Raw genomic sequence first — 57,671 nt, 5'->3', positions numbered from 1 at the left:
TAACTTGGGGTTGGCTGTTTTTTAAAGTCCTTCTATTATGGCCAAATAAAAAGAGGTGTTTTTTTATTTATTATGATATCTTTGACTCTATCAATCATTGGTTGTATTAATATAGTTATAGAGCGCGCCTAATATGTCCTTTAAAATTCCAAAGAAAGAAATAATATATCCCTTTTCTGTTTTTGTTCTATTGATGCTGGTTGTATTGGCTCTTTGGAAGAACTCTTTGGATTCCAATAGGGAGTTGCTCAAGAAAGACATTGAGGTGAATGGGCAAATCCAATCCCAGGGATTTTTGTCCTCTGGCCAAAAGAGCATCATTGTCCTTGAGAATCTTATGGAGAGGTTGGAAATGACCGATGGTGATTATTTTGAGTATTGGGAAAAGGATGCCGAACTCATCCTAAAAGAAGATCAATCCTTTAAATTTGTGGAATGGATAGATAGTTCCTTGGTTATCAGGAGGATTGTACCGTATAAGGGCAACGAGGCAGTAGTAGGTATAGACTTGTACAACCATCCACGCCGTGATGAATGGGAGCGGCATGTAAGGGATTCCACTACCAACCTAACATCTTGGATACCATTGATACAGGGAGGACATTCCATATTGATCGATGTGCCTGTCTTTTTTGGGGGAAAGTTTCAGGGAACCATTACCGCAGGAATGGATTTTACGAACACTTTTGATATGTTGTCTGCTGGATTGGACAATTATGCCATTGAAATAAAGGATGATAAGGGAACCACTTTTTATAGTCTCAACGACCCGTCTATTAGCGATTTTAGCGACGATTTGGTCTATGTTAGGTCTTATGAAGTAGACCAGGATGACAAACAGGTGTGGACCTTTTATTTAATGCCCCGCAATAAAAACGTTTTGGCCGAAAGGAACAAATCTTCTTCCAGTATTTTAATTTTTGGGATTTTATTATCCGTACTTATGAGTTTGTTGATATATTTTTATCAATCATCCAGAAATGAAAATACACGTTTTAGGGAGTTAAATATTAAACTCCGGGTCGCCAATAGAAGTTTAAGGGAAGAAAGAACCAAGGCGGAAAAGGCTTCCAAGGCGAAAACTGAGTTTGTCTCCAATATGAGCCATGAAATTAGGACGCCTTTAAATGCTATTATGGGCTTTATTGAAGTTCTTAAAGAGTCCAAAATAGATAATTCCTTAATGGAATACCTTTCTTTGATGGATGTCTCCTCCAAAAAATTACTTCTATTGGTGAACGATATATTGGAGATAGATAAAATTGAATCTGGACAAATAAGCTTTAAAAAAGATGTCTTTTCGCCATCGGAAGAGTTACAGAATTTAATTAGTATTTATAGGCCGAGTATTGAGGCCAAGGGACTTTATGTCAATTTGGATATTGATTCCGATTCCAAAACCCATATTATTGCCGATTTAGGGAAATTTGGTCAGATTCTCACCAATCTTTTGAGGAATGCCCTAAAGTTTACGGAAGAGGGTGGTATAGACATCACCTATGAAGAGACCATACTAAATAGTGATCTAAATATTGCTATCGGCATAAGGGATACGGGAATCGGAATTCCGAAAAATAAGCTAAAAACCATTTTTGATAGGTTTACACAGATAGATTCAGGTATTACCAAAAGACATGAAGGGAGTGGTCTGGGGCTGTACATTACCTATCTTCTAATAGAGCTGTTGGAAGGTCATATTGAAGTGGAAAGTAAGGAAGATGTTGGAACGGAATTTAGGATTTCCCTTAAGTTTCCCATTACCGAGATGCAGCCCAAAACCAAGGAACCTATTTCCAATAGTATAGATTTGACCGGATTCAAGGTTCTGATCGTGGACGATAATAAGGTAAATGTTGTGGTACTTAAAAAGACCTTGGATGCCTTTGGAATTAATACGTATTGGGTGGGCAATGGAAAAGAGGCGGTTAAGGCAGTGTCCGAAAACCAATACGATTTGGTCTTTATGGATATCCATATGCCCGAAATGGATGGTTTTGAAGCTACAGAAGAAATTAGGAAAACTCAAAAAGACCTTGTAATTATTGGTTTCTCTGCGGATGTCACCAAGGAAACCATCCAAGGGGCCAAAGAAGTTGGTATGAACGATTATTTTACCAAACCAATTACATTTGATAAACTTAGACAAAATTTGTCCAAATATCTTGTTCGGGTTTAGTGTGGTTTAATGCCATTCCTTGCCATCGGACTATTTTAACTGCTCTTGCCTTTTTACAGTTTACAAGATTTCTCTTTTCTTGGAAAATCACTTACATGTTCCGTTTTTCGGCATACTTGAAAAACAGTCTGTTAACAATCATATAACCTAATTTTAAAGTCGTTTTTAGCCTGTTATAGGCCTGAATTGTCAATCTTTGAATTTATATTGATTTTCTGTGCATGAAAATTATTTCCAATTCAATATTGGCCAACATAGTCAAATTCGTATACCTGGGATTGAGGTCCTCTTGCTCTACTTTCAAGTTTCAAATAATAAACCGACCCAATATTACTACATGAAAAAAAGACCTGTGGAACTGGTGGTTTTATCCGATGTGCATTTGGGCACCTACGGATGCCATGCCAAGGAATTGATTAAATACCTAAAGTCTATTAAACCCAAGGAGGTGGTTTTAAACGGCGATATAATCGATATATGGCAATTTAGCAAGCGCTATTGGCCCAAATCCCATATGAAGGTAGTAAAGATTATGATGCAATGGGTAGCGGATGGAATCCCCGTACATTATGTGGCCGGCAACCATGATGAAATGTTAAGGAAATTTCTAGGTTTTAAATTGGGGTCATTTAGTATTGTCAACAAAGTGGTACTGGAGATTAATGGTAGTAAGGCTTGGATGTTTCACGGCGATGTTTTTGATGTTACCATGCAACATTCCAAATGGGTGGCAAGGCTGGGCGCTACTGGTTATGATATGTTGATTTTGTTGAACAGTGCTATAAACTATTGCAGTAAAAGAATGGGAAGAGGCCCCGTTTCCATGTCCAAAAAGATAAAAAACAGTGTTAAATCGGCCATTAAATTTATAAACGATTTTGAGCGGATTGCGGCCGATATTGCTATTGAGAATAAATATGATTACGTGGTCTGTGGGCATATCCACCAGCCAGAAATCAAGGAAATATCTACCTCCAAGGGGTCTGTTATGTACCTTAATTCCGGGGATTGGATTGAGAATTTAACAAGTTTGGAATATAACGATGGGGAGTGGAAATTATACCACTATATGGAGGATGTTAAGGTTATAAATGATGATGATAATATAATGGAGTCCATGGAAATTCTGGATAAAAACCAACTTTTTCAAAATTTGGTAAGGGAATTCCAATTTTTGACCTCCACAGGGAACAAATGAGTATGCTATCCATTTGATCTTATAAAACACTAAAAATATGAAGGTACTATATGCCATCCAAGGAACTGGCAATGGTCATTTGAGTAGGGCGCGCGATGTTATTCCGGCACTACAGAAAAAAGGATTGGAATTGGATATCCTTGTAAGCGGAATACAGGCCGATATACAGATTCCACATCCTGTAAAATATCGGCTTCAAGGACTTAGTTTTATTTTTGGCAAACAAGGAAATGTGAATATATGGAGGACCTATCTTAAGTCTAATGCCGCCAGATTGCAAAAGGAGATAAAAAGTATTCCCATAGATAATTATGACTTGGTCATAAACGATTTTGAGCCGGTTTCCGCATGGGCCTGTAAACTAAAAAATAAGCCTTCAGTTAGTTTTAGCCATCAAGCAGCGGTACTTTCCCCCAATTCCCCAAAACCCGACAAAAATGACCTTATGGGCAAATTTATCCTAAAAAATTATGCGCCCACTACCCAGCAGTTCGGCCTGCATTTTAGGGCTTATGGGGAAAGGATCTATACCCCTATCATAAGAAATGATATTAGAACGGCAGCGACAAGGGAAGGGAATCATTATACCGTGTATCTGCCTTCTTATAGCGATGGCAGGATATTGAAAATCCTTTCTGAGGTTCCCGATATAAAATGGGAAGTTTTTTCCAAACATAATAAGGTGGAATTTTTTGGCAAAAATATTAGCATTAGGCCTATAACCAACGAAGCCTTTGTGCTTAGCATGGTCACCGCCAAGGGGGTATTGTGCGGAGCGGGTTTTGAAACACCTGCAGAAGCCTTGTATCTGGGCAAGAAGTTGATGGTAATCCCTATGAAGGGGCAATATGAACAACAGTGCAACTCGGCCGCCTTGAAAGAACTGGGGGTGCCAGTAATCAAATCCCTTAAGAATAAGCATTTGGACAAATTAAGAAAGTGGGTGGACAGTGAGGAAAGAATAGTGGTAAATTATCCTAATATCACGGAACAGATTATTGACCAGTTGCTTGAAGAGGCAGTTCTTGGTTAGGCAATCTTAGTTATTATGTTGAATAGTTCGGATTATTTTGATTTGCAAGCGAATGACTTTGGGGATGATTTTATTTGGGGGGTATCCACTGCGGCATATCAGATAGAGGGCGCGTACAATATACATGATAAAGGACCCTCCATTTGGGACGATTTTACCTCTAAAAAAGGAAATACGTATCAAAATCAGCACGGTAATGATGCCTGTGAATTCTATCACAAGTTTCAAGAGGATATCCTCTTGATGAAGAAAATGAATATGGGGCACTTCAGGTTCTCCTTATCTTGGTCCCGAATATTACCTAAGGGAACAGGAATCGTTAGCGATAAAGGAATCCAATTTTACAATGATGTAATCAACTTTTGCCTACAGTGTGGTATAACACCTTGGGTGACCTTATATCACTGGGATCTACCCCTTGCCCTGGAAGAAAAAGGAGGTTGGACCAATCGGGATATAGTGCAGTGGTTCCAGGAGTATGTAACGGTCTGTGCCCATAGTTTTGGAGATAGGGTCAAAAATTGGATGGTATTGAATGAGCCTATGGTCTTTACGGGTGCGGGCTATTTTTTAGGGGTACATGCCCCAGGTAGGAAAGGCTTACGAAATTTTTTGCCCTCCGTGCACCACGCTGTATTGTGTCAGGCTGCAGGAGGTAGGATTTTACGAAAATTGGTGGCCAATGCCAATATTGGGACTACCTTCTCATGTTCCCAGATATCACCTTATAGGAATAATCGCAAGGACCTAAGGGCGGCAGAAAGGGTAGATGCCATACTTAACCGCCTCTTTATAGAACCTTCTTTGGGAATGGGGTACCCATGGGATACAATTCCAGTTTTAAAACGAATACAGACCTATATATTACCAGGAGACGCCGAAAACTCCGCATTTGATTTTGATTTTGTGGGAATCCAAAATTATACTAGGGAAAAAGTAAGGTATTCCTATCTTGTTCCCTATGTCCGGGCCAAAATTGTAAAGGCAAGTAAGCGCAGGGTCAAGGCTACCCTAATGGACTGGGAAGTATATCCGCCCAGTATTTTTAGAATGATAGAAAGATTTAATAGCTACAAGGGTGTAAATAAAATAATAATTACAGAAAACGGAGCCGCCTTTGCTGATGAAATCGACCAAGGTGGGGTACACGACGAAGAGCGACTTTCCTATTTACAGGCTTATTTGGAGCAGGTATACAGGGCGAAAAGGGAAGGGCTAAAGGTAGACGGGTATTTTGTATGGACGTTTGCCGATAATTTTGAATGGGCGGAAGGGTATTACCCTAGATTCGGGCTGGTATACGTAGATTTTAATAATCAGCAAAGAATTATAAAGTCATCCGGAAAATGGTTCAGCCATTTTTTGGGCACTAGGTAGTGTTTTTGGCCAATTACAGCGCTGATTGTTAAAAACAAAAAAACCGATGAGACCATCGGTTTGGAGTAGCTAACTCAAATCAAATTATAAGAACGTATCCTTTATTAGGTTGCCGTAAAAATATATTTTATGATTGTTTCCGGTGTTATCTTAAGATATTCAATGGGTTAGTTTAGTATTAATTATTAAGCCTTTTTCCGAAATGCGCTTCAAAACCAAAAATATATTACCTTAGTACATCACCGATATTTCATAATTCGCTGTATTTATCATTAACCAATATTTTTTATTATGCTAAAAAAAATTTTGTTGGGCTTGGGTGTAGTATTCATCCTGATCCAGTTTATCCGACCCGAAAAAAATGAATCCAACGACACTACATATGACATTTCCACTAAATTTAAAGTTCCGGAGGATGTAAACCATTTGTTGAAGGTTTCCTGTAATGATTGTCATTCCAATAAGACCGAATACCCTTGGTATTCCAAGGTGCAGCCGGTAGCCTGGTTCTTGAACAGTCATTTGGTGGACGGTAAAAGACATTTAAATTTTTCCAATTTCACCAAGTTGCCTTTGGCCATCCAATACCACAAATTTGAAGAAATAGTAGAAATGGTGGAGGAAAAGGAAATGCCAATTCCGTCATATACTTATTTCGGACTTCATCCTGAGGCCAATCTCACCCAAGACCAACAGGACAAAATTTTGGATTGGTCCAAAGCACAAATGGCATACTTAAAGGCCACTTATCCTGCGGATAGTTTGGTAAGGAAGCCGAGGCCGGGGAAATTCCCGGCTAAATAAAAATTTAGGATGCGGCCTTAATGAGTGGCCATTGTTCCCAGATAATCCCGGTGTGTCTTTAGTAAGTAGCGCCGGAGTCTTCGATATTTGAATTAAGAGGTCGGCCAACATTTCTTCAATTGAAATAAATCAATATTTCGAAATCTTAATCCTTTTTTAATAAGGGCAACGTTATGGTCACTACCGAAAAGTAGTGACCATAGTTTTATGTCCGAGTTATAATGGAAAAAATAAATTTCTTTTTTTTATTAAAAACCTAGGGTATTCCAATTAGGCTACGTCGTACTAATATATCACAAAGCATGATTCCATCCAATATAGAAATAGGTATACTTAAATACCTCGATAAAACGGCAACGGCTAAACAACTACAAGAGTTGGAAGATTGGCTGGAAGATCCTTTGAACAAGGAGCTCTTCAATGATTATGTACTATTGCACTATGCAATCAATATGGGACTCAATAAAATGGATGATCAGCCGAGGAAGGAAGAATTGATGCGTAGAATCCAGAAAGAGAAACCAGGCATTAACAGTTTGTACCCAAAACTCCTACTAAAAATTGCTGCAGTATTGCTTTTGCTTCTAGGATTTAGTTATTTTTTCAATCAAAAATTCAATAAAGTCAATGTAGAAGAACTAATTGAGCCCAACCAGATTACACTTCAATTGGATAACGGAAACATAGAGGTCATTAGGGAAGATGGTAAGCGAAAGATAATCGATGCAGAAGGAAATGAGGTGGGAGTGCAAAAAGGAAATACGCTTAACTACAATGAAGGCGGTGATCCGGAAAAACTAATCCATAATCAACTAAATATCCCCAATGGCAAACAATTTGAATTGGTCCTGTCCGATGGCAGTAGTATATTTCTTAATTCCGGTTCTTCCATAAAGTATCCTGTGAAATTTTTACCGGGCAAGTCAAGAGAGGTATTCTTGAACGGTGAAGCTTATTTCGAAATAATAAAAGACAGTATTAATCCATTTATTGTCAATGTTACCGATTTAAAGGTCCGTGTCCTAGGTACGGAATTCAATCTTTCTTCTTATCCCGAAGATAGTCAGGTAACTACAGTTTTGGTTAATGGGTCTGTTGGCCTATACAGTGGCGATGTTTATGGGCCGGCAATTACCACTTTCATGAAGCCTGGCTTTAGGGGAGTATATGACCATTCCAGTGGTGACATAACTTTGGATGAAGTGGACACCTCTCTTTACACCAGTTGGAAATCGGGGAAATTGGTATTCAGAAGTATGCAGTTTAAAAATATCATTAAAAAATTAGAGCGCACTTACAATGTAAGTATTGTAAATAATAATAAGGAACTGGGCGAACAATATTTTAGTGCCAGTTTTGACAAGGACGAGCTAATGGAGCAAATCTTCGCTTCCTTTAGGACAAGCTATAGGTTTACCTATACGATTGAAAATCAAAAAATAACTATAAACTAAAACTAGATTATTGTATGAATTAAAAAAAACAAACTAAAAATCAAGTTCAAAAAAACTGGAAGATGCGCGAACATCTCCCAGCTAAATACCAATGAGCAAATAAATACTCATCTAAATAATCAATACAAAAATATGAAAATCCTTCTTAAAATTAGGAGTAGGCTTCTATGTCCTACGGAACTGAGCTTAAAAATGAAATTAACTACCCTTTTGCTGTTCATTGCCTTATTTAATATACGGGCCAATAATTATGCACAAAACACGCGAATAAGCCTGGATCTCAAAGAGGTCTCGATTGAAAAGGTGCTAAATGAGATTGAATCCCATACAGAGTTTAAATTTCTTTACAATTTAAAAGATGTAGATATAAGTAAAATTGTTACCCTTAAGGTGAACAAAGAAAAGGTTAGGACTATATTGAATACACTTTTTCTCAATACCAATGTGTCTTATGAGGTATTGGACAAACATATTATTCTAAAAAGAAACGAGAATAAAGACATTAAAAGTGTTCCATTTAAAACCGATGATACTCCGATACAATCGGAAGTTCAAGGGATCGTTAAGGACAGTGATGGAATGATTTTAGCTGGGGCAAATGTCGTTATAAAAGGAACTACTAAAGGGGTGGTTACTGATTTTGATGGCTATTTTAGTATTGCCGTACCTAATTCGCAAACCGTTCTTGTCTTCTCCTATATTGGAATGGAGACGAAAGAGGTTGTTGTGGGCAATAATACCAATATAGATGTTATAATGGATCCTTCCGCTCAAAAAATAGACGAAGTAGTGGTGACTGCTCTAGGAATGAAGCGAGAAAAGAGAGCCTTGGGCTATGCCGTAGGCGAGGTTGACAGTGAAAAAATAAACCTTGTTCCCCAGGAAAATGCGTTGGGCGGTTTGTCCAGTAGAGTTTCAGGGTTGGACATTCGAAGGTCTGGTAACGACCTAAATGCGGAAACCTATGTCTATATCAGGGGTAGAACTTCTTTGTCTGGAAATGATGAGCCTTTGGTTGTTGTAGATGGTTCACCTGTAGGGAGTACTGCGGTTTTAGGCAATATAAGCGCTATGAACATTCAGAGTGTTTCCATATTAAAAGGAGCAAGTGCAGCTGCACTTTACGGTTCCAGAGCAGGAAACGGGGTAATCCTTGTTACTACTAAATCTGGTGAAGGTCTTAAAAAGGGGATTGGGGTTTCATTCTCCTCAACAGTCACATTAAATACACCCTATAAATATTTTGAAACTCAGGATCAATTTACCAACGGGCAAAGAGGTATTTTTGATGAAGCCACATGGCAACACTGGTATGGTCCGGGAGAAGGCGGTTCTGCGGTACAATGGAATAGCAATGGTGAAGCAGTGCCTTTAAAGTTTTATAAGGACCCGCAGAAAGACTACTTTAGGACAGGTGTAACCACAATAAATGATGCTAGTATAAGTGGGAATTATGACAAGGGTAGCTTTAGATTGGCAGTATCCCATTTGAAAGGAGAAGGGTACTCCCCAGGCACTGAGCTTCAAAAGCTTGGTTTCCGACTTAATACGACCTACAAAATAACGGATAATGTAACCGTTTCCACAAATTTTGATGTTTCTAACCCGAATTCTGATAATAATCCAGTTAAAGTCCTAGGTGGTGATGATCAGTATTTTGATTTATTCAACATCGCGCCACATATAAATATCAATGACCTAAAAGGAGACTATTGGGAAACACCGAACGTTGAGCAACGAAATGTTACGGATGGGTATAACAACCCTTGGTTTTCCGCTAATGAAAGGAAAAACAAATTTGACAAGTTAAGTGGTTTTGGAAATATTAAGCTGGATTGGGAAATTACCTCAAATTTTAATGCTATGGCCCGTGTAGCCTACAGTGGTAATTACAATAAAGTGGAAACTTTAAAACCATGGTCTTTTCAGGGGTTTGGTGGGGGAACCACTAAACCAACTGGGGCATATAACCTAGATAATAGTAGTTCTAAGGAATCTAACGTAGATGTTTTGTTTTCCTATGACAAGCGATTTGGTGATTTCCGTATATCTCCTTCTGTAGGTGGAAATATATTGAATAGCGAAGTTAATACCTATAGTTCTGGAGGTGACAATTTGGTTCTTCCAGGGTTGTTTACCCTTTCAAATGTATCCAGAGGAGGATTGGAATACAGTAATGGAACTTTTAAAAAAGCGGTATACAGTGTATATGGAATGGCTACATTGGGCTATAAAAATATGCTCTATTTGGATTTAACAGCACGTAACGATTGGTCCAGTACCCTCCCTACGGAGAACAGTTCTTACTTTTACCCTTCCGTTTCTGGAAGTGTTTTGGTTTCTGAAATGTTCCAAATGCCATCTTGGATTTCGCTTATTAAAATACGCTCTGGATGGGCGGAGGTAGGGAAGGATACCGATCCTTATTTAATTCACCCAACTTTAACCCAAGGGTTTTGGGGGGATGATTTTACCTATTCACTACCTAGCAGTATGCCAAATACCAAGCTAAAGCCAGAAATAGCTACTTCTTATGAGGTAGGTGCTGATTTAGGTTTCTTTAAGGGCAGACTGGGGCTTGAGGCTACCTATTACAAGACTCAAAATAAAAACCAAATCTTAAATGTGAATGTTTCACCACTTACGGGGTATACGAGTACGACCATTAATGCAGGGAATGTGGAAAATTATGGGTTTGAATTTGGATTGAATATGGTTCCTATTAGAACGGAAGATCTTGAATGGAACATGAATTTTAATTTCACCACACAGGAAAGTAAACTTGTAGAATTGGTTGACGGTATTGACCGTGTTGATTTTGGTGGAGGAACAGATGGTGGTGCTTTTACAAGAGTAGGAGGAATCATTGGGGACATGTACTCTCCTTATATAAAGAAAGTAGAAGAAGGCGAGTATGCAGGATGGAATCTATTGGATTCTAATGGAAGATGGGTGGATGATAGAGCTCGGGAGAATCAGATTAAGGTAGGAAATTTCAACAACGATTTTTCTGTTGGGATGAACACTTCTATTCGGTATAAAAACTTTACCCTTTCTGCTAGTTTCGACTGGAGGCAAGGTGGGGATTTCTTCTCAGAATCCATGAAGAGAATGGCACGTTCTGGAAAAATAGAGGACTGGCAAAATGGAATCAGTTCAAGTACCTTTTCGGGAATCCTAAATGCTAATTCTTTTCCTGACGGTGCCGCATTGGCCAATGAAATCAAATCTAACCCTATTTATAGAGACAACGATGTCTGGGTTGGTGGCCGAAATGAAGAATTAGGTGGTTTTGAATTTAACGGGAATTACAATGGAGCTTTCTTTCCTGGGGTAATAGACAATGGTGATGGTACCTACACCGAAAATTTCGGAGATGTTGGCACAAAATTATTTGACGCCTATAGAGTGGTTGAATCTAGCGGTAGTTATTGGAGAACCGGTTATGCTTTTATGTACGACGCATCTTTTGTTAAATTAAGAGACATCACCATGACCTATGCACTACCAGCTGAGGTTGCCAAGTTTATCTCGGCTGATAATGTAGCCATATCCGTATATGCCAAGAATGTTATGCTTTGGACCGCAGCCGGTATCGGAATCGACCCTGAGCTTGCCTATGATCAGGGAACCCAAGGCTTTGAAAAATGGAATGTGGCCCCTTGGACTATTCCTGTAGGCCTTCGACTAAACATAAGTTTCTAAAAATAATATAAGATGACTAGAATAAAGAAAAACATATTTGCAATATTACTGCCTATGGTAGTACTTTTTGCTACATCGTGCTCAGAATCTTTGGAGGAGATAAATGTAAGTCCCAATAGTTTACCAGATACTGAGATAGACATAAAATTTGTGCTGACCGGTATTTTATCCCAATCTGCAACTATAACTGCTGACCTTAATATGGGTGCGGCTGAGATTACTGCTACGACCCAATATTTGCAACGCGACTTTACAAGTTATGACCGATTTAATTTTAACTGGCAGGCAGCGAGTTATGCTGGCTATTACGAACCTTTAAAAGATAGTGACTATATCTTCGAAAGGGCTGATAACGAAAAAACCGGGAAGGTTAAAGATTACTATCAGGGAGTTGCGCTTATCATGAAATCTTATTGGTATGGGATGTTAACGTCTATTTTTGGGGATTTACCTTATACAAATGCCCTCCAAGCAGAAAAGGGTGGAGATGAATTTTTTAAACCTGCATATGATGATCAACTGACCATTTTTAAGGGAATAATAAACGATTTGGCACATGCAAATACTCTTTTAACAGGAGCTGGGGTTATACAAGAAGTGGCGGATGCAGACATTGTGTATCAAGGGGATGCCTTAAAGTGGCGTAAACTTGCTAATTCTTTACGCCTTAGGTATTATATGCGTTTATCAGAAAAGGGAGGTATCGATATTAATCCGGCTGCAGAAATTTTAGCCCTAGTGGGTAATAGTGCAGAATATCCTATCTTAGTAAACAATGACGACAATGCGGCCATCGCATTTGTGGGTACCAATAGCGATAACAGTTGGTACGGAGGTCCCTTAAGAAGTAGTAACCGCTCTGAATTTTATCGTAGAAAACCATCAGCTACTATTGTTGATGATTTGACTGCCCTGGGCGATCCAAGATTAACGTCTTGGGTGCGACCTGTAGATGTTCAAATTTTTCAGGGGGCCACTGATGAAATTGTACAGGAAGATGGCGTGTTAAAACGTTATACTACAGCAGATATTAACGCAATAAATAATGATGAAAATAAGGAGAATAATATTGATACCTCCCTTTTTGTTGGTTTGCCAGTTGCCTTAACGGATCCTAACCAATTTCAGAAATTTGCGGATGGGATCAATGCTAATGAGGTAATTGCGTCTCTAGATGAAAGTGTTTATCTTGCCGCAGCATCAAACCCTCACGCTTCGTATCTAACTGAAATGTATGCGGAGGATGCCAATCCATTGGTAAAGGCAGTACTAATGAATGCTGCTGAGGTACAATTTATTTTGGCTGAAGCAAGTGTACGAGGGTGGATATCCAATAGCGCTTTGGATTATTACAATAGAGGCATTCAATTGTCAATGGGGCAGTATGGAATTTCGGATGGTGATCCATCTGCGGTGTATGATAAAGCGAACAATACACTTGTTCCTTTTGATCAAGGAGTGTATATGGCACGGACTCAACAGATCTTTAATGATGCCGCAGATAAAATGGAACCTATTATGCACCAAAAATGGATTTCTCAATGGCTTACTCCAGAATCATGGTTTGATTGGCGTAGAACAGGACTTCCTAATTTAAGTGTCAATATTATAGCAGGGACTAAGGGACAAGAGATACCTGTTAGGTTTTATTATGATGATCCTTTTAATGAAGAGAATATGTTGCAAGCCATAGATAAATTACAGCCTGCTGAGAACAATCAGTGGTCTAAAATGTGGTTGCTGCAATAATCTAAATCTAATTCGTTTGAAATTTTTTCCAGACCTGTTTGCCGTACGCATACAGGTTTGGTTTTTTGTAAGTATTCTTGTTGATGGTAAAGATGATAGGATTATTTAATATACCTTGGAGCAGACTGATCCTTAGGTTCGGTAGCTATTTTTCCCTTTAGCCAACAATAAAAGAAGAATTGCTTATGGGTTACTTCAATTTAATATAAGAAAAGAGAATCATGGCTAATTTCTTTATTTTCACCTCAGTTTTTGTTCTAATTACACTATAGGCTTGGGCAATTTGGTATTCCACGGTTTTAATGGATATATCTAAATATGTTGCTATTTCGGAGTTGGTCAGGCCATCTTGTTTGCTCAATAAAAAAATTTGTTTGCATCTAGGGGGTAAATGTTCCACTTCCTTTTTTATTAAAGCGATCTTATCTTCCACTAATTGGTAGTTGGTATCCTCCACGGCATAATTCAAAGCGAGCTTATAGGCTTCATTGATAATTATAGAAGATTTTTTTCTTCTGTAATCATCAATATATTCATTGTAAACCGATTTGTACAAAAGCCCTTGAAAGGATTCCCTGATATTAATATTTTGTCTGCGTTCCCATAATCGTAAAAATACGTTTTGAACTATATCCTGGGCCTGGGGGTAATCATTGGTAAAGCTATAGGCGTAGATCAAAAGTTTTTTGTAGTAGGTTTCCATCACCTGTTCAAATGCTTTCTCTTCTCCTGCTATGAGTTGTCCAACTAAAACTAAGGTATTGCGATCTGCATTGGTCATTAGGAGGTGATTGTCCAGGTTCTATAATTCGTGCAAGGAACTAAAAAGGTAAGTATTCAAAGTTGCTTCATTGTTAATAAATCAATATATGTAGGTAAATATTATTTATATAGTATGTTAATATACTTAAAATTTTGAATCTAAAAAAAATATATTCCAAACACTGTAGATTTTTCTAATTCTACATTTTCAAAATTTATTGGATACGCTAAGGTTGGATATATTACCACCAAATGGGTTGATCAGAAATATTATTTAAAGGCGGTTGCGCTCTGAATATATGTAGATTTAAGCATGACACAAAAGAACACATTAAGAAATTCTAGTGTTGGCTTTGGTGCTTTTTCAGTCTGGGATATTAAGGCAGTTTATTGAAAAGCTGGTAGTCCGGTAATATCGGCACCTGTAATCAGTAGGTGGATGTCATGCGTGCCTTCATAGGTAATGACACTTTCAAGATTCATCATATGGCGCATAATACTGTATTCGCCGGTGATGCCCATTCCACCTAAGACCTGTCTGGCCTCCCGGGCTATTTTGATCGCCATTTCCACGTTATTGCGCTTGGCCATGGAAATTTGTGCCGTAGTGGCCTTTCCTTCGTTTTTCAATTGTCCCAATCGGAAGGCCAATAACTGTGCTTTGGTGATTTCTGTAATCATCTCTGCCAATTTTTTTTGCTGCAACTGGGTGGCGGCGATAGGTTTTCCAAATTGGATGCGTTCCTTGGCATATCTCAAGGCGGTATCATAACAATCCATTGCGGCGCCTATGGCGCCCCAGGCAATTCCGTAGCGTGCGGAATCCAAGCAGCCCAAAGGTGCGCCAAGCCCGTTTTTACCGGGCAAAAGATTGTCTTTGGGAACTTTTACATTGTCAAAGATTAATTCGCCCGTCGCCGAGGCTCGTAAAGACCATTTATTATGGGTTTCTGGTGTGGAAAAGCCTTCCATGCCCCGCTCTACTATTAGTCCATGGATGCGCCCTTCTTCGTTCTTGGCCCATACCACGGCTATATCGGCAAAAGGGGAATTGGAAATCCAAAGTTTGGCCCCGTTTAGTAGAAAATGATCGCCTTTATCCTTAAATCTTGTTTCCATACCACTGGGGTTGGAACCATGATTGGGTTCAGTAAGTCCAAAACAGCCCATAAATTCGCCGGAGGCCAATTTAGGCAAGTATTTCTTGCGTTGTTCCTCACTGCCATAGGCATAAATGGGATACATTACCAAAGACGATTGTACCGAGGCGGTGGAGCGTACCCCGCTATCGCCCCGTTCTATTTCCTGCATTATTAATCCATAACTTATCTGGTCCAGACCAGCCCCTCCATATTCCTCCGGGATATAGGGTCCGAAGGCGCCAATTTCGGATAGGCCTTTGATGATCTGTTTTGGGAACTCCGCCTTTTGGGCATACTCTTCTATGATAGGGGAAATATCCCTTTTTACCCATTGTCTGGCAGCATCGCGCACCAATTTATGTTCTTCGGATAAAAGGTCGTCTAAATTGTAATAATCAGGAGCTTCAAACAAATCGGGTCGCATAGAATAAATTTTAGAATCAAAAATAAACAAATTAAGGATTTGTTTAAAAATATAACACAAGAAAGTATGATTGTTACATTTTTAAATAAAAATCTTTTGTCAGATCAATGTATTCCTTAGTGTATTGGTGTCGGGCCGATTCTATGGTTAGATTTTCAATTTCAACAGAAGTCTTTCCAGTTTGCAATTCCAACAAGCTTCGCTTAATCTCGGATTTAGGATTCCCTTTAATGCGCATAAGCCGCTTGGGGTGCAGGTTGATTGCGGCTGCCAATTTCAAAAATCCCTCCTCTTTTTTAAAAGGGATGATGGTGGAAAAGGTTCCATTTTCTGCCAATAGCTGTACAACACTGCTCAAAAGGTCTCCAAAGGGCAAGGATTGGTTTTGTCTTGCCATATCCCTGGATTCATTTCCACTGGCCATTATTTCGGAATAAAATGGAGGATTGGATACAATGAGTTCGTATTTGTCGTCCATTTCATTCACAAATTCGTCCAGCGACGCGTGGTAACAGAATAATCGATCGGCCCAGTAGGAGGCTTCAAAATTCTCTACACATTGCTCATAGGCATCCTCATCGATCTCTATGGTGTCTATGGTTTCAGCATGGCTTCTTTGTGCCAGCATCAAAGCAACAACACCCGTTCCCGCCCCGATATCCAGAATGGACATGGGCTTGTGCTCTAGAGAGGTCCAGGCTCCCAATAAAACGCCATCGGTACCAATTTTCATGGCACACCGATCCTGATGTACTTGGAATTGTTTAAATAGGAAGGGTTTGCTCATGATAAATCCAGCTTTTGCTTATTGGGGCAGACCTTGCTTACTCGGCTTTTCCAGCCTCCCTGTTTTTAGTGCCTTCCAAGTCCAATAGGGAATCCCCTAATTCATGGCGCATCTCATTGGCCAAAACCTTTATTTGGTCTACCACTTCCGGATATTCTTCGGCCACGTTGTTGGTCTCGCTTATATCCGTTGTAACATCGTAAAGTTCTATTTCTTCCATTTCGACCATTCGGTATTCCCCTGGAAGCCCATCCTTGCCAGGTTCTTGTCCGTCCATGGTCCTGTAAGTATGCGGAAAGTACATTTTCCATTTTCCGTAACGGACTCCCATGAGTTCGTTTATCCTATAGTAAAAGAAATATGCTTCCTGGGGACTCTTTTGGCTTTCCCCGGTAAGTACGGATAAGGCGCTTTTCCCGTCGATGGTTAAATTGGGCAAACGGGCTCCTGTAATTTCTGCGATGGTCGGTAAAATATCAATGGCCATGACAGGGATATCTATAGTTTTTCCTGGGGTAATCTTGTTGGGGTACCTCATAATAAAAGGCTCGCGCTGTGCACCCTCCCAAGCAGTCCCCTTACCTTCCCTAAAGGGCAGTGCACTGCCCGCGTGGTTGCCATAGGCAAGCCATGGTCCATTGTCCGAAGTAAAGATAACTACGGTATTGTCCTCAATGCCGTTCTTTTTCAGCGCAGCCAATATTTCGCCCACGGACCAGTCGATTTCCATAATGACATCGCCGTATAATCCTCTTTCTGATTTTCCTTTAAATTTATCCGATACAAAAAGCGGTACATGCGGCTGCGGATGGGGCACATATAGAAAGAAAGGATTGTTTTTGTTTCTATTGATAAAATCCACGCTCCTTTCCGTGATTTGGGTGGTAAGTTGGGATTGCTCCGTAAGGGTATCCAGAACGGTCTCATTTTCATAAAGCGGCAGGGGTCCAAAATTGAAAACAGTTCCTTGCTGCGGATGGTAGGGCCACATATCGTTGGAGTAGGGGATGCCAAAGAATTCATCAAAACCATGTTTCGTAGGCAAAAAATTTGGGCTATCCCCCAAATGCCATTTTCCAAAGATGGCGGTCTTGTAACCAATGTTTTTTAGCATTTCCGCTATGGTCATTTCCGATGCATTTATTCCTGTGGGGCTACCTGGTCCCAAGGCGTTGTGTATGCCAATACGATTGGGGTAGCAGCCGGTGAGTATACCTGCCCTTGAAGCGGAACAAATGGGTTGTGCGGAGTAAAAACTGGTGAGTTTTACACCTTCATTTGCCATTTGGTCCAAATGGGGGGTTTCAATATTGGGAGAACCAAAAGTACCTACATCCTGATATCCTTGATCGTCGGTGAAAATTAAGATTACATTGGGTGGAATGTCCACTTTAGATTCTTTTTTCTTTTCCGCACAGGAAAGTAAAACCAAAGAAAGTATAAGTAAGTGTAGGTTCTTGAGCATTATTTTAATTTTAAATGAATGTCTGTAGTACAGATTTTGATAAAGCTAAAATAATATTTTGAAACGTTATGCCCTAATAGCTGAAAGTGCCGAAAACAAACATTTAACGGTGCAGGCTAGGGAGGGTCGTAATAAACACTAAACCCCGTTGTAGTAGTTGTTTTTAATGGAGTCCATTAATTTTTCACCTGCTGAAATAGAACTTATCAAATTCCATAGGTTAGCAGGAATCAAGGGTTTTAAGGGCTGGTCCAGCATTGGGATTTTTGGAAATACGAGTTGCAGTTTTTTGTCCCATACTTTGTAATATTTTAAAAGGTCATCTGGATATACAATCTTTCGTCTTGTACCTTCGTCAATTCCCCTGAACGGTTGTGGAATGTTTAGATATCCATAGTCGTCCGTTAGTTGTTCCCCTACATGGATGTCCCGTATGGCCACCTCAAAGTCATAGGCCGTAGTAAGGCAGTTGGAGTTAAAACTGTGGTTTACGTATCTGGCATTGTCCCAGCAAAGCACGTATCTTCCCTTATTGTCCCTGAAGGTGTAGGTGTCCAATATGGACTGATAAATAGGTTCCAGGGTTTCCAATTCGGCCGGGCTAAATTCGCGGTCCAACTTATCAAATACCCAGGTGATGGTTCCGGCAGGAATAAATTCTGTGGCTACTACGCCATAGCCAATCTCCTTGTTGATGAATTGCAATTCTGTTTTGGGATGAATCATTTTAACGCATAAAATAATCTGGTGAATACTGAATAGTTATTGCCGTGTAAGTATTGCACTGCCTTGGTCTGGTTCCTTTAACATACAATTTGCCCATGTAAATCCAATGGGTAAAGTTTTTTTGTGTTTGAACCAATCAATAAGAAATGCAATAAAGAAAGATAGGTAAAATTATCGCTCGTTTTAGAACTGGGGGTAAATTAATATGGGGGGTGTTTAAGACAAGTAAAGATCTACCAATCCTTCCGGTGTGTCAACAAAAATAGTCTTGTTTTCACGGTCTACCTTAACGATTATTTCATCCCTAACCGGAATAAGTAATTGTTTATCGCCCTTTTCAACCTCAAATAACGCTTGGGAAGTGGTGTCGTTAACGCTTTGGATAAATCCTATATTTCCATGGACCTTGTCTTCCATGGCAAAGCCAATTACCTCATGGTAATAGAACTTATTGCCTTTTAGTTTAGGCAAAAATTTAAGCGGGAGATATATTTCGGAGCCCATTACCTTGTCGGCGTCCGATTCATCGGCAACCTCCTCAAACCGCACTCGCAAAAGGCTGGATTTGTGAAGTTGACTTTTTTCAATAAAAAAAGGAACCAGATTGTTTCCAAGGGAAACGAATACTGATTCCAATTTTTCGTACAATTCGGGTTCGTCGGTATCCAATTTAATGAGTACCTCCCCCTTAAAGCTATGTTTGGAAACGATTTTACCGAGGTAGAAACACTCTTCCTTTGTCATCGTTTTCTATTAGCTATTCTGTTTCTTTGGTCTCTTCAGGAGCTTCTGCAGGAGCGACAGTATCCTCGGACACTGCTTCTGGAGCAGCTTCTTCGGCAACTTCTTCTTCAGCAGCTGGAGCTTCTGCTTCTGCAGCAGCGGCCATACGTTTCTCGTTTACCTCTTTCTCGGCTTTCAAGGCCTTGGCTTTAGCATCGGCTTCTGCCTTTGCCAAACTATCTACTTTGGAGCCAACGATACTCGCTTTTTCTTCCAACCAAGCATTGAATTTTTCTTCAACTTGCTCTTCGGTCAAGGCACCTTTACGAACACCGCCCAATAAATGGTGCTTTAAAAGTGCTCCTTTATAAGATAAAATTCTTTTTGCAGTTTCGGAAGGCTGTGCACCGTTCTCTAACCATTTTACAGAACTGTCAACATCCAATTCTATGGTTGCAGGGTTGGTGTTTGGATTGTAAATACCTAATTTCTCCAAGTATTTACCGTCTCTTTTAGCGCGGGAATCCGCAGCTACTACCCAATAAAAAGGTTTTCCTTTTTTTCCGTGTCTTTGTAATCTAATTCTAACTGGCATATCACATTAATTTGTAGGGTGCCCGACCCTTGGTTATTAATTCTTTTTTTCGCTAGGTTCTTCCTAAGCGGGTGCAAATATAATATTTCTTTTTATGTGGTAATCAAATATTTGGGCAAAAATTAAATTAATGTGTGCAAATGGCTTAACATTTCTTAAGAAAAGCTGTTAAACTTGGGCTAAAGTCGGCTACGGATTTGGAGTTAAGTACAATTATCATAGTTTATTACTAGGGTTGGCGAAAGTCGCTACCCAAGATAACTAATTAAAAATGAAGAGAGATAACATGAAGTATTCAGAAAAAATTTCAAACGGATTAAACAACCTATTGGTAAGAAATTATGATGCCGAAAAAGGATTTAAACTGGCAATGGATAAAATTGATAATCCAACGATCAATACCTTCTTAAAGGATAGGGCCTCACAACGTGGAGAATTTGCCCAAGAGCTTAAAAGTGAAATATTGCAATATGGGGAATTGCCCGAAAAGGTCGGAAGCTTAAAAGGAGATATGCACAGAGCATGGATGAATCTTAAATCGGCCGTGGCCTCCAATGAAAAGGAACAGCTGTTGGAAGAAGTAGAACGTGGGGAAAAGGCAAGTCTAGAGGAATACAATGAGATCTTGAATGATAGGGATGTTGTACTTCCGCCATCCACTGAAAGTATGTTGAAAAGGCATAGGGACGCCATAAAGTCATCATTGACCGTGGCCAATATCCATGAGCGAATAGCGTAGGGTCCCGGAGTTTTGGATTAATATAGAGGAGCCAGATGGAAACATCTGGTTCCCGGCTTTTGGTAACGTTGATAACTCCTGATAAATGCACTTTCCCTTTATGCGCTATTTCCTTATTTTTACCACTTCCAATCCCATCACATAAACCCACACTATGTACCTTATTTTTGATACGGAAACCACAGGATTACCCAAACGTTGGGATGCCCCTTATACGGATACCGACAATTGGCCCCGATGTATTCAGATTGCCTGGCAGTTACATGATGAAATGGGTAAATTAGTGGAGAGCCAGGATTATTTGGTGCAGCCGGACGGATTTAATATTCCCTATGATGCAGAACAGATTCATGGGATATCCACGGAGCTGGCCCAGCAAAAAGGGGTTCCGATCGGGGAGGTATTGGAAAAATTCAATGCAGCACTTTCCAAAACAAAATTTGTAGTAGGTCAGAATGTGGGATTCGACATTAATATCATGGGAGCTGAATTCCATCGGTACCAAGTTGAAAATTCGCTTCAGGAATTGCCGGTATTGGATACCTGTACCGAGCATACGGCACAACTGTGCCAGATTCCTGGTGGACGTGGTGGTAAGTTTAAGTTGCCGACCTTAACGGAACTACATCAATACTTGTTTGGTGAGCCGTTTGGAGAAGCGCACAATGCCACTGCCGATGTGGAGGCAACTACCCGTTGCTTCTTGGAATTGGTCCGTAGAAATGAATTTTCGGCAGAACAGTTGGATGTTAAGCCAGATTATTTTAAGAATTTCTCCGAGGCCAATCCACAAGAAATACAATTAATAGGTTTAAAGCATATCAACCTAAAAAAGGCATCAAAGAAAATAGCCGATGCCTTGTGGGAGAAGGATACAGGTGGAATTTCCAAGGAAGAAATAAAGGAAAACTTGGCCACTTTGGAAACGGCCAACTTTGCCCATCTCCATAACCATACCCAGTTTTCCATTCTACAGTCTACCATCAGCATTCCCGCTTTGATCTCGGCCACGGCAAAAGCTAAAATGCCCGCGGTGGCGATGACCGATCACGCTAATATGATGGGGGCATTTCATTTTGTCAATGGGGTCATTAACCATAACAAGGGGGTTGTTGCCAGGAACGAAGAAAATTTAAAGCGCTATGAGGCCACTAAAAATGGAACCTTGGAAGAAGGGCAAGAACCCTTGGAGGAACTTCCGGAACCAGAGGTGGAGATTACGCCTATTATAGGTTGTGAATTTCAAGTTTGTGAAGATCATACCAATAAATCCCAGAAAGATAACGGGTATCAGATAGTGATGCTTGCCAAGAACAAAAATGGGTATTTAAATTTGGCAAAAATGTCGTCCATTGCCTTCGTGGATGGGAAGTACTATGTTCCGCGTATAGATAAGAAGGTAATAGAACAATATAAAGAGGATATCATTGTACTTACCGGGAATCTTTATGGTGAAGTGCCCAGTAAGGTTTTAAATGTTGGGGAGAACCAGGCAGAGGAAGCCTTGCTGTGGTGGAAAGAGACTTTTGGGGAGGACCTGTATATTGAAATTATGCGTCACGGTCAGGAGGATGAAGACCGTGTAAACCAGGTATTGATCCAATTTGCCCAAAAGCATAATGTAAAATTGGTGGCCACCAACAATACCTATTATCTGGAAAAGGAGAATGCACATGCGCATGATATTTTGCTTTGCGTAAAAGATGGCGAAAAGCAGGCCACTCCTATAGGTCGTGGTCGTGGATACCGATATGGCTTGCCCAATAAGGAATATTACTTTAAGTCCTCTGATGAAATGAAGGACCTGTTCAAGGATATTCCTGAAGCCATTACCAACATTCAGGAAGTAATAGATAAGGTAGAAACATTTACCCTGGCCCGCGATGTCTTATTGCCTGCTTTTGATATTCCGGAAGAATTTAGGTTCGAAGAGGATAAATTGGATGGTGGAAAACGCGGGGAGAATAAATATTTGCGACATATCACCTATGAAGGGGCTAAAAAGAGATATGGTGAAATTACCCCAGAAATTGATGAGCGACTCGATTTTGAACTTAAGGTAATTGAGAAGACCGGATATCCGGGGTATTTCCTTATTGTGGAGGATTTTATCAGGGCCGCCCGTAGTATGGATGTGTCCGTTGGTCCTGGTCGGGGTTCCGCAGCGGGTTCCGCAGTTGCCTATTGTTTATGGATTACCAATTTGGATCCTATAAAGTACGATTTACTTTTTGAGAGATTCCTTAATCCAGATCGTGTGTCCATGCCCGATATTGATATTGATTTTGATGACGAAGGCCGTGGAAGGGTAATGGACTATGTAATTGATAAATATGGAGCCAATCAGGTGGCCCAGATCATCACCTATGGTACCATGGCGGCAAAGTCATCTATTAGGGATACGGCACGGGCCTTGGATCTGCCGCTGGGGGATGCGGACCGTATGGCCAAGTTGATTCCCAACATGTCCAAGTTGAAAAAGATTATTGGGGTCGATGAAAAAACACTAAGGGAAAAATTCAATAGCGAGGAACTGATCAAGATCAATGAGTTGCTGGCTATTTCCGAGGGCGAAGGACTGGAGTCCGAAACCCTTAACCAGGCTTATATTTTGGAAGGCTCCGTGCGTAACACCGGTATACATGCCTGTGGGGTAATTATTACGCCCGATGACATCACCAAGTTCGTCCCGGTAGCCTTGGCGAAGGATTCCGATATGTATTGTACCCAGTTCGACAATTCGGTGGTGGAAAGTGCTGGCTTGCTAAAAATGGATTTCTTGGGGTTAAAAACTTTGACCCTGATCAAGGATACCGTAAAAATAGTAAAGGCCAAACACGGCATTGAATTGGATCCGGAGAATTTTCCCTTGGACGACGAAAAAACATACGAGCTTTTCCAACGCGGGGAAACCGTTGGGGTGTTCCAATATGAATCCCCCGGGATGCAAAAACACATGCGTGCGTTAAAACCTACCGTTTTTGCGGATCTTATAGCCATGAACGCTTTATACCGTCCCGGTCCCATGGAATACATTCCCAGTTTCATTGCCCGTAAGCATGGTACCGAGGAAATTATATATGACCTGGATGCCTGTGAGGAGTATTTGGCGGAAACTTATGGGATTACGGTGTACCAGGAGCAGGTGATGTTGCTTTCGCAGAAGCTGGCCGATTTCACCAAAGGTGAGGCGGATGTTCTGCGTAAGGCGATGGGGAAAAAGCAGAAGTATGTCCTGGATAAAATGAAGCCGCAATTTATAAAGCAGGCTTCGGAAAAAGGCCACCCTGTTGATAAGTTGGAAAAAATTTGGAAGGATTGGGAGGCATTCGCGGCTTATGCATTTAATAAATCGCACTCCACCTGTTACGCCTGGATTGCCTACCAGACCGCATATTGCAAAGCACATTATCCGGCAGAATATATGGCTGCTGTACTGTCCAATAACATGAACGACATAAAGCAGGTAACCTTCTTTATGGAAGAGTGTAAACGTATGGGATTACAGGTTTTGGGACCGGATGTAAACGAATCATACTATAAATTTGCAGTGAACGACGCTGGTGCAGTGCGCTTTGGTATGGGCGCCATAAAAGGGGTTGGCCGTGGAGCTGTGGAGACCATCGTAGAGAATAGAAAGAAAGACGGGCCGTTTAGATCTGTTTTTGATCTGGCCAAACGCATAGATCTCAGGGCGGCGAATAAAAAGGCTTTTGAGAACCTGGCTTTGGCCGGGGGCTTCGATTCCTTTGGTGATACCCATAGGGCTCAGTATTTTTATGATGAGGGGGATGGAATTACCTTCTTGGAAAAAGCCATGAAGTACGGGGCCAAATTTCAGGAGAATGAAAATTCTTCTCAAGTAAGTTTGTTTGGTGAGGCAAGTGACGTTCAGATTCCGGAACCTGTGGTGCCACCCTGCGAGGAATGGGGTACTATGGGTAAATTAAGAAGGGAAAAGGAAGTAGTGGGAATCTATATTTCCGGTCACCCATTGGATGACTTTAATGCCGAGATCAAGGCTTTTTGCAATGCAAGTCTTTCCGCTCTAAATGATTTGGAAGCCTTAGTAAATAGGGAGGTTTCCTTTGCGGGGGTCATTACGGATGTACAGCATAGGGTTTCCAAAAATGGTAAGGGATGGGCTATGTTCACCATGGAGGATTATACGGATACCTTTGAATTTAGAATGTTCGGGGAAGAGTATTTAAAGTATCGTCATTTCTTGATGATCAACTCGTTCGCATATGTAAAAGTGTTCGTCAGGGAAGGCTGGATGAACCGGGATACCGGAAAGAAGGGAGAGCCAAGAATGCAGTTTAATATGATCATGATGCTGCAGGACGTTATGGAAACCTTTGCCAAAAAACTCACCATTAAGTTGGATATCTCCCAATTAAAGGAAGAAAGTATTTTGGACCTAAAGGATACTTTGGTTTCCCATAAGGGAGATCATCCCTTAAATTTTGTGGTGTACGAGATGGAGGAGCAGATAAAAGTAAACATGACCTCTAGAAAACAAAAAATTCAAATATCGAGTGAATTACTCCTACAGCTTAATGAAAAAGACGTACATTACAAATTGAACTAATGTTTTACAGTGGCTTAAATGGTTGGATGTCCCACAAAAGCCCATGTCTTAAAAGAATAGGTTTTATCAATTTAACCATAGTCAAAACGAATATAATCTTAGTAAGGAAAAGGCAAAATAATTGTCTAAATTTGTATAATATTTAAAAATAACGAAACATGGCATTAGAAATAACAGATGCTACTTTTGATGAGGTAGTTTTAAAAAGTGATAAACCAGTAGTAGTGGATTTTTGGGCAGCATGGTGTGGTCCTTGTAGAATGGTAGGTCCTATTATCGATGAGGTTAGTACCGAGTATGATGGTAAAGCCGTTGTTGGTAAGGTGGATGTGGACGCCAACCAAGAATTTGCCGCGAAATATGGCGTAAGAAATATTCCTACGGTATTGGTGTTTAAAAACGGTGAAATCGTTAACAGACAGGTTGGTGTTTCCCCTAAAAAGGTATATACCGATGCTATTGATGCATTACTATAGCCTGCACTAATTCCCTAAGGGGAATATAAATAATAAAAAAATCCTGCTAACAGCGGGATTTTTTTATGCCCAATTTCCAAAAAAAAGGTGGAAGCTCCTGAAAACAGGAGTTGAATACAGCTTATTTAATCTGAGCTCCCAATTTTTGGGAGTATCTATTTTCCTATAAGTCAATATCTTCATTATCTTAGCTAAATGAACCTACAATCCGAACTACATAAGGCAAGTTTGTTCCAGAATCTGGAATTATTGGCAGGTCAGGTGGTGGAAGGATTTATCAGTGGTATTCATAAAAGTCCCTTTCATGGATTTTCCGCAGAATTTGCCGAGCATAAAATCTATAATAATGGGGAAAGCACCAAGCATATAGATTGGAAGCTGTTTGCAAAGACGGATAAGTTATATACCAAGCGTTACGAGGAGGAGACCAATTTACGCTGTCATATGATCTTGGACAATTCGGCCTCCATGTATTATCCGGAGGTGGGTACCCTAAGCCTTGACAATCTCAATAAAATTGGTTTCGGGGTTTTAGCGATTGCCTCGTTGATGAATATACTTAAAAGACAGCGGGATGCGGTTGGTTTAAGTGTGTATAGCGATCAATATAATTTCTATTCTTCCGAAAAGAGTAGTGAAAGGCATCACCAAATGTTATTGGCCAAATTAAGTGAGATTAGTCAGGAAACAAAACCTGCCAAGCAGACCGAGACCTATACTTATTTGCACCTGATTGCCGAAAAAATAAAAAGAAGAAGTTTAATTGTACTTTTTACGGACATGTTTCAATCTTCCGGGGATGACGCCCAGTTGTTCGAGGCCCTACGGCATTTAAAATACAATAAACATGAGGTTATCCTTTTTCATATCATGGATAAGGAAACGGAATACTCCTTCGATTTTGAAAATACCCCCAAGCGTTTTCTGGATGTGGAAACAGGGACGTATATAGATCTTTATGCCGATTCTGTAAAAGAAGTCTATGAAAAGGAGGTGGAGTCTTATTTTACAGAATTACGACTAAAATGTGCCCAATATAAAATTAAATATGTGGAGGTGGATGTAAAGGATAGTTTCTCCCTGATAATGAACACCTTTATGGTGGAGCGACAAAAATTTATGTAGAAACATGCATTATTTTTAAAAAATTGTTTGTGCAATTAAATAAGGGGTGTATATTTGCACTCGCTAAACGCCACGGTTCGGTAGTTCAGTTGGTTAGAATACCTGCCTGTCACGCAGGGGGTCGCGGGTTCGAGTCCCGTCCGGACCGCTTAGTAAACAAAGGCCTTCAAGAGATTGAAGGCTTTTTTGTTTTTGATGGGTACAACATAGGTACAACAATCAAGAATCAAAAAAACTAAGGAAAATAATGGAGGATCAAGTCCAAAATCGGGTTTTCCTTGTTTAAAAGTTTAAGGCGGAACAAAATTGTCCGCCTTAAACTAACATATTAGGTTACTCCTATGCTATTAAATGAACTTCTATCTAAGATTCTTATTTTGAATGTAGTCGTTTTAATCAATTTTGCAAAAGATTCATGGTATACGAGTATTATTCCCAACTAAGTTTGAAGAATTTACTTTCCAGAGCTTTCATGTTTAATTTTGAGGTTTCTTTAATTTCGTCTCCAATTACATTTGTTTCAAAATATTTGATGGTTTTTCCAGAAAAGATTTCTGGAATAAAGGAGCTTTCTTTACCGCTTACTTCTCTTAAATGAAGTATTATTCCATTTTCATCTTCTAACGGTGTCGCATTAACGATAAGAATATTATCTGGAATATTTGATAGGATTGATAAGGTATTTGTCGCTTTCTTTTCTAAAACACTTGCAGGGATTACTCTAGCTAAAAAAGGCACTCTGCTACCCCAGCCAAATTTGGTAGCCTCCTTATCACTGTTTTTGTCCATACTGGTTAATTGATATGTCCAAGTATACATGCCTCTTTGGTCTGCATTAAAGTTTGTTGTCCAATAATTGTTCATTGGCCAACTATACAAGTTATTACTTTGAGGTACGCCTTTATATTCAAATCGGCCTGTATTGATAGCTCCGAATTGCATGATTGGGGCTTCAGGGGATACCAATACAATTTGTTCCTTATCATTTTTAATTTGCACAAAATTTTGGACTGTATTCCAGTCATTGGCGGATCCAGGTACTTGGTCAACTCCAGCTTCCATTGGACCTCCAGATATTTCAAAATGTATTTTTCCTTTTTCTAATTCAAATGGGAAGGAAATATAAAAGCTTTCTGGATTGGTAATAGGCTTTTTCTTAAGTTCAAAATCAAAGTCTATTCGTTTTGTGGTATTATAAACTTTTAATTCTAGTGAAAAGGCGTCAGAATGATCGTAGGCCGTCTCTGTCTTTCCTCTAAATTTTATTGTGTTCCATATCTCACCTTCCCTTATTTCGGAAAGCCAAACGCTATCAAGAGGTTGTCGGGTATAATCCGTTAAGGGGCCGTTACTTTCACCGTTAGCAGTTCTATTGGTGAACAATTGGGCTCTTCCCCCTATTTTTTCCAGAATAAATTCACCTAGACTATATTCAGATTTTTCATCAATAATATTTTTAGCAAGATCTTTGTCATATATCTGCGATATGGTACCTTTAAGTTTATCAATTTTAATTGAATACCAAGGGTTGTCCAATAATATATGATCCTGTTTTTCTTGATAGTTCAAGTTTTTTTCCTGTTCACCGTGCCGATGCATTTCATCCCCATGTGAATGGGAGTGTTGTTCTTTATATACTTCAATGTCGAATTTTTTGTAACCAAAAGCTGGTATATTCTCTACCCAGGCGCCCCAATACGTTCCTCCATGCCAAGGTTTTAGTACTTGTACGGGGTATTTCTTCCCCTGCTCATCTACCAGGCGTATTTTACTTCCCGGAACCACTTGTTGATGATCTATAAAGATTTCTACCAATCCTTCACGTTCCCAGTTCAATGTATTGAATACTGCCAATGAAGGATTTTTGGTTTTCCCCATATATTCGCTTAGCAGACCTATAGCTTCTTCTCCTATCATGCTAGCTCGTCTAGAGGCTTCCCAGGCATATGATTCTTTTATTTCGCGTTGTTCCATGGTTGCCTTACTATAAGGTTGACTAACACTTTCTTGTGCCCCAAAAGTATGTTCTCCATAAAATAATAGTGCCTTATTGGCTTCAAATACGCGTCCTTTTATACCCTTGGGCATTTTTGAACCTAAAAGCTTGGCCATGGCCAAACCTCCTTGGCCTGCAATAAGATCTACATGGGCATTTCTTGTTGCTGCAACTTCTCTAGCACCCGAAGCAAATCCATCAGTCCACCAATCTGGCCAGTGGGCTTTAACTTCAATAAGCTCTTTCCCGTTTTTGTTTTCGAATTCTTCAAAAAAATCACTTGCAATCGCTGTTTTAATTTTTGGCCATTCATATTTCTCATTCCATTTTTTTATTAGGCCGCTGGATTTAATTGAAGGAGGAGAATTGTCTGTCATAAAACCTGAATGCTGTATTGCGGTAATATCGTAGGGATAGCCTCTTTCATCAAGTTTAATTAAATAATTAAGCAGACCTTTTTCGAAATCTTCAAAATTATCTGTGTGAACACCAAAGGTATTTCCTTGCATATAATGTTCTGCCCTGAATGTCAACATTTTATTGCCTGAAGGAGAAACCCACCAGAATGCCAAAGGCGTATCAAACGATATCAATGCCTTGTGACCATGGGTTCCCATGGTTAAATATTTTATATCCAAGGAATTAAAATAGTCGTTCATGCACCATGCAATACCATTAACATCATTCTGCATAGCAGATGTGATTTTTATTCCTTTATCGGAAATATTTTTTATTGGGGCCAAAGAAGCTGCCAACGACTGCTCGTCAGGAAGTTCGTTAAAGTTAAAATACATACCTGTCACCTCAATTCTTCCTTCTTTAATCCGCTGCTTTAATCGGTCTATTTGGGTCTGAGATCTACTGTTTAAGAATTCGTCCACTGCCCATGAGGCTTCACAGGTCCATCGAAACTTTGATTCTTCAGGGTAATCATCGGTAGCATCGCAATAATCCAGTGCATAATCTATGTACCGGGGATGTTCTGCCAAAATCTCTGTTTGTGACCTAGTGTACCCAATATCGGTATGGGAATGTTGTACAAAATTGACTTTCCACTTCTTTACAGGTTTGAGTCTTATTTTTGTAATCATAGGCTCCTTGCCGGCATCCAGTTTTAAGGTAATAGTTTTTTCTTTATATACTTCAGGGTAGGAAATCTTCAAGGTTTGTATTCCTGGTTCTAAATCGATGATTCTATCCAGTTTACCATCTATACTTAATTGTGCTTTTACAGGTTCCCTAAAAGAAATGATTTCTGTTAATAAGGTTTGATATTTTTTATTCTCAGCGGATCTGATCAAGGCTGGTAATGCCGTTACCTTAATAGATTCAGAAAGGTCTCTTTTGAAGACCATAAAATAAGTTTGGGACTCCTCGTTGTTCCCTGTTAACCCTAGTTTTAGTGAAGTTCCTGGTTTTAGGTTTTTGGCGGGTACGGTATAATAGAGGTAACCAAAATAACCATGATTATTATCTTCATGAACCTTTTCGAAACTTAATTTTTGATCGTTTTTAAGAGCTAACGTCCAACTCGTTTTTTCCAGTCCCGGAAGAGCTATTTCTGTTTGTTTTTCACCATCAACATAAAAGTTGAAAACAGACCCAGGCCTATTCGCATAATATCCAACATAATGTACAAATGTAACTTCTCCGTCTTTGTTTTTTAGTGAAACGGGAGCCGTTGACCATTCCATTTTTTGATTTCCGGCATCCACTCTAGAAATAAGTGTTGATGTTAATCCTTCTATCCCGGATGGATACTGTAATTCGTTGCCAGTTACTTTTTCTTGGTAACCAGATATGAAGGTTTCATTAACCTTAGGGCTCCTTTGGCCATATATAGCCGTACAATTAAAAATGATAAACAGCCATATCTTGACCTTTAATAATTGATTTAATGTCATGTGGATAAATTTTATTTGGTTTTACTAGTTAAGTGTGCTAAAAATATTCTGCATGATCAGTCCATTATAATATGCCCATTTAGAAAGATAATATGGTGTTCAGATTTTAATGGCATGCTGGAATATACTTTGTAACTATTATTAATTTTGCATATAATTAATGTTTAGGAAAGATTTTCAGCTTTCCATATTCATACGGCAAACATTACAAAATTAGAAGATAAATGAGCTTGTTTTTAAAGCTGTGTTTTCCAATTTTGAATGAATATTAACTATATTGTCCATGAAAAAGTTGTAGGATTGTAAACAACCGTTTGTTGACCTATTTTTTTTGGATTTTATCTTTATATAGAATTTAAGAGATTAAAGCAGTTTTAAATCCCTTTGGCATTTATGTATTGAGAAGGAGTTAATCCGTTATTAAACTCTTTAAATTTGGAATTGAAGTGCTGCACGCTGGGAAATCCTGATTTCTGCGCAATGTGGCCTATGGATCGCCGCTTATCTTCCAACAACATTCGTTTTGCGTTATTTATTCTATACTCATTCAAAAATGCAAAAAAGGATTTCCCGGTCTTCTGTTTAAAAAGTCGGCAAAAGGAAGGCTTGGTTAGGCAGGCCATATCGGCCATTTCTTGAAGGGAAATTTTATTTTCAATGTTATTTCTGATATAATCGAATATTTGATTCATTAAATCAAAATCTCTATTGCTTAGGTGAGGAGTGTAGCCAGGACTGGCCAAAAGATTGTAATCAGTTGCCTCTGTCAGTTCTGATAAAAGATTAAATACGGCCGACCATTTACGAAGCCCATCCCTTTTATGAATTTCCATTAACAATGGTGAGATTTGTGCGCTGGTCTTTTTGGAAAATGAAATCCCTCTTTCCGCTTGTTTAAAAAGCTCTACTAGGGTCTGTAGTTCTAAAGTATCTGCAAAAACCCTTTTTATAAAATCCTCCGGAAACTGAAGCACGATAGCTTGGCTCACTCTTTTGCTATCTTCCAAATGTGATTTATTGTTCTGCCACAAATGAGGTAAATTGGGACCTACTAAGACCAAATCTCCTTCTTTAAATCTTGAGGTGTGGTCTCCTATATATCGGATTCCGTCACTTTTAAGAATTAAGGTCAACTCAAACTCCGGGTGAAAATGCCATGGATGATCAAAAGCTGGAAGATCGATAAAGGAACAGTGCAATGGGGCCTTTGTGTCAAATATTATTTTATAGAACGAGGCTTTCATTTAATGAGCAACTTAAATTAGGTAAGGTTTTAATTAACTGTATCTGACTAGCTAAAAATGAATTAAATCATATCATGAGTTGTGTAAAAGTGGAATGATTAAAGAAATAACCTGACTTTTTCTAAATATACTTAAAAAATCTATTCAATGTTAATATCCATTCTAAAAAGGTTAAAAACTATGAAGGAGCCTTTCTCCCAAATATATAACTTGCAACCATTATAAAAGAATTAATATTTATTTGGTCTCTATCAACGAATGCAATTCAGAAATATAATACTGGATATATAAATAGAAGTAATTGCCACAAGTTTAATTTTAGCTAGGCATCTTTTTTGATCAGTTCATTGAATGATTAAATTTGCCGATATTTCAAGTAAGCCATGAAAAATAGTAAAAAACTTATAGAAGAGTATAGTCATAGTGGTAAAGGTTATAATCCGTATCTAATTGGCCCAAAGTGGCAAGTTGCACAATTAAACTTTATGCCGGAACTAGCGCCGGATGCAATTAAAAAAATTGATGTTCACCATAACACTGATGAAACATTCTTATTGATGGCAGGACAAGCCGTATTAATTGCCGCCAAGATAAATAATAAGGAGCTTTCTTTCGAGGTTATTAATTTGGCGCCAAAAAAATTGTATAATATTCCTAAGGGATGTTGGCATAATATAGCACTTTCAACAGATGCCGAAGTTTTAATTACAGAGGATGCCAATACCCATTTGGGGGATTATGAATTTTATTATCTGAACCAAGAAGAGCAGACGGAGTTAGGTCTTCTAATACAGTCGGTTTGGAGAAAATAAATGGATTCTGTTTGGATATTCTGTTACCATATTGACGCCTTATCTCATTTGGACATCATAATTTTAAATCAGTAAACTGGCAATATAACAAAGAGGAGTTTTTATTAGGTCTTTGAATAGACAAAGAAATAATTAAATTCCTCTTTGTTCAATATTTTAGACAAATCCGATGTTTACAACCTAGAATAGGAGTCTTAGGATTCATTTTCAAAAAAAAATTATCCCATGTATCGGGGTAGGGTACATAGACCTCCATCCACTTTCATGTCATCACCAGTTATAAAACTAGACTCGTCCGAAGCTAGAAAAACAGCAGCCATTGCTACTTCCGTAGGTTTTCCGAAACGTAGCATTGCTGCTTGCCGTTCCGATTCTTTGCTGTATTTTTCTCCCTCTGTTTTAATTCTTTCGGTAGCCATGGGAGTCAATATCGCTCCAGGGGAGATAGTGTTGAAGCGAATGTTCTTGTTCCCAAATTGGCCTGCCAATTGATTGGTCATGGAAATCATACCTCCTTTTGCGGTAGCATAGGCGGTCCAATCATCCCAACTTCGGTGGGCTTGGCCTGAGGCTATATTTATAACACTTCCCATTTCGACAGAAAGCATATAGGGCATGCAGGCTTTTGTACATCTGAAAACCCCTTTTAGGTTTACATTCATAAGCAGGTCCCAGTCCTCATCGGGCATTTTGGTAATATTTCCGGAAATGGAAATAGCGGCATTATTTACAAGAACATCAATTTTGCCGAAACTTTCTATACAGGTTTTGACCATTTCATTTACCGAATCCGTATTGCCAACATCACAAAATAGTGGTAATGCATGTTGATTTTGTTTTAAAAGCTCATCAGCCTCTTGCCTGCACTTTTTATCATTAATGTCAGCCATTACAACTATGGCCCCTTCTTTTGCGAAGGCTCTGCTAATAGCAAGGCCGATACCATCGGCGGCTCCTGTAACTATTGCGACTTTATTTTTTAATCGTCCCATTTTAATTTCTTTTTAACCAATAATTTTCAATTTCCTCTAAAGTTTTTCCTTTTGTTTCTGGTAGTATCCTTATGACCATAAAAAGTGCTGGAACCATAAATGCAGCAAATAACCAAAATGTGCCATGTGGCTTAAGGTTTTCCAATAGCCATGGGGTCATTTGCCCTATAAAAGTGGCTCCCACCCAAACAGCCATAGTAGCTATGGACATAGCTGCTCCACGAATCTTCAGTGGGTATATTTCGGAAAGCAAAACCCATAAAACTGGACCAAAAGAAAAGGAAAAACAGGCAAGAAAAGCAAGTATAAAGGTCATTAATAAATACGTGTTATTCACATCAAAATAAAATAATAGACCTACTACTATTAATGATATCAGTATTCCTATTATCCCATATATCAACAATGGTTTTCTTCCAATATCATCTACTTTCCAAAGTGCAATAAAAGTAAACAATACGTTAACCAAACCAATGAGTACTTGACTTCCTAATGCTTCACCTAACTGTAGACCACCTTCCTCAAGAATTTTTGGGCCGTAATAAATTATGGCATTGATACCGCTTAGTTGACTTAAGACAGCCAATGAAATTCCTATAATCATTGCCAGTCTAAAGGGTCCTGAAAAAACCGATTTAATACCGATAGATTTTCTTGAAAGCACTTCTTCAACATTTTTAATTTCGTTATCTGCTTCATCCTCTGTCATAAACCGGAGCAAGATATTTTTAGCGCGTACCGTTTTTCCTTTAGTTGCTAGCCACCTTGGGCTTTTGGGTATAGTCAATAATAGCAAAAGAAAAACAGCAGCTGGTATAATTTCACTGCCTAGCATGGACCGCCATACTTCAGTAACAAATATTTTATGCCCCAAACCACTTGTTGTGTTAAAACTGTCTGAAGTTGAAACAGACAATAAATAAGCATTGGCAAAATAGGCGAACAAAATACCTAAGGTTATTGCCAACTGATACAATGCAACCAATTTACCACGGTTTTTAGCTGGTGCAATTTCAGAAATATAGAGTGGGGATAACATGGATGCAACCCCTACCCCTATTCCTCCAAGGAGTCTATATATAACTAAGTTGTCAAAGGAAGTAGACAGCGTGCATCCAATGGCAGAAGCTGCAAAAAACAGTCCGGATGCTATAAGCATATTCTTTCGGCCATATTTATCACTAACTATCCCAGCTACTAAAACGCCAAATATTGTACCTATAAGTGCGGAACTAACATACCAACCTTCCATTACCGTACTCAGGTTAAATTGGGTCTTCACAAAACCAATGGTTCCAGATATTATTGCTGTATCATAACCAAAAAGAAAACCACCTAGCGCAGCGATTAAAGCCAAAAAATTCACATTACTTTTCATTTGTTAACGTATTCGTTTGGTATTTGTCTGTTCCAAATTATATTCTCATTTCTTTATTGCGACTGTAATTTGTTACTAGAATCATAATTTTATGAGTCCAGGAAACATTTTCAGGTGTTAATCCAATGCAGCCATTATACCCTTGATATAGCCAATGGTAAAAGATCTTCCTCTTTCTTCCCAAGAACCATCTCCTATAATTTTTGGTACATGTCCAGGCATAATCATTCCTTTAAAACCAACTTCTTTTAATTTCTTCAGTACTTTAACTGGGTCATAATATCCTGGCATGTCAACAAACACTTCGTTAAACTTTTGAAGATTATCAGAAATGGCATTGGAAACGGTTTGAAAATGTACATAAATTAGCTTATCCTGTTTTCCAAAATATTCAGTTACCTCATCAATATCTTCTCCCATTTCAGAAAAATTACCCAAACAGTACTGTAGGCCATGGTTTTCACTTTTTACAAGGTCCATCGCTTTCTTATATGCTTCAAAACTTCTAAACAATTGTGGAACACCGGCCAAACTTGGTACTGGTGGGTCGTTTGGATGAAGTGCTAAGGTGACTCCTGCTTCTTCAGCTACTGGCAATACACCTTCTAAAAAATATTGATAGTAATCCCACATTTCTTCCTCTGAAAAAACACGGCCATGGGATAGTGGTGCATTCTTAAAATCTTCAAGATTTACACTCATAGCTTGTGCCCCTCCTCTAATTCTATAAGTCGTGGATGAACGCCAAACACCTGTAGGTGTCCATGCATATCCCAATACCGGAATACCTGCACGACCCATATTGGAAATAGTTTCTTGAACGTGTTTTAGTTGCTCATCTCTACCTGGTTGTCCCAGCATTATTTTATCATAAAACGTCCATGGCATGTTTTCTAAGGCTAGTAATCTAATACCCGCATTTTCCACGGTATTACGAAGCATCAACAAATCTTTATACTCCCATTGATGATCACCAGGTAGCGGTAAAGAATCAAAATTAGTATCAATAAGGTTGTTCTTGTACATGTTCAAAATAATCTCATCAACGCCTAATTGCTTAATGAGCGTAAGCTTCTCTTCTGTAGGGTGCATAAATGAGCCAAACCCAGGGCGCATTGGTAAGTTTGCCCATTTTTCTGTTTTAATAAGTCTTTTCATTGATAGTTTCTGATGTTTATAATATTATTATAATTGTTAAATTATAGAGTTAAAGGTTAATGATTACCGATTCCCCGTAGAATTTAGTTTCAATAAGGGTATCATTCTCGTATACCGAAAAAGTCTTTTTTTCAAGTTTAACCCCATAGCTTTTTCCTCGGTACATAATGTTTTTCATTTGAGCTGTACCTATGTCCTCATTATTGATAGGTTGGAACGTTAAAGTATTGCCTTCCATTTTTACACCGAAGGTCCCGAATATAATAGCTTCCATTCCGGCACCTGCCGAAATCTCTAAGGGCATGGAAGAACGGTCTTGTTCAGGTCTATCAGTTCGCGCATTTTGTGGCAAATATGGGAAATGATCAATAGACCTTATGTGTCTTTTGAGGACATCCCAGCCCTTTCCGGCAAACCCTTGTTGATAAAGGTATTTTGAAGCTCTACCGGGTAATCCTAAATATTGGCCACCACCGCCCCAATCAGAATCAATCATATCCCAATGGACTTTGTCTTTTGGAGCTATGGAATACACCCCGAATTTCCCTAAAAATACGCCTTCCTGGAGGTGACTGACTAGTCTATTTACTTGGTAATCAGGTAAATAATCTGCACCTAACAAATCAAAAAGATGAAACGTCCAAATGGTTCCCTTTGTTCCATCGGGGTAAAGGTTGTCGAACCATCCTTCCTTCTCATTCCACATATATTTGTTGACCAAGGAATTCAGTTTTTCGGCATCCTTTACATAAGTCTGACTTAGTTTTTTCTCATTTCTTTTTTGCGCCCAATCGGACATAGTGTACAATAGATCAATGGTCAAGGTGTTGGTTATTGGAATGGCGTGGTTGTACCCATCGGTCCGTATTTCAATAATCTTTTCAGTATTGTAGCCCACATCGATCAGACCAAGTTTGTTGGTATAATTGGTTTGAAGTTCGGTTACCCATCGCTGCATCCATTCCCAAACGGAAAGACCTGCCGCCATTTCGTCAAAAATTGAATAATCATTGGTATGGCGAATGTAGGCCTCTATCATTATTTGAAGTGCAAATGGTTCTTGAATGTAAAGATTGTCCCATTTGGCGCCATTCCATCCCACATAAGTTCTTTTTAACTGCACTTCTTTAAAATCGGTTAAAATGGCTTGTTTTAGGCTTTCAGAATCTAGCATGGCAATAACATCCGAAGCATAGGAGGTATCCCAGCTAATAGTATAAGGCCATGTGCCTACTGCCCAAAACACATCGGAAATGTAATTGGGGTTTTCATAACGGCTCATTAAAACCGACAGCATACAGCGATAGTAATATTCTTCCAATTGCTTATTGGAACTTTTAAGTTGGGGTAGCTTGGAGTAGGCCCAGGAAAGCATTTCCCGGGTCTTTTTATCAGCAGCTTCCATGCGTTTCAGAATGTCTGTCTGAACTATTTCTGGATCAGGTTGGTCCGTTTGGTAAAATTTAATAGCGAAATAGTAGGTTTTGGATTCACCGGGCTTTATACTTATTTCAAATCCTTTGTCACTGACAGTTTCTATATTGGATGAAACACGGGCACGTGCCCCTTCGCTTCCAACAGTAAAACTGTCAATTTTGTTAACTTCAGTAGCAACCTCTTTGCCACGTACCAACATTTGCTCGGCAACTTGGTTGGGCTCGAGGGTCATGTTCAAATCCTTGGAATTTCTGTTGGTCAGAATCAGTTTGATAAATACCTCATCGTCACTGAATGAGACGTTCGTCCAGCTTTCCAACGAGAAACTTACCCATTTTTGGTCGTATTCTTTGTGAAATGTCCCTGTCCTATGACTGGAATTGGGTTGCCAATTTTCGTCTTGTGTAACCACGATGGAAGGAGAATTTGGTCTGAAGTTGGAGCCAAGTGGATCATAACTTCCGCGGTCATCTATCCATGATTTCCACTTAACAGGAACATCATCCTCGATTAATCGTCCGGTAGCCTTGTCGTGAAAGTTTAGGTTAAAATGGTAGAACTCGGACTGTATGGGCAAGAAGTTGACATTCGTGAACTGTGTTACGCTGTACTGTCTTGGACTTATAAAACCACGATAGTTGATGAGCAAGGTCTGGTAGTCATCAAAGGCCATTTGCTGGCTGTTCATGGCGTAGTATTCAGGCTCTGCAGGAGTTGGTATAGTCTGTGCTGATACCTGTTGATTTGCACAAATCAAAGCAATTAAAGCTAATATTGACAATTTACATTTTTTCATATCATTGAGAGTCTTTAATATTTATTTTTCTATTAGTTGTTCTAAAATTTATATGCAAGCTGTTAAAGCGGTTTAAAGCATATATTTTCCATTGAATTTCTACTTCGGCCTAAAGGCAATAGATTGATTTGTATAGTTCGTTCAAATCATTCATAATTTTATGCGAAGGCCTATTTTTTAGGATGCCCTCATGCAATAAAAAGCATCCTTGATCCTGAAATTCGTTCCACCCAGGATGCTTTGGTCTAACGTATGCTTTTTCTATGGTTGAAAGGGTGTCTTTGAAGAAATTATTGCACAAAGCATTGTTATTCTCATTCTGCCAAGCAATCAAATTTCCGGGTTGTCCTCCATTTAATGTAAATACTCCTTCTTGTATTTCAGATCCCGCAACAAATTCCACAAAATTGGTCGCTATATCCGGATAATTGGATTTCGAAGATACCGCCAACCCAACGCCTCCAAGTAGTGTTGAGATATTTTTTTGTTCACCAAATGGACTATCGGTAAAATGTACTACGTTTTTCGTATACCCTTCGCGGGAATAGTTGGAATAACCAAACAAATACGGACAATAGAGTAGGTCTTCCCCGTTTCCCATTTTATCCAGAACTTGGATGGGATTCCAATGTATAGATTCCGGATGAAGAAACTCAAGATGATACTTTATCTCATCTAATACCATGCTTCCCACTTCCTTATTGAAAACCCTGTTCTCAATAAAACCAGCACCCCTGTTTTGGGCACAAAGTGTTAAAAAGGAGCACCATAAATCGGTTGGGCACAAGGCCCATGCCACCGAGAAACCATTGGGAACTTTACCATAAAAAGTTTTAAGGTCTTTGTAGGTCGATGGTAAGTTCAAGCCCAATTCCCATATGATATCCTTACGGTATGCCGCCACTTGGGCTGCAGCATCTATGGGTAACGCATATAGGTGTCCGTTGTATTCATAAGAATTGAAACAATCTCCTAAGGATTGTTCTTGCAAAACTCCTAATCTATCCTTGGAAATATATTCTTCCAGATTAACTAAAAGTCCCTTATTATCAGCTTGCCCCATATAGGGATGGTCTATTGTAATCAAGTCATAGGATTCAATTAAATTCTCAATGGGCATATCGCCAAATTCTTTTAGCGAACGTACATCCCAAAAAATCGAAACCTTAGAATTCTCTTTGGTGAATTCGTTTGATGCCGCAATTAGGGGTTCATATCCTCGTGGATGATCCCATGATATTCCTTTTAATTCTATCATTTTTTTAGATTGTCATAATATTAAGTTTCAATCCAATTTCTTATTTATATATTTTTTTCCTTGACGATGTCTCACCGTCTAGAGGTATTATCAATGAGTGGTAACCTAAAACTGGGCCATTCTAGTGGGAATTCTAATTTTTATCCATATGAATCATATTGCCATCTGCAATTTTATATTCTACAAAATTCACAACGTAATTTTTTTTAATAATCGAATCTGTTTTTGTAAGGATAGGATATGCTTCATTCCAAGCCATTTCACTATATAAAAAATTTATATCTCTTTGAAACGGTTACATATCTCTGTCATCTCCTATTTTTGCAATACTGCTTATTGCAGTTTCTTCTGGTAAATTAATTCCCAGCCTAATATCTGCTGGGTTTTCTTTAGTTTGTTTACTATAATATTTATCTACCCATAATATGGTATTGACACATCCAGCGCAATTTGTCATTTAAGTCTGCCTAAAAATGCGAAATGGATTTAATTCTGTATTGCTCTGTTGAAATAGGAATTCTTAACAACTGTAGTACTTTTGCACTGTTTCTCAGAGTTGTTTCTATTGTTCTTAGTCAACTAAATGAGCGTTCTCCAACATATCTTAACTTAGTTGAATTTTGAAACAAAAAAATTATCTTCCTTGCTTCCTAACATTATCTTGCTACCAAGCAAAAATAAACCGTTTGGGAGCTTAATTTTTACGTGTTGTTTTCTGATTATGAATGAATATTAACCAATATGGTTTAAACAGGGAATTTAGAATTTAAATCGGCGGGGGTGTGCAGGTGGGTTTTTTATGGAATTTATGTTTAATAAAATGTAGAGGTCCAGAAATGTTTCATATCGCTTTATTCTTTGTGTACTGTGAAGGTGTTAACCCGTTGTTTAATTCTTTGAATTTTGAATTAAAATGCTGTATGCTGGGGAATCCCGATTTATGAGCAATGTGGCTTATGGATAGCCGCTTATCCTCCAACAACATTCGTTTTGCGTTATTAATTCTATATTCATTTAAAAACACAAAAAATGATTTTCCTGTTTTCTGTTTGAAAAGGCGACAGAAGGAGGGCTTGGTTAAACAGGCCATATCTGCCATATCTTGAAGGGAAATTTTATTTTCAAGATTATTTCTGATGTGATCGAATATTCGATTCATCAAATCTGAATCTTTTGTGTTTAGTTGAGGGGTGTAGCCATTACTAGCCAAAAGGGTGTAATCCTTTGCCTCTGTAAGTTGAAAGAGTAAATTAAATACTGCTACCCATTTTCGCAATCCTTTTCTTTTATTGATATCCAGTAATAATGGCGCAATTTCAATACTGGTTTTATTGGAAAAGGATATTCCCCTTTCGGCCAATTTAAATAGTTGAGCTAATGGTTCTAGTTCCTCTGCATCCTTAAATATAATATCCATAAAATTCAACGGAAACTGAAGAGTAATCCTACGACTCCTATTTCCATTATTATCTAAATGGTCTTTCTCATTTTCATTGTTCATCCATAAATGCGGTAAATTGGATCCTACCAATATCAGGTCTCCCGCTTTAAATCCAGAAATGTGGTCGCCAATATATCGAATCCCTTCACTTTCAAGAATTAAGGTTAACTCAAATTCAGGGTGAAAATGCCAGGGGTGGTCAAATTTGGGTTTATCGATATAAGTGCATCTAAACGGTGTTTCTTTATCAAATATTATTTTGTAGAATGAGGCTTTCATTTTGCGGGCCGCTTAATAGTGACAATATTTTGAATTTTTTTTAAATATAATCAAAAATAAATATCAATGTTAATATCCATTCAAAAAAGGATAAAAACAAGTAAAAAGGGGGGCTGCTAAATATATAACTTGCAGCCAAATTTTGATGGTTAATGTTTTTTGGATATTGGTCAAGAGATAAACACTAGGAAATATCCAGAATAATTAAATAAAAGGTTTGTTCAAGCCTAATACTAAGTTATTGGTTTTTCTTGTACTTAACTGAAAATTGGAACTAAACTTAATCTAACATACACAATGAAAATAGGATTCGGATTATATAGTCATATGCTGAATGATGATTATTATAAAATGGCAAAACAATTGGGGGCAACCCATATAGTTGCACATTTAACAGACTATTTCCATCAAAGTGATACGGGGGCGGAAGATCAGCCACTGGGAAATGTCAATAAAGGTTGGGGTATAGCCAAGGAAAGCCAAATTTGGTCCTTCGAAGAATTAAATTCCTTAAAAGAAGATATGGCTTTTCACGGGCTAAAGCTAGAGGCATTGGAGAATTTTAGCCCAGGCTTTTGGCATGATGTTTTGTTGGACGGTCCTAAAAGGGATGAGCAAATTGCAAATTTAAAAAAGTTGATCCGCAATATGGGCAAGGCGGGGATACCTATTATGGGATATAACTTCTCATTGGCTGGTGTTGCCGGTAGGACCATAGGTCCCTATGCCAGGGGTAATGCACTTTCTGTGGGGCTGGAAGGATATTCAGAGGCTTTGCAAACTCCTATTCCGAATGGAATGGTGTGGAATATGGTGTATGATACAAATGCTCCTTCGGGAAATATGGATACCATTAGTCATGAGGAACTTATAAAGCGGTATCGGAACTTTGTCTCCGAAATGATACCGGTAGCAGAAGAAGCAGGGGTAAAATTAGCGGTGCATCCAGATGACCCACCACTAAAAGAAGTTCGTAAACAACCAAGATTGGGGTTTCATCCAGATCATTACAAAGAAGTGATGAAGTTTAATAATAGTCCAAACCATGTAATGGAATTATGTTTGGGAACCATAGCTGAAATGGTTGATTCGGACGTTTACGAGGCGTTGGAGTATTTTGCTAAAAACAATAAAATAGGGTATATACACATTAGAAATATAAAAGGAAAGGTACCTGATTATAAAGAGTCATTTATTGATGATGGTGATATAGATATGGAGAGGATAATTGGAATTCTGAAGGAGAATAACTTTGAGGGCGTGCTTATTCCTGATCATGCCCCCCAGGTAACCAGTAAAGCCCCTTGGGATGTAGGTATGGCTTTTGCTATGGGGTATTTAAAGGCATTGGTGGGTTCTGGAAAATAATACCTAATCATTCATTTTGTATAGAACCCGGCTAGATTTTCTGGCCAAAATAAGGTTGTAAGAATTTATGATGAGACAAATGCAGATGTGTGAGTGCTATATTCAAGGTCATCCTAAAAAAAATGGACAAATGAATTATTTAGTGGATTTAATAAAATTAGACTGACTATGGAACAATTATTCTATGTAGGGTCATATTCAAAGCAGGGAGGGTATTTCCCGGCAAGAACAAAAGATGGTTTAAGTTTGTGCTCCCTAAATAATAATACTGGGGTACTATCTAAAAAAAGAGGTTTCAAAGATATAGTGAACGCAACCTATTTGGCCAAATACGGCGAAAGAATATTGCTTGTGGCTTCCGATGAATATTACGATCCGGGGAATGTATTATCCTTTGCCATACAAAATGATGAATCCTTGTGGCCCTTGTCATCGCAAAGCACCCACGGTGCGGCTACCTGTCATTTGAGTGTTAGTGAAGTAATTGATAAGGTTTTCGTTGCCTCCTATATAGATGGTAAGCTTTCGGTTCATAGTATAAGGGAGGGTATGTTGTCACCTGCCGAATATGTCTATCAGTATCACGGTTATGGGCCAAATAAAGAGCGACAGGAAAAATCCCATGCCCATTGCGCTGAAATTTCCCCTAATGGTAAATGGCTTTATGTCTGTGATTTGGGAAGTGATAAAATATGGTTGCACGATACTAAAAACCTCACAGGTAAATTTACGGATGTAACGGGGATTAGAGTTCCTCTGGGTTATGGGCCTAGACATATGGTTTTTGGAAAATATGGCTCCAAAATATATGTTATCTGTGAATTGAATGCCCATGTTCTTACCTACGAGCAAAACCAAGAAACAGGGATGCTGACACTAATGGATGATCAAACAACCCTACCTGAAGATTTTTTGGGGGTACCGTCAGCTTCGGCTATCCGGATGCATCCCTCCAATAATGCTCTTTATATCTCTAATAGAACCCATAATAGTATTGCTGTCTTTTCCATAAATAAATCTACTGGATTACTGACTTTTGAAACCAGATTTGATACAAATGGGAAGGAGCCTAGGGATTTCAATTTTGATTCCACTGGGAAATGGTTGGTATGCGCAAATCAAGAATCAGATACCTTGGTTTCATTTGAGGTGGATGATAAAAGTGGATTGCCGACTAAGAACATTAAATCTGTCTTGGAATGCGGAACACCAGTATGTGTACATTTTTAGCATGAATCTCTAAGTATCAAATTTGTACCTAGGATTTTTTAGAATTAAAACTTTAAATAGAAAATATAATGTTCAGTTTAAAACAAAGAATTGCTGTAGTGACCGGGGGCGGGGATGGAATAGGAAAAGCTATTTCTGAAAAATTGTCCGAAAAGGGAGCTGTTGTCTACATTTTGGATGTAAATGATGATGCCGGAAAAAAAACGGCTTCAACAATAAGTGAAAATGGGTATCAGGCCCATTTTTTGAAATGCGATGTATCTGACCAAAAACAGGTCAAAGGTTTAATCCAAGGTATTTATGAGAAGGAAGGCAAATTAGATATATTGATCAACAATGCAGGCATAGCACACATAGGAACGGCGGAAAACACTTCTGAGGAAGATTTTAATAGAATTATAGGAGTGAATATTAATGGGGTTTATAACTGCGTACATGCATGTATTCCTCCAATGAAAAATACTGGAGGAGGTGTCATTATCAACATGGCTTCAGCTGCTTCTGTCATTGGATTACCGGACCGCTTCGTTTATTCCATGAGCAAAGGTGCGGTTACAACAATGACATACTCTATAGCTAGAGATTTTGTTAAAGATAACATTCGTTGCAATTGCATCGCGCCTGGTAGGGTACACACGCCCTTTGTTGATGGGTATTTAAAAAAACACTATCCCGGCGAGGAGGCAGAAATGTTTGAGAAATTATCAAAGACCCAACCAATAGGGCGGATGGGCAGTCCCATGGAGATTGCAACTTTGGTACTTTACCTTTGTAGTGATGAAGCCTCGTTTATAACAGGAAGCAATTACCCAATTGATGGGGGGTTTGTAACTCTTAATACGTAATTTTAAATAATACAGGAATGCGCTTAGTAAGATTTGGAGAAAAAAATAATGAAAAGCCTGGGGTTTTGATCGACGGGGTAAGAAAGGATTGTTCTGCACATTTTGATGACTGGAACAAAGACTTTTTTAGCAATAATGGATTACAGGAATTACAGAAATTGTTAGACGATGGAAATACTGTATTTCCCGAAGTACCTAGTAATATACGTTGGGGGGCTTGTGTTTCTAGGCCTAATATGATTCTCTGTGTTGGGCTGAACTATACGGACCACGCTATAGAAGCTGGAATGGAGATACCAACCGAGCCAGTCTTGTTTATGAAGGCTACGAACACGCTTTGTGGTCCATATGATGACGTATCCATTCCTAAACGTAGTCAAAAAACCGATTGGGAAGTGGAATTGGCGATAGTGTTGAAAAAAGACTTAGTGTATTCCAATAATGAAGAAGAGGCTTTACAGGCCATTGGGGGCTATTGTATTATGCACGATGTGTCCGAAAGGGAATTTCAGGTCGAAAGAGGAGGGCAGTGGGTCAAGGGTAAATCCTGTCCTGGTTTTAGTCCCGTTGGGCCTTATTTGGTGACGCCGGACGCTATTCCAGATGTTTTGAACCTCAAGATGAACTTGACGGTAAATGGTGAAGAAATGCAAAATGGAAACACCAAGACCATGATATTCAAACCTTCATTTTTAATACACTATATTTCACAGTTTATGCAATTGGAGGCTGGAGATATAATAACCACTGGTACGCCCCCAGGTGTAGGTTTTGGAAAAACACCGGCAGTTTATCTTCGTCCAGGTGATGAAGTGGAGCTGACAATAGAGCATTTAGGTCGTCAAAAACAGTTGTTTGTATAATAATTCCTTTCTGTAAAAACGAGCATAGAGATATAAACTTCGTCCTATTGAAAAATATATGAACCAAAATGAACTTATTGATTTCTTAATCGAGGAAAAATTTCTTAATTCTTCGTCGGTTAAAGTAAAGAGTTTGAGTGGAGGAGTTTCTTGTGAAATATTGCTAATTGATAATGGGGACAAAAAATTCGTACTCAAACGAGCGTTAGCAAAATTAAAAGTTAAAGATGAATGGTTCGCTGATGTAAATCGTAACCGTATTGAGCAAAAATATATAAAATATGTAGCTGATTTTTTGCCAGAAGCGGTCCCTAATATTTTATATACTAATCATGATCACTGTTTTTTTTGCATGGAAATGCTTGAAAACGGTTTGGAAAACTGGAAAGATCGGCTGTTAAAAAAACAGATCGATTTGGAGTATGCTAAAATAGCCGGTGGTATCATGGGCACAATCCATAGTAAATCTGCTGGAGACCCTATTGTGGAACGGGATTTTGATACCTTGAACAATTTTAGTGAGTTGCGTATAGAGCCCTATTTAATTAAAACAGCCGAACTTCATCCGGAATTGAAAGATTACTTTTATGATGAAGCCAAGCGTTTGGCAGCTGTGAAAAAATGTCTTGTACACGGTGATTTTAGCCCCAAGAATATATTGGTAAGCCCTGAACGAGTCGTTTTACTTGATTGTGAAGTGGCTTGGTATGGAGACCCAATTTTTGATGTAGCTTTCTTTTTGAACCATTTTATTCTGAAAGCTTTGTATGCACCGGATAAAGGGGAAGAATTCGTGGAGCTTTCAAAAACCGCATTGAAAGCCTACCAACTACATTCCGGTAATATTTATGATCGAGAATTTGAACATTTAATGGTTCACTTGCTATTGCTACTTATGATGGCACGGGTTGATGGTAAGTCTCCAGTAGAATATCTAAATGTGGAAAAACAACAAAAATTGAGAAAGTTTGTGTACCAAGAATTAAGTAATGGTACACGTCACTTTGAAACTTTGGTTGCCAGATGGCTGGAAGCAATAAAAGGATTTAATTAAAAACAAAAAAAATTATGAATATAAAGCAAATTGATGCCTATCAAATATATGATTCAAGGGGATATCCCACTCTAGAGGTTGAAGTCACTTTGGAAAATGGTATAAAGGGTTATGGATTGGTTCCCTCAGGAGCCTCTACCGGTCAATTTGAAGCACTTGAACTAAGGGACCATGATAAGAATAAATTCAGGGGGAAATCTGTGTTTAAAGCAATATCTCACGTGAAGGCAGAAATCGCTTCTGTTTTAGTTGGGGACTCGGTGTTTGATCAAAGAGGTATTGACCAGAAAATGATAACACTGGACGGTACCGAAAACAAATCGCGTTTGGGTGCCAATGCCATTCTTGGGGTATCTATGGCAGTAGCAAATGCTGGGGCAAATGCAAAAGGAGTTCCTTTGTATGAATATTTAGGTGATGGAAAAGGAAATTTAATTCCTCTCAATGAGATCCAAATTCTAGGAGGAGGAGCGCATGCCGACTGGGCTAATGATATTCAGGATTTTCTGGTAATCGCAATCGGGGCAAAAAGTTATGAAGAGTCACTTGAAATAACCCATAATGTATATCATGCCGCCGGTGAAGTAATGAAGGCTAGAGGGAAAAGATTAGGTATTGCTGACGAAGGGGGGTGGTGGCCAGACTATAGGACAAATGAAGAACCCTTTGAAGTATTTTTGGAAGCCATACAAATGGCAGGTTATGTACCCGGAGAGGATGTGGCTATTTCATTGGACATCGCTGCAAGCGATTTATATGATGGTACCCACTATAGTTTACCTTTAGATAAAAAGATATACACCCCTGACGAATTTTACGACCTTATGAAATCGTGGTGTGAAAAATATCCAATAATCTCTATAGAGGATCCTTTTGCAGATACCGATATAGCTAATTGGAAACGTTTTAAAACGGAGATGGGCACCAAGGTTCAGATAATAGGGGACGACCTGTTTACTACCAATATAACCCGTATTGAATATGGTATTGAACATGACCTGGCAAATTCAGTATTAATTAAACTCAATCAAATTGGAACGGTAACAGAGACGATCGAAGCAGTTCGTTTGACGCAAAGGGCAGGATGGCTTCCTGTTATATCTGCAAGATCAGGGGAAACAGAAGACGCATTTATTGCCCATTTGGCTGTGGCCACCAATTCAGGACAATTGAAGGTTGGGTCATTTGCAAGAAGTGAAAGAATGGTCAAGTGGAACGAAGTTATCAGGATCCAACGCCATTTAGGTGAGTCTGCCAATTTCATTGGTTCGGATATTTATCATACTATTTTGGAATAAGGCCGTGCACCCCGATTTAATGGTTCATTTATGCTTGGCCGTAAATACGGAAGAGTTCTAATCCTGATCTTGAAAAATTAGCTGCGTAATTAGCCAAAAAACAGCCTGGCCAAAAAGGTGAAAATCTTTGTGAAGCTTACTCAATTCTTGTAAACGGCAATTGGTAATTCCCCTATAGGTACTTATGTATTTAAACGGACTTTTATTCAATACTTAAGATAAACACTTTACTTGAGTATGGCTTTTGGGTCAAAATAGACCAAATCTATACCCGTTCAAGCATGTATGGGTATGTCCTACCGGACATCCATTGGGGTATATAAATATTCCCAGCGTTATCAATACACACGTCATGGGGGTTCAAGAAAGAGAAATCGTCATATTGCGGCGGCATTAACAGGCCATTTTCATATTTAGGGGTACTTGCACCGGGCATTGATACCACTTTATTGTCTTTGTCCAGGACGGCTATACAGCCGTCGTAGGCACCCCAGGTTTTGGTGACCAATACGGCAAAATATAAATTCTCGCCTTTGATTACGGGGCGGCAGATCCAACTGCCCGGCATTTGAATGGTTTCCAAGTGTTGCCCATCAAGGGTAAAGCGTTTGAACTCCTGTTTTGACCGAGAGGTGATCAATAACGTTGGATTCTTTTTGTCCCTAGTATCCAAGGTCACCCCGTGGCAGCAATCTAAATTGTTTTTGCCTTCTCCTTTACCTCCCCAATAACGGATAAAATTTCCTTTCGCATCGTATTGCATAATATAATCAAGACCGTAGCCATCTGCAACATAAATGTCGCCATTAGGGGCAATGGCGGTTTCAGTGGGCACGTATTTTTCCTCGGATTCGTACTTCCCGGTTTCCTTGGGATACTCCAGTTTAAGCAGAATATTGCCTTTCATATCGGTTTTTAAAACCATATGGTCCGTGGTTGCGGCTATATAAAGAAACTCTTCCCCGCCTTCTTCGGACAGTGTGAGTCCATGGGCTCCTTGTAGGCCAAGGGTCCACGTATCCAAAACCTTACCGGACCGATCGTAAATAAGGAGATTGTTCTTTGGGTGGTTGGTCAAGAGCAACAGGCGGCCTTTTTGGTCTTGAACCATTTCATGACAATCCATGACAGGATACTTGGCAAGATTTTGTGTCCCCCATTCTTTATTCAATCTATACCTAAAATCACCATGGCCAATAATACCAGCTTCACCCTGCATGTTTTTCGTATAGTCAATTTGTTCTTTGCCTTCAAAAGCATTTCCCAACGTGGGTATGAGTGAGGCTCCGAGCGCTCCGGAGACCGATGATTTAATAAATGAACGTCTCTTATTTGAATGATGTTGGTTTGACATAGGTAGGTAGTTAATAGATTATATTTAATTCCGGATGTAATTTGTTGAGCTTTTCTATGGCATTTGAAGTTATTTGGGTCTCCCATAGGTAGAGCCTTTTAAGATATGTAAGGGGCTTTACCCAATTGGCATCCTCTCCGGTAATGGGGTTTTTATTGAGGTTCAAAGTCTCCAAATGGGTTAGTTCGCTCAAATGGTGAAGTCCTTTTTCCGTAATCACATTATTGTCCAGATTAAGCCTTGTTAAGTTCTGGAACTTTGAAATGGTGCTTATATCCTTATCGTTTAAACTAAGCCCGGACAAGTTTAACCAGGTAATATTGTCCATAATTTCACTCAAATCTTCAATTTTTCTATTTGGCAAAGAGTTACCTTGGATATAGGTGACTTCCAATAAATTTGTGTTTTGAGCAATCTCATTTATCCGCCATCCATTTTTTGTCAACCCATCAATTGTTGATTTTGTAACTGCGGGCACCTGTACTTTTTCTACATAAGACTTTGGACTGGTATCTATATAATAGTTGGAAAGTAAAATTTTCTCCACATCGGTATTGATCTCCAATTCAGAAACCGTGCTACTGGAATCGGCACCTTGTTCTACCCACCATTTTAAAAGATTGATTTCATTATAATCCAAAGGTGTACCACTGGGCGGCATAAAAAGTTTGTGTGTTGTGGGTAGGGTCACCCTTTTGAATATTTCACTGGACCATGAATCTGTTGCGATGACCGTTCCGTGGTCACCACCTTCAAGAAGTTTTTGATAAGACTCCATGTTCAAGCCTCCCATATCATTTTCAAAGCCATGGCAATCATAACATTTTTTTTCCAGAATGGGCTGTATTAAAGCATTGTACACAACCACGGAATCTGGATTAACACCTTTTAAGGTAGTCGCCAAATCGCCTTGGGAGTTGCCTTGGAAAGGTTCCAGCAAATAATCTGGACCGTGGGTCAGTGAGCCCCCGTAATGTCCTGTGGCGAACAGTAATAGGCCAATAGATACAAGGCAGGCCTGATACAGTTTTTTTTGATGAAAGTATTTTGACAATGGGGCCATTATGGCGATAAGACAAGTTGCAATACCCAACCAACGGTGCCACACCAATGTGTCTCCACCATATGCGCCGCTATCGGCCAATAACCATCCGAACAATGAAGCGACTATTGCTGACAGAGCCCCTAGAACAAGTATGATTAGAATTATTTTTTCTTGTGATTTAGATTTGTTCTTCCTCATGGCCCATTGAATCACCAAGGCTAATGAAAGAAACCCAATAGGCAAGTGTACCACAAGTGGATGCAACCTTCCTATAAACTCAACAATGTCCATATAAAAATTTCTAGGTTAAAATATCCTTTATAACGTGCCCATGAACATCGGTAAGTCTAAATCGTCTTCCCTGAAATTTATAGGTGAGTCTTTCATGATCTATGCCTAACAAATGCATTAAAGTGGCCTGAAAGTCATGTACGTGGACCGGATTTTCTACAATATTGTATCCAAAATCGTCCGTCTCTCCATGTATGTAACCAGATTTTACTCCGGCCCCGGCCATCCACATGGTAAAACACCTTGGATGGTGGTCTCTTCCATAATTATCCTTGGTTAGTCTACCTTGGCTGTAGCTGGTCCTGCCAAATTCACCGCCCCAAATGACCAAGGTGTCATCCAATAGCCCCCGTTGTTTTAGATCCATGACCAGGGCTGCTGAAGGCTGGTCCGTACTCTTGCATTGCTTTTTAATATCGGAGGGGAGATTGCCATGCTGGTCCCAGCCTTGGTGGTACAATTGTACAAATTTCACATCCTTTTCTACCAGTCTACGGGCCAATACACAATTATAGGCATATGAGCCCGGAATTTTGGCTTCGGGACCATACATATCAAGGATATAATCGGGTTCATCTGCTATGCTCATGGCCTCTGGCACAGAAGTTTGCATCCTATAGGCCATTTCATATTGACTGATTTTACTGCTTAGTTCCTGTGTGCCCATTTTGTCAACGTTCAAGGTATGCAGTTCTTCCAAGGCATCCAGGGCATTTTTTCTGGAGGTATCGGTTATTCCATGTGGGTTGGCCAAATAAAGTACCGGATCTTTGCCCGATCTAAATTGAACTCCTTGATGCTGGGACGGCAAAAATCCATTTCCCCATAGTCTTGAATACAGGGGTTGCCCAAACGGATGTGATCTTGACAATAGCACAGAGAATGCAGGAAGGTTCTCATTATCACTACCCAGTCCGTAGCTTAACCACGAGCCTATGGATGGTCGTCCTGGCTGCTGGGAGCCCGTCTGAAAAAATGTGATGGCGGGGTCATGATTGATCGCTTCGGTGTACATGGATTTGATAAAACAGAGCTCATCAACAATTTTGGAGGTGTGGGGCAAAAGATCGCTTACCCACATGCCGCTTTTACCATATTGTTTAAAGTCGAAGTGGCTACCGGCCAACGGGAGTGAATTTTGAAAAGCACTCATTCCGGTAAGTCGTTGCCCTTGTCTAACACTATTGGGCAAATCCTGCCCGTTGAGCTCCCTTAATAGGGGCTTGTAGTCGAACATATCTTGTTGGGAGGGGCCTCCACTTTGAAACAAGTAAATGACTCTTTTGGCTTTCGGGATAAAATGTGGTAAATGGAGTGCGCCACCATTTCCTCTTGTATTTCTTCCTCCGATTCCTGTTCCAGCCAAAGCATCAATGGGGTTGAGGAGGGAAGTGAGGGCTACGGATCCAAGGCCCATTCCCATCTTACCTAAAAAATCTCTCCTTCCTAAACCTTGCAATATGGATTTTTCTGTACTCATACTTTAATATTTTGTGTAAACGGGGTCAAAATTCATTATAATATTGGTCATCACGGTCATTGCGGCCACTTGGGCATTTTTATTGGAAAGGTCCAATTTGTACGCCCCTATATCCAACAAGTCGGCTATGTGCTGTGGCTCGTTTTCAAACCTTGTTTTTTCATCCAAATAAAGTTTTTTCAGGGTGGTGACCTCTTCATCGGTAGGCGATCTACTGGTCAACAACCTAAAAATTTCTGAAATTTGGTTTTCTACTTTTTCGCCCCCGGAAGCCATAGTTTGTTCTACTAGAACCTTGGCGGCCTCTATGTATTCCGGTCCATTGAGCATTACCAGCGGTTGAAGGGGCGTAGTGGTCGATTGGCGTTTAACGCTGCACAGGTTTCTTTCGGGTGTATCAAAGGTGATCATAAACGGCGGCGGTATTGTACGCCTCCAATAGGTATATATACTTCGTCTATACAGGTCATCACCTTCACCCTGAACATATTTGTTCTCACCGACAAAGGTTGCCTTTTCTTGCCATAACCCTTCTGGTTGATACGGTTTAACGCTGGGTCCTCCTACCTTTTTTACCAATAGGCCACTGGCGGCTAATATGTTGTCCCGTATCATTTCTGCGGACAATCGGTGTCGCGGCCCCCGGGCCAACAACTCATTTTTAGGGTCTTTGTCATAAAGCTCTTTGGAAATATTGGAGGATTGTCTATAGGTCTGTGACATGACCATCTTTTTGATCAAAGATTTTACGTTCCATCCCGATTCAATGAACTCGATTGCCAGCCAATCTAAAAGTTTCGGGTGTGTAGGCAAACTGCCTTGACTGCCAAAATCGTTGGAAGTCTCTACAATGCCTTTTCCAAATAAATTTTGCCAGAAGCGGTTCACTGTTACTCTAGAAGTCATAGGGTTACTGCTGTCTACCAACCATTCGGCTAACTCCATGCGGGTTTTTGGTGGGGCAGCACCGGGGGCCAATAATACTTTAGGAATACCGGGACCCACTTCTTCGCCATGGGCGTCATAACTACCACGATCCAAAATATACGTTTTCCGAATGCTATCTTTAATGTCTTTCATTACCATAACTTCCGGAATCTTGGTAAGGGTATCATTTTGGGCTTTTCGGACTTCAAGCAATTCCTTTCTCAGGTTGTGGGTTTTATTGTTTTTCCGCAGAAAATAGAATTCCCTTAGCTTCTTGTCAACCTCACGTTCCTTTGGAGATAAGGAACTTATTTGAGCAGTTAAGTCTTCGTCACCGGCCAAAAGTCCTATTTCTATCTGGGAGAGTTGAAAATCAAAAATTTTAAATTCATCCAGTGCACCCCCGGGAAAACCTTGTGCATTGTCTTGGTGGCCAAATACATAGCCATAGGTCTTCGTTTTTGAATCCCAAGTATGTGGTATTATGGTCTTATGAAGATTATCCCTTAACACTAAAGACTCTTGCTTCTTGCCATTGAAGAAAATTTGAGCGCCCGAAGCTTTGCTAGATCCATCGTAGGTTATGCCTACATGAGTCCATTCGGATGTTTTTAGGGGGGCATTTGTCCTTACCCCGATTGAATTGTTGGGATACCTATGGGCCAATGTCATCTCTAACTGATTGTCGACAAGTTGCATCTCTATGCCTCGAAATCCACCATATTCGCCAGTAGACTTGGCAAAAAAGTTGTAGGTCCCATTTGGTTCTGGAGGTTTGATCCAAAAGGAGAAGGAATACGGGTCGTATCTATCAAAATCAATTTTTCCAGGATAGTATAATCCACCCTCTCCATCAAATTCAACCGCCTTGCCCTTGATACCCTCAACTGATTTGAAATTTTTGGAATCTTCAAAAGTAAAACTCTCTATCTCGTTAGGAACAGGGCCCTGCACCAAATTTTTTAGATTTACGGTATTGGCCCATTGTTTATATTCTTCCGTTGAGTTGTCAAGAACACTGTCCAATTTTTTCTCAGCTTCTTTTGTTTGCATGTCCATAAAAAGGAGAATATTATCTATATCTTTGTCGGTTAAAAGCATTGAAGGAGGTTGTACTTCCCCATCGTCTCTTTGGCCTTGTCCCATTTCATCAACACTATTGAAAAAGTAGGAAGTTTCATAATATTCCTTTTGTGAAATTGGGTCGTATTTATGGTCGTGACAGCGTGCGCATTCAAAGCTTAGCCCTAGTAGAGCTGTGCCTAAAGTATTTGTTCGATCTAACACGTATTCGACCCTGTACTCTTCTGCTATTATGCCACCTTCAACATTGATTAAATGGTTTCTGTTGAACCCTGTAGCAATCATTTGATCTTGACTGGGATTTGGAAATTTATCTCCTGCCATTTGCCATTTGATGAATTGATCATAAGGCATGTTGTTATTATAGGCATTGATGACCCAATCTCGCCATGGCCACATTCTCCTTGGACCATCTGATTGGTAGCCATGGGTATCCGCATATCTCGCCAAATCTAACCAGTCTACTGCCATTTTCTCACCATAAGCATTAGATTGAAGATAATTGTCAACCATTTCTTCATAGGTTTTTTGCCCTGAAATAAATTGGTTCAAATCTTCCATCAGAGGTGGCAGACCAGTCAAATCGAAAGACAGTCTTCTTAATAACACCTCTTTATCAGCTATTTTATTGAATTGTAGGCCGTTCTCCATTAGTTTTTTCAATACAAAATGGTCGATCTCATTTACGGCCATTTCCTTATTTTCCAGTTTAGGAGGTGAGTATTTTTTTGGCGATTGAAAAGCCCAATGTTCCTGATACTCTGCTCCTTGCTCGATCCATCTTGTCAAAATTGCCTTATCTTTGGAGCTGAGGTCAAGATGTGATTCCATTGGGGGCATAATAATGGAAAGGTCAGTTGTTATGATGCGGTTGAAAAGTTGGCTTTTTGCAGGTTTGCCTGGTACAATGGCATACTTGCCAGGGGATTTTGGGAGTTCGCCTATGGCCGCATCCCTTAAATCCAAGCGGAGCCCAGCTTTTTGTTTAGCCTTGTCCGGACCATGACAGGCAAAGCACTTATCTGACAATATAGGCCTCACATGTATATTGTAATCTATTTTATCAGGTATAGTGTTATCAGCCAATATTAACTCTTCCGTCTTATAATTGTTACAGGCAGTTAATGAAACTAAAACAAGTATTAGGTAAGCAAAATTTTTATCTATCCTCATCATATTACAATGTATATTGAATACCAGATCATTATAATTTCAGGTGTGCATTAGTATTTCAATCTTTGTTTGATAAAATTATGATTTTCGATTATTGCATTCTTAATAGTTTTTAACTAATACTGAATCAATATTAACATTGGATTTAATATATAGGCTTCTGAAGTTGAGCTTAGAGTCTTGAAGTAGTTTATTTGTACACATGATATAACTTTATAAATGATTATAAATGGTTCGTGTTGAGTGAATTTTATAAAGTTGATATATTTGGCTTCATGAGTTTCGTCCAATTTGTACCTTTTTTTTGTTCCAGATTAGAATTGGTTTGGTAAGTCTCTTTTAGGTTCAAGCCTTCTGTTAAGTTATAGTTGTCACATTGTTAAGATACATTCAAAACAAGTTAATATTCAGGAAAAATAAATACTAGGAAACAACTAATTTAGAATTTGACAAGAATTACATAATCGCACGCTTTGTTGTGAGTGAAGCTCATTCAATTTGAAATATCAGTTATGTTGGGGTAAATGAATATCCTGAGGAGTGGGGATTTTTAACTGTTGATTTGAATAGATTCATTATTTATTTAATACAGTGGTGCCGGGAATATCATCGGCAATAAAATAACTACTAAAATGAGTTGGTAAATTTAAAGTTGGTAAGAGTGGATGGGTCCAGTTATGATTCAATTAACTAGTACGTAGTTAGATGGGGAGTTGAAATTACCACTCTTAAGGTTGTAGGAAATGAAGGGTACATTCCAACTATAAATTTAAAGATTTCACATTAGTCTTAATCAAAATTTGGCTCTAGCATTTTTAAGTTAGCACAATTATCAATTGCAATATTTAAAATTATGGAAGTTTTAGAAACATTATATAATGAAATCATTCGATTCTTGGGAGTATCGCAGGCTTGGGACCTTCTGAAATCTGGTGATTATGCCGCCTTTAGGACTTATGATGGAATAGTCTCCTTAATCTACCCTATAATTCCGTTACTTTTGTTATTGGAGTTAATTCTGGGTTTTATTTACAAAAAACCTCAGACCAAAGTATATAAGGTCAATTTCCTAATTTACATTTTCAATAGGTTTGTGGGCAGGTTTATAGCGATAGCAATGGTAACCCTTATTATTGGATTATTGCAACCTATTGCCCCATTTCAGACCAAATTAACTTGGTATTGGTTCATTTATGGATATATTGTTTGGGAGTTTGGACATTTTCTCTATCACTACTGGGGCCATAAAGTTAGGCTTTTTTGGTGTCTTCATTCAACACATCATGCTCCGGAAGATATGAATCTGTCCGTTACCCATGCCCATTTTTTCCTCGAAGCGCCATATGCCGATACCATTCGCACTACGGTATGTATTTTATTGGGTGTTCAACCTGAACTGTTGTTTTTAATCATGTTCATTGATGGTACATGGGGAGCGTTTATCCATATAGGAGAAAACTTTTTAAAAGATGGTAGGCTTGGTTTTTTGAATAATATTATATTGACCCCTTCGCACCACAGGGTACACCATGCCAAAAATCCATTGTATATGGATACCAATTTTTGCAATCTGCTCAATATCTGGGATAAGGTTTTTGGCACTTATCAAAATGAAGAAGAGAGCATAAAATTGGAATATGGTATAACACGTGAGATGAACTCAGGCAATTTTTTTGATGTCTATTTTGGTGAAATCGTTTGCTTGGTAAAAGATGTAATAGGCGCCCCTGGCCTAAAAAATAAATTGCTGTACATTATAATGCCTCCAGGTTGGAGCCACACAGGAGATCACAAAACGGCGAAAGTAACACGTGATGAGTTTCGACGAAATGAACTTAATTTGGATGTTCAGTTGGATGTACAAGTAATGGATGGAGAGTAGTTTAATCTACCAGTTTCAATTGAGATACGATA

Annotated in this window: 39 protein-coding genes and 1 tRNA gene; 21 read left to right on the top strand and 19 right to left on the bottom strand. The window is 39.1% G+C overall.

Annotated elements, in window-relative coordinates:
- Positions 1–133 precede the first annotated feature (133 nt).
- The 8 genes from B9Y87_RS14865 to B9Y87_RS14830 all read left to right on the top strand — a co-directional run bounded on the left by B9Y87_RS14865 (position 134) and on the right by B9Y87_RS14830 (position 13,496).
- On the top strand, positions 134–2,176 hold the full coding sequence (locus tag B9Y87_RS14865) for a response regulator (RefSeq protein ID WP_085499766.1): 2,043 nt from the start codon (positions 134–136) through the stop codon (positions 2,174–2,176).
- Between the two features lie 337 nt (positions 2,177–2,513).
- The gene (locus tag B9Y87_RS14860) at positions 2,514–3,374 is read left to right on the top strand and encodes a UDP-2,3-diacylglucosamine diphosphatase (protein ID WP_085499765.1); all 861 of its coding nucleotides are present in this window, start codon (positions 2,514–2,516) and stop codon (positions 3,372–3,374) included.
- A 37-nt stretch (positions 3,375–3,411) separates the two neighbouring features.
- The gene (locus B9Y87_RS14855; RefSeq protein WP_085499764.1) at positions 3,412–4,407 is read left to right on the top strand and encodes a glycosyltransferase family protein; all 996 of its coding nucleotides are present in this window, start codon (positions 3,412–3,414) and stop codon (positions 4,405–4,407) included.
- A 15-nt stretch (positions 4,408–4,422) separates the two neighbouring features.
- Positions 4,423–5,784 (top strand): GH1 family beta-glucosidase, encoded by a 1,362-nt coding sequence (locus tag B9Y87_RS14850; RefSeq protein ID WP_085499763.1) that lies wholly within the window; start codon positions 4,423–4,425, stop codon positions 5,782–5,784.
- Between the two features lie 291 nt (positions 5,785–6,075).
- Positions 6,076–6,588, top strand: a complete 513-nt coding sequence (locus tag B9Y87_RS14845) for a heme-binding domain-containing protein (RefSeq protein ID WP_085499762.1) — start codon at positions 6,076–6,078, stop codon at positions 6,586–6,588.
- A 302-nt stretch (positions 6,589–6,890) separates the two neighbouring features.
- Positions 6,891–8,042, top strand: coding sequence for a FecR family protein (locus B9Y87_RS14840; RefSeq protein ID WP_085499761.1), 1,152 nt, complete (start codon positions 6,891–6,893; stop codon positions 8,040–8,042).
- Between the two features lie 192 nt (positions 8,043–8,234).
- Entirely contained in the window at positions 8,235–11,747 is a 3,513-nt protein-coding gene (locus B9Y87_RS14835) for a SusC/RagA family TonB-linked outer membrane protein (RefSeq protein ID WP_176225645.1), read from the top strand.
- A gap of 12 nt (positions 11,748–11,759) precedes the next feature.
- Complete coding sequence (locus B9Y87_RS14830; protein ID WP_085499759.1) at positions 11,760–13,496, top strand: SusD/RagB family nutrient-binding outer membrane lipoprotein; 1,737 nt, start codon at positions 11,760–11,762, stop codon at positions 13,494–13,496.
- A 190-nt stretch (positions 13,497–13,686) separates the two neighbouring features.
- Here B9Y87_RS14830 and B9Y87_RS14825 read toward each other — a convergent pair whose 3' ends face one another.
- From B9Y87_RS14825 to B9Y87_RS14795, 7 genes are all read right to left on the bottom strand, one after another.
- Positions 13,687–14,277 carry an RNA polymerase sigma factor gene (locus B9Y87_RS14825; RefSeq protein ID WP_085499758.1) on the bottom strand — a complete coding sequence of 197 codons (591 nt, stop codon included), beginning with the start codon at positions 14,275–14,277 and terminating at the stop codon, positions 13,687–13,689.
- A 368-nt stretch (positions 14,278–14,645) separates the two neighbouring features.
- Positions 14,646–15,824 carry an acyl-CoA dehydrogenase family protein gene (locus B9Y87_RS14820; protein WP_085499757.1) on the bottom strand — a complete coding sequence of 393 codons (1,179 nt, stop codon included), beginning with the start codon at positions 15,822–15,824 and terminating at the stop codon, positions 14,646–14,648.
- Between the two features lie 73 nt (positions 15,825–15,897).
- On the bottom strand, positions 15,898–16,611 hold the full coding sequence (locus B9Y87_RS14815; RefSeq protein WP_085499756.1) for a tRNA1(Val) (adenine(37)-N6)-methyltransferase: 714 nt from the start codon (positions 16,609–16,611) through the stop codon (positions 15,898–15,900).
- 37 nt (positions 16,612–16,648) lie between these two features.
- Positions 16,649–18,076 (bottom strand): sulfatase family protein, encoded by a 1,428-nt coding sequence (locus B9Y87_RS14810; RefSeq protein WP_085499755.1) that lies wholly within the window; start codon positions 18,074–18,076, stop codon positions 16,649–16,651.
- Between the two features lie 138 nt (positions 18,077–18,214).
- Complete coding sequence (locus B9Y87_RS14805; RefSeq protein ID WP_085499754.1) at positions 18,215–18,802, bottom strand: SET domain-containing protein; 588 nt, start codon at positions 18,800–18,802, stop codon at positions 18,215–18,217.
- 216 nt (positions 18,803–19,018) lie between these two features.
- Positions 19,019–19,546, bottom strand: a complete 528-nt coding sequence (rimM, locus tag B9Y87_RS14800) for a ribosome maturation factor RimM (protein ID WP_072859771.1) — start codon at positions 19,544–19,546, stop codon at positions 19,019–19,021.
- Between the two features lie 13 nt (positions 19,547–19,559).
- A complete protein-coding gene (locus B9Y87_RS14795; protein WP_085499753.1) occupies positions 19,560–20,120 on the bottom strand; it encodes a 30S ribosomal protein S16 in 561 nt (186 codons plus the stop codon).
- Positions 20,121–20,391: 271 nt separating this feature from the next.
- Between B9Y87_RS14795 and B9Y87_RS14790 the strand changes: the two genes are divergently transcribed.
- The 5 genes from B9Y87_RS14790 (at position 20,392) to B9Y87_RS14770 (ending at position 27,199) form a co-directional block, all read left to right on the top strand.
- A complete protein-coding gene (locus tag B9Y87_RS14790) occupies positions 20,392–20,859 on the top strand; it encodes a ferritin-like domain-containing protein (protein ID WP_245808720.1) in 468 nt (155 codons plus the stop codon).
- A gap of 154 nt (positions 20,860–21,013) precedes the next feature.
- Positions 21,014–25,450 carry a DNA polymerase III subunit alpha gene (gene dnaE / locus B9Y87_RS14785; protein ID WP_085499751.1) on the top strand — a complete coding sequence of 1,479 codons (4,437 nt, stop codon included), beginning with the start codon at positions 21,014–21,016 and terminating at the stop codon, positions 25,448–25,450.
- A 158-nt stretch (positions 25,451–25,608) separates the two neighbouring features.
- Positions 25,609–25,926, top strand: coding sequence for a thioredoxin (gene trxA, locus B9Y87_RS14780; RefSeq protein WP_031442126.1), 318 nt, complete (start codon positions 25,609–25,611; stop codon positions 25,924–25,926).
- A 195-nt stretch (positions 25,927–26,121) separates the two neighbouring features.
- Positions 26,122–27,051 (top strand): DUF58 domain-containing protein, encoded by a 930-nt coding sequence (locus B9Y87_RS14775; RefSeq protein ID WP_085499750.1) that lies wholly within the window; start codon positions 26,122–26,124, stop codon positions 27,049–27,051.
- Between the two features lie 74 nt (positions 27,052–27,125).
- Positions 27,126–27,199 (top strand) — tRNA-Asp (locus tag B9Y87_RS14770).
- A 281-nt stretch (positions 27,200–27,480) separates the two neighbouring features.
- Here B9Y87_RS14770 and B9Y87_RS14765 read toward each other — a convergent pair.
- Complete coding sequence (locus tag B9Y87_RS14765; protein WP_085499749.1) at positions 27,481–30,951, bottom strand: glycoside hydrolase family 38 N-terminal domain-containing protein; 3,471 nt, start codon at positions 30,949–30,951, stop codon at positions 27,481–27,483.
- 374 nt (positions 30,952–31,325) lie between these two features.
- Positions 31,326–32,195: an AraC family transcriptional regulator gene (locus tag B9Y87_RS14760; RefSeq protein WP_085499748.1), complete on the bottom strand. Its 870-nt coding sequence runs from the start codon at positions 32,193–32,195 to the stop codon at positions 31,326–31,328.
- 383 nt (positions 32,196–32,578) lie between these two features.
- Between B9Y87_RS14760 and B9Y87_RS14755 the strand changes: the two genes are divergently transcribed.
- Positions 32,579–33,007: a hypothetical protein gene (locus B9Y87_RS14755; protein WP_085499747.1), complete on the top strand. Its 429-nt coding sequence runs from the start codon at positions 32,579–32,581 to the stop codon at positions 33,005–33,007.
- Between the two features lie 218 nt (positions 33,008–33,225).
- Here the strand turns inward: B9Y87_RS14755 and B9Y87_RS14750 are convergent, their stop codons facing one another.
- The 6 genes from B9Y87_RS14750 to B9Y87_RS14725 form a co-directional block, all read right to left on the bottom strand.
- A complete protein-coding gene (locus B9Y87_RS14750; protein ID WP_085499746.1) occupies positions 33,226–33,999 on the bottom strand; it encodes an SDR family NAD(P)-dependent oxidoreductase in 774 nt (257 codons plus the stop codon).
- 1 nt (position 34,000) lies between these two features.
- The gene (locus B9Y87_RS14745) at positions 34,001–35,377 is read right to left on the bottom strand and encodes a sugar porter family MFS transporter (RefSeq protein WP_085499745.1); all 1,377 of its coding nucleotides are present in this window, start codon (positions 35,375–35,377) and stop codon (positions 34,001–34,003) included.
- Between the two features lie 117 nt (positions 35,378–35,494).
- Positions 35,495–36,535 carry a mannonate dehydratase gene (locus B9Y87_RS14740; protein WP_085499744.1) on the bottom strand — a complete coding sequence of 347 codons (1,041 nt, stop codon included), beginning with the start codon at positions 36,533–36,535 and terminating at the stop codon, positions 35,495–35,497.
- A 49-nt stretch (positions 36,536–36,584) separates the two neighbouring features.
- The gene (locus B9Y87_RS14735; protein ID WP_085499743.1) at positions 36,585–38,768 is read right to left on the bottom strand and encodes a glucosidase family protein; all 2,184 of its coding nucleotides are present in this window, start codon (positions 38,766–38,768) and stop codon (positions 36,585–36,587) included.
- Positions 38,769–38,877: 109 nt separating this feature from the next.
- Positions 38,878–40,026, bottom strand: coding sequence for an extracellular solute-binding protein (locus tag B9Y87_RS14730; protein WP_085499742.1), 1,149 nt, complete (start codon positions 40,024–40,026; stop codon positions 38,878–38,880).
- Between the two features lie 841 nt (positions 40,027–40,867).
- On the bottom strand, positions 40,868–41,746 hold the full coding sequence (locus B9Y87_RS14725) for an AraC family transcriptional regulator (RefSeq protein WP_085499741.1): 879 nt from the start codon (positions 41,744–41,746) through the stop codon (positions 40,868–40,870).
- Positions 41,747–42,043: 297 nt separating this feature from the next.
- On the opposite strand from B9Y87_RS14725, the gene B9Y87_RS14720 reads away from it, so the two are divergent.
- The 6 genes from B9Y87_RS14720 (at position 42,044) to eno (ending at position 48,404) form a co-directional block, all read left to right on the top strand.
- Positions 42,044–43,114 (top strand): mannonate dehydratase, encoded by a 1,071-nt coding sequence (locus tag B9Y87_RS14720; protein ID WP_085499740.1) that lies wholly within the window; start codon positions 42,044–42,046, stop codon positions 43,112–43,114.
- A gap of 168 nt (positions 43,115–43,282) precedes the next feature.
- On the top strand, positions 43,283–44,344 hold the full coding sequence (locus B9Y87_RS14715; protein WP_085499739.1) for a lactonase family protein: 1,062 nt from the start codon (positions 43,283–43,285) through the stop codon (positions 44,342–44,344).
- Between the two features lie 68 nt (positions 44,345–44,412).
- Positions 44,413–45,189, top strand: coding sequence for an SDR family NAD(P)-dependent oxidoreductase (locus B9Y87_RS14710; RefSeq protein WP_085499738.1), 777 nt, complete (start codon positions 44,413–44,415; stop codon positions 45,187–45,189).
- A gap of 17 nt (positions 45,190–45,206) precedes the next feature.
- The gene (locus B9Y87_RS14705; protein ID WP_085499737.1) at positions 45,207–46,052 is read left to right on the top strand and encodes a fumarylacetoacetate hydrolase family protein; all 846 of its coding nucleotides are present in this window, start codon (positions 45,207–45,209) and stop codon (positions 46,050–46,052) included.
- A gap of 58 nt (positions 46,053–46,110) precedes the next feature.
- Entirely contained in the window at positions 46,111–47,106 is a 996-nt protein-coding gene (locus B9Y87_RS14700) for a phosphotransferase family protein (RefSeq protein ID WP_085499736.1), read from the top strand.
- Positions 47,107–47,120: 14 nt separating this feature from the next.
- Positions 47,121–48,404 carry a phosphopyruvate hydratase gene (gene eno / locus B9Y87_RS14695; RefSeq protein ID WP_085499735.1) on the top strand — a complete coding sequence of 428 codons (1,284 nt, stop codon included), beginning with the start codon at positions 47,121–47,123 and terminating at the stop codon, positions 48,402–48,404.
- 265 nt (positions 48,405–48,669) lie between these two features.
- On the opposite strand, the gene B9Y87_RS14690 is transcribed toward eno, so the two are convergent.
- Genes B9Y87_RS14690 through B9Y87_RS14675 form a run of 4 tightly spaced genes read right to left on the bottom strand, consistent with a single transcriptional unit; the run spans position 48,670 to position 55,760 of the window.
- Positions 48,670–49,758 carry an NHL repeat-containing protein gene (locus B9Y87_RS14690; RefSeq protein ID WP_085499734.1) on the bottom strand — a complete coding sequence of 363 codons (1,089 nt, stop codon included), beginning with the start codon at positions 49,756–49,758 and terminating at the stop codon, positions 48,670–48,672.
- 10 nt (positions 49,759–49,768) lie between these two features.
- The gene (locus B9Y87_RS14685; protein WP_085499733.1) at positions 49,769–51,094 is read right to left on the bottom strand and encodes a c-type cytochrome domain-containing protein; all 1,326 of its coding nucleotides are present in this window, start codon (positions 51,092–51,094) and stop codon (positions 49,769–49,771) included.
- A 10-nt stretch (positions 51,095–51,104) separates the two neighbouring features.
- Positions 51,105–52,574, bottom strand: a complete 1,470-nt coding sequence (locus tag B9Y87_RS14680) for a DUF1501 domain-containing protein (protein WP_085499732.1) — start codon at positions 52,572–52,574, stop codon at positions 51,105–51,107.
- Between the two features lie 3 nt (positions 52,575–52,577).
- Positions 52,578–55,760: a DUF1553 domain-containing protein gene (locus B9Y87_RS14675; RefSeq protein WP_085499731.1), complete on the bottom strand. Its 3,183-nt coding sequence runs from the start codon at positions 55,758–55,760 to the stop codon at positions 52,578–52,580.
- Between the two features lie 850 nt (positions 55,761–56,610).
- On the opposite strand from B9Y87_RS14675, the gene B9Y87_RS14670 reads away from it, so the two are divergent.
- Complete coding sequence (locus tag B9Y87_RS14670) at positions 56,611–57,639, top strand: sterol desaturase family protein (RefSeq protein ID WP_085499730.1); 1,029 nt, start codon at positions 56,611–56,613, stop codon at positions 57,637–57,639.
- Positions 57,640–57,671 lie beyond the last annotated feature (32 nt).

This window comes from Arenibacter troitsensis (genome assembly GCF_900177645.1).
Lineage (GTDB): Bacteria > Bacteroidota > Bacteroidia > Flavobacteriales > Flavobacteriaceae > Arenibacter > Arenibacter troitsensis.
This window is presented reverse-complemented; position numbering and strand designations above follow the sequence as displayed.

Bases quoted from the DNA above. Each gene is read 5' to 3' on its own strand.
- B9Y87_RS14845 (WP_085499762.1), top strand. From the start codon at position 6,076: ATGCTAAAAAAAATTTTGTTGGGCTTGGGTGTAGTATTCATCCTGATC.
- B9Y87_RS14705 (WP_085499737.1), top strand. From the start codon at position 45,207: ATGCGCTTAGTAAGATTTGGAGAAAAAAATAATGAAAAGCCTGGGGTT.
- B9Y87_RS14740 (WP_085499744.1), bottom strand. From the start codon at position 36,535: ATGAAAAGACTTATTAAAACAGAAAAATGGGCAAACTTACCAATGCGC.
- B9Y87_RS14855 (WP_085499764.1), top strand. From the start codon at position 3,412: ATGAAGGTACTATATGCCATCCAAGGAACTGGCAATGGTCATTTGAGT.
- B9Y87_RS14865 (WP_085499766.1), top strand. From the start codon at position 134: ATGTCCTTTAAAATTCCAAAGAAAGAAATAATATATCCCTTTTCTGTT.
- B9Y87_RS14775 (WP_085499750.1), top strand. From the start codon at position 26,122: ATGAACCTACAATCCGAACTACATAAGGCAAGTTTGTTCCAGAATCTG.
- B9Y87_RS14680 (WP_085499732.1), bottom strand. From the start codon at position 52,574: ATGAGTACAGAAAAATCCATATTGCAAGGTTTAGGAAGGAGAGATTTT.
- B9Y87_RS14670 (WP_085499730.1), top strand. From the start codon at position 56,611: ATGGAAGTTTTAGAAACATTATATAATGAAATCATTCGATTCTTGGGA.
- B9Y87_RS14700 (WP_085499736.1), top strand. From the start codon at position 46,111: ATGAACCAAAATGAACTTATTGATTTCTTAATCGAGGAAAAATTTCTT.
- B9Y87_RS14750 (WP_085499746.1), bottom strand. From the start codon at position 33,999: ATGGGACGATTAAAAAATAAAGTCGCAATAGTTACAGGAGCCGCCGAT.
- eno (WP_085499735.1), top strand. From the start codon at position 47,121: ATGAATATAAAGCAAATTGATGCCTATCAAATATATGATTCAAGGGGA.
- B9Y87_RS14790 (WP_245808720.1), top strand. From the start codon at position 20,392: ATGAAGAGAGATAACATGAAGTATTCAGAAAAAATTTCAAACGGATTA.
- B9Y87_RS14735 (WP_085499743.1), bottom strand. From the start codon at position 38,768: ATGAAAAAATGTAAATTGTCAATATTAGCTTTAATTGCTTTGATTTGT.
- dnaE (WP_085499751.1), top strand. From the start codon at position 21,014: ATGTACCTTATTTTTGATACGGAAACCACAGGATTACCCAAACGTTGG.
- B9Y87_RS14815 (WP_085499756.1), bottom strand. From the start codon at position 16,611: ATGAGCAAACCCTTCCTATTTAAACAATTCCAAGTACATCAGGATCGG.
- B9Y87_RS14730 (WP_085499742.1), bottom strand. From the start codon at position 40,026: ATGATAGAATTAAAAGGAATATCATGGGATCATCCACGAGGATATGAA.
- B9Y87_RS14840 (WP_085499761.1), top strand. From the start codon at position 6,891: ATGATTCCATCCAATATAGAAATAGGTATACTTAAATACCTCGATAAA.
- trxA (WP_031442126.1), top strand. From the start codon at position 25,609: ATGGCATTAGAAATAACAGATGCTACTTTTGATGAGGTAGTTTTAAAA.
- B9Y87_RS14850 (WP_085499763.1), top strand. From the start codon at position 4,423: ATGTTGAATAGTTCGGATTATTTTGATTTGCAAGCGAATGACTTTGGG.
- B9Y87_RS14795 (WP_085499753.1), bottom strand. From the start codon at position 20,120: ATGCCAGTTAGAATTAGATTACAAAGACACGGAAAAAAAGGAAAACCT.
- B9Y87_RS14760 (WP_085499748.1), bottom strand. From the start codon at position 32,195: ATGAAAGCCTCGTTCTATAAAATAATATTTGACACAAAGGCCCCATTG.
- rimM (WP_072859771.1), bottom strand. From the start codon at position 19,546: ATGACAAAGGAAGAGTGTTTCTACCTCGGTAAAATCGTTTCCAAACAT.
- B9Y87_RS14805 (WP_085499754.1), bottom strand. From the start codon at position 18,802: ATGATTCATCCCAAAACAGAATTGCAATTCATCAACAAGGAGATTGGC.
- B9Y87_RS14860 (WP_085499765.1), top strand. From the start codon at position 2,514: ATGAAAAAAAGACCTGTGGAACTGGTGGTTTTATCCGATGTGCATTTG.
- B9Y87_RS14725 (WP_085499741.1), bottom strand. From the start codon at position 41,746: ATGAAAGCCTCATTCTACAAAATAATATTTGATAAAGAAACACCGTTT.
- B9Y87_RS14745 (WP_085499745.1), bottom strand. From the start codon at position 35,377: ATGAAAAGTAATGTGAATTTTTTGGCTTTAATCGCTGCGCTAGGTGGT.
- B9Y87_RS14765 (WP_085499749.1), bottom strand. From the start codon at position 30,951: ATGACATTAAATCAATTATTAAAGGTCAAGATATGGCTGTTTATCATT.
- B9Y87_RS14810 (WP_085499755.1), bottom strand. From the start codon at position 18,076: ATGCTCAAGAACCTACACTTACTTATACTTTCTTTGGTTTTACTTTCC.
- B9Y87_RS14835 (WP_176225645.1), top strand. From the start codon at position 8,235: ATGAAATTAACTACCCTTTTGCTGTTCATTGCCTTATTTAATATACGG.
- B9Y87_RS14830 (WP_085499759.1), top strand. From the start codon at position 11,760: ATGACTAGAATAAAGAAAAACATATTTGCAATATTACTGCCTATGGTA.
- B9Y87_RS14715 (WP_085499739.1), top strand. From the start codon at position 43,283: ATGGAACAATTATTCTATGTAGGGTCATATTCAAAGCAGGGAGGGTAT.
- B9Y87_RS14685 (WP_085499733.1), bottom strand. From the start codon at position 51,094: ATGGACATTGTTGAGTTTATAGGAAGGTTGCATCCACTTGTGGTACAC.
- B9Y87_RS14825 (WP_085499758.1), bottom strand. From the start codon at position 14,277: ATGACCAATGCAGATCGCAATACCTTAGTTTTAGTTGGACAACTCATA.
- B9Y87_RS14710 (WP_085499738.1), top strand. From the start codon at position 44,413: ATGTTCAGTTTAAAACAAAGAATTGCTGTAGTGACCGGGGGCGGGGAT.
- B9Y87_RS14690 (WP_085499734.1), bottom strand. From the start codon at position 49,758: ATGTCAAACCAACATCATTCAAATAAGAGACGTTCATTTATTAAATCA.
- B9Y87_RS14755 (WP_085499747.1), top strand. From the start codon at position 32,579: ATGAAAAATAGTAAAAAACTTATAGAAGAGTATAGTCATAGTGGTAAA.
- B9Y87_RS14720 (WP_085499740.1), top strand. From the start codon at position 42,044: ATGAAAATAGGATTCGGATTATATAGTCATATGCTGAATGATGATTAT.
- B9Y87_RS14820 (WP_085499757.1), bottom strand. From the start codon at position 15,824: ATGCGACCCGATTTGTTTGAAGCTCCTGATTATTACAATTTAGACGAC.
- B9Y87_RS14675 (WP_085499731.1), bottom strand. From the start codon at position 55,760: ATGATGAGGATAGATAAAAATTTTGCTTACCTAATACTTGTTTTAGTT.